This is a genomic window from Enterobacter cloacae complex sp. 2024EL-00227 (genome assembly GCF_043945315.1).
GTDB classification, from domain to species: domain Bacteria; phylum Pseudomonadota; class Gammaproteobacteria; order Enterobacterales; family Enterobacteriaceae; genus Enterobacter; species Enterobacter roggenkampii.
Genome location: NZ_JBIMQP010000001.1, coordinates 345,677 through 403,347 on the forward strand (window position 1 = coordinate 345,677; position 57,671 = coordinate 403,347).

46 protein-coding genes and 1 riboswitch (2 of these 47 running past the window's edge) are annotated in these 57,671 nt (G+C 57.0%); of the genes, 29 read left to right on the forward strand and 17 right to left on the reverse strand.

All coding sequences use genetic code 11. The features are described 5' to 3' along the window. On the reverse strand, nucleotides 1-517 hold the 5' portion of the coding sequence (locus ACHH0Z_RS01540; RefSeq protein WP_045407634.1) for a LacI family DNA-binding transcriptional regulator. 491 nt of this gene lie to the left of the window's left edge; the window shows 517 of its 1,008 coding nt (coding positions 1-517); its start codon is at nucleotides 515-517; the stop codon falls past the left edge of the window. Nucleotides 518-755: 238 nt separating this feature from the next. Here ACHH0Z_RS01540 and ACHH0Z_RS01545 point away from each other — a divergent pair, with 238 nt between their 5' ends. Next, nucleotides 756-1,997: an MFS transporter gene (locus ACHH0Z_RS01545; protein ID WP_021241479.1), complete on the forward strand. Its 1,242-nt coding sequence runs from the start codon at nucleotides 756-758 to the stop codon at nucleotides 1,995-1,997. Between the two features lie 16 nt (nucleotides 1,998-2,013). Then, on the forward strand, nucleotides 2,014-3,447 hold the full coding sequence (locus ACHH0Z_RS01550; protein WP_047722549.1) for a glycoside hydrolase family 32 protein: 1,434 nt from the start codon (nucleotides 2,014-2,016) through the stop codon (nucleotides 3,445-3,447). Nucleotides 3,448-3,525: 78 nt separating this feature from the next. Here the strand turns inward: ACHH0Z_RS01550 and ACHH0Z_RS01555 are convergent, their stop codons facing one another. Both ACHH0Z_RS01555 and ACHH0Z_RS01560 read right to left on the reverse strand, forming a co-directional pair. Continuing rightward, a complete protein-coding gene (locus tag ACHH0Z_RS01555; RefSeq protein ID WP_065365760.1) occupies nucleotides 3,526-3,987 on the reverse strand; it encodes a hypothetical protein in 462 nt (153 codons plus the stop codon). Nucleotides 3,988-4,209: 222 nt separating this feature from the next. Beyond that, a complete protein-coding gene (locus tag ACHH0Z_RS01560) occupies nucleotides 4,210-5,283 on the reverse strand; it encodes a YadA C-terminal domain-containing protein (protein ID WP_163291621.1) in 1,074 nt (357 codons plus the stop codon). A gap of 615 nt (nucleotides 5,284-5,898) precedes the next feature. Then, a riboswitch (TPP riboswitch) is annotated at nucleotides 5,899-5,995 on the forward strand. Between the two features lie 35 nt (nucleotides 5,996-6,030). On the opposite strand from ACHH0Z_RS01560, the gene thiM reads away from it, so the two are divergent. The 3 genes from thiM to ACHH0Z_RS01575 are packed head-to-tail and all read left to right on the forward strand — an operon-like array spanning nucleotide 6,031 to nucleotide 8,387. Further along, nucleotides 6,031-6,801, forward strand: a complete 771-nt coding sequence (thiM, locus tag ACHH0Z_RS01565; protein ID WP_045407627.1) for a hydroxyethylthiazole kinase — start codon at nucleotides 6,031-6,033, stop codon at nucleotides 6,799-6,801. Beyond that, nucleotides 6,798-7,598: a bifunctional hydroxymethylpyrimidine kinase/phosphomethylpyrimidine kinase gene (gene thiD / locus ACHH0Z_RS01570; protein WP_008500874.1), complete on the forward strand. Its 801-nt coding sequence runs from the start codon at nucleotides 6,798-6,800 to the stop codon at nucleotides 7,596-7,598. The genes thiM and thiD overlap by 4 nt, the downstream gene beginning before the upstream one ends. Nucleotides 7,599-7,640: 42 nt before the next feature. Continuing rightward, entirely contained in the window at nucleotides 7,641-8,387 is a 747-nt protein-coding gene (locus tag ACHH0Z_RS01575) for a GntR family transcriptional regulator (RefSeq protein ID WP_008500873.1), read from the forward strand. Here the strand turns inward: ACHH0Z_RS01575 and ACHH0Z_RS01580 are convergent. From ACHH0Z_RS01580 to ACHH0Z_RS01590, 3 genes are read right to left on the reverse strand one after another with little or no spacing between them, the layout of a single operon-like run. Next, entirely contained in the window at nucleotides 8,361-9,314 is a 954-nt protein-coding gene (locus tag ACHH0Z_RS01580) for a PfkB family carbohydrate kinase (RefSeq protein WP_045407625.1), read from the reverse strand. The genes ACHH0Z_RS01575 and ACHH0Z_RS01580 overlap by 27 nt on opposite strands. After that, nucleotides 9,311-10,315, reverse strand: coding sequence for an ADP-ribosylglycohydrolase family protein (locus ACHH0Z_RS01585; RefSeq protein WP_045407623.1), 1,005 nt, complete (start codon nucleotides 10,313-10,315; stop codon nucleotides 9,311-9,313). The genes ACHH0Z_RS01580 and ACHH0Z_RS01585 overlap by 4 nt, the downstream gene beginning before the upstream one ends. Then, on the reverse strand, nucleotides 10,312-11,589 hold the full coding sequence (locus ACHH0Z_RS01590) for a nucleoside permease (protein ID WP_032675182.1): 1,278 nt from the start codon (nucleotides 11,587-11,589) through the stop codon (nucleotides 10,312-10,314). The genes ACHH0Z_RS01585 and ACHH0Z_RS01590 overlap by 4 nt, the downstream gene beginning before the upstream one ends. Before the next feature lie 250 nt (nucleotides 11,590-11,839). Here ACHH0Z_RS01590 and fbaB point away from each other — a divergent pair, with 250 nt between their 5' ends. Then, on the forward strand, nucleotides 11,840-12,892 hold the full coding sequence (gene fbaB / locus ACHH0Z_RS01595; protein WP_032675181.1) for a class I fructose-bisphosphate aldolase: 1,053 nt from the start codon (nucleotides 11,840-11,842) through the stop codon (nucleotides 12,890-12,892). Nucleotides 12,893-12,945: 53 nt separating this feature from the next. Here fbaB and yegS read toward each other — a convergent pair whose 3' ends face one another. Beyond that, nucleotides 12,946-13,845 (reverse strand): lipid kinase YegS, encoded by a 900-nt coding sequence (gene yegS / locus ACHH0Z_RS01600; RefSeq protein ID WP_021241471.1) that lies wholly within the window; start codon nucleotides 13,843-13,845, stop codon nucleotides 12,946-12,948. 141 nt (nucleotides 13,846-13,986) lie between these two features. Between yegS and ACHH0Z_RS01605 the strand changes: the two genes are divergently transcribed. Next, the gene (locus tag ACHH0Z_RS01605) at nucleotides 13,987-14,487 is read left to right on the forward strand and encodes a DUF523 domain-containing protein (RefSeq protein ID WP_045407622.1); all 501 of its coding nucleotides are present in this window, start codon (nucleotides 13,987-13,989) and stop codon (nucleotides 14,485-14,487) included. 161 nt (nucleotides 14,488-14,648) lie between these two features. On the opposite strand, the gene yegQ is transcribed toward ACHH0Z_RS01605, so the two are convergent. The 8 genes from yegQ to yegD all read right to left on the reverse strand — a co-directional run bounded on the left by yegQ (nucleotide 14,649) and on the right by yegD (nucleotide 28,737). After that, the gene (gene yegQ, locus ACHH0Z_RS01610) at nucleotides 14,649-16,010 is read right to left on the reverse strand and encodes a tRNA 5-hydroxyuridine modification protein YegQ (RefSeq protein WP_032652696.1); all 1,362 of its coding nucleotides are present in this window, start codon (nucleotides 16,008-16,010) and stop codon (nucleotides 14,649-14,651) included. A gap of 168 nt (nucleotides 16,011-16,178) precedes the next feature. After that, entirely contained in the window at nucleotides 16,179-16,901 is a 723-nt protein-coding gene (gene baeR, locus ACHH0Z_RS01615) for a two-component system response regulator BaeR (RefSeq protein WP_008500865.1), read from the reverse strand. Beyond that, a complete protein-coding gene (baeS, locus tag ACHH0Z_RS01620) occupies nucleotides 16,898-18,301 on the reverse strand; it encodes a two-component system sensor histidine kinase BaeS (protein WP_021241469.1) in 1,404 nt (467 codons plus the stop codon). Before baeS ends, baeR begins: the two co-directional genes overlap by 4 nt. Then, complete coding sequence (locus tag ACHH0Z_RS01625; protein ID WP_395149485.1) at nucleotides 18,298-19,713, reverse strand: MFS transporter; 1,416 nt, start codon at nucleotides 19,711-19,713, stop codon at nucleotides 18,298-18,300. The genes baeS and ACHH0Z_RS01625 overlap by 4 nt, the downstream gene beginning before the upstream one ends. Then, nucleotides 19,714-22,791, reverse strand: a complete 3,078-nt coding sequence (gene mdtC / locus ACHH0Z_RS01630) for a multidrug efflux RND transporter permease subunit MdtC (protein WP_045407620.1) — start codon at nucleotides 22,789-22,791, stop codon at nucleotides 19,714-19,716. It abuts the gene before it with no gap. Beyond that, on the reverse strand, nucleotides 22,792-25,914 hold the full coding sequence (locus ACHH0Z_RS01635; RefSeq protein WP_045407619.1) for an MdtB/MuxB family multidrug efflux RND transporter permease subunit: 3,123 nt from the start codon (nucleotides 25,912-25,914) through the stop codon (nucleotides 22,792-22,794). Beyond that, complete coding sequence (locus ACHH0Z_RS01640; RefSeq protein ID WP_021241465.1) at nucleotides 25,914-27,116, reverse strand: MdtA/MuxA family multidrug efflux RND transporter periplasmic adaptor subunit; 1,203 nt, start codon at nucleotides 27,114-27,116, stop codon at nucleotides 25,914-25,916. The genes ACHH0Z_RS01635 and ACHH0Z_RS01640 overlap by 1 nt, the downstream gene beginning before the upstream one ends. A gap of 268 nt (nucleotides 27,117-27,384) precedes the next feature. After that, nucleotides 27,385-28,737 carry a molecular chaperone gene (yegD, locus tag ACHH0Z_RS01645; RefSeq protein WP_045407617.1) on the reverse strand — a complete coding sequence of 451 codons (1,353 nt, stop codon included), beginning with the start codon at nucleotides 28,735-28,737 and terminating at the stop codon, nucleotides 27,385-27,387. A gap of 130 nt (nucleotides 28,738-28,867) precedes the next feature. Between yegD and alkA the strand changes: the two genes are divergently transcribed. Beyond that, nucleotides 28,868-29,737: a DNA-3-methyladenine glycosylase 2 gene (gene alkA / locus ACHH0Z_RS01650; protein WP_045407614.1), complete on the forward strand. Its 870-nt coding sequence runs from the start codon at nucleotides 28,868-28,870 to the stop codon at nucleotides 29,735-29,737. On the opposite strand, the gene ACHH0Z_RS01655 is transcribed toward alkA, so the two are convergent. Then, entirely contained in the window at nucleotides 29,705-33,034 is a 3,330-nt protein-coding gene (locus tag ACHH0Z_RS01655) for a diguanylate cyclase (RefSeq protein WP_045407609.1), read from the reverse strand. The genes alkA and ACHH0Z_RS01655 overlap by 33 nt on opposite strands. Nucleotides 33,035-33,380: 346 nt before the next feature. Between ACHH0Z_RS01655 and udk the strand changes: the two genes are divergently transcribed. The 3 genes from udk (at nucleotide 33,381) to asmA (ending at nucleotide 36,568) form a co-directional block, all read left to right on the forward strand. After that, nucleotides 33,381-34,022, forward strand: a complete 642-nt coding sequence (gene udk / locus ACHH0Z_RS01660) for a uridine kinase (RefSeq protein WP_008500855.1) — start codon at nucleotides 33,381-33,383, stop codon at nucleotides 34,020-34,022. Between the two features lie 91 nt (nucleotides 34,023-34,113). Further along, a complete protein-coding gene (gene dcd / locus ACHH0Z_RS01665) occupies nucleotides 34,114-34,695 on the forward strand; it encodes a dCTP deaminase (protein ID WP_045407751.1) in 582 nt (193 codons plus the stop codon). A gap of 22 nt (nucleotides 34,696-34,717) precedes the next feature. Continuing rightward, nucleotides 34,718-36,568: an outer membrane assembly protein AsmA gene (asmA, locus tag ACHH0Z_RS01670; protein WP_045407606.1), complete on the forward strand. Its 1,851-nt coding sequence runs from the start codon at nucleotides 34,718-34,720 to the stop codon at nucleotides 36,566-36,568. A 90-nt stretch (nucleotides 36,569-36,658) separates the two neighbouring features. Here the strand turns inward: asmA and ACHH0Z_RS01675 are convergent, their stop codons facing one another. Continuing rightward, nucleotides 36,659-38,242 carry a TerC family protein gene (locus ACHH0Z_RS01675; protein WP_008499412.1) on the reverse strand — a complete coding sequence of 528 codons (1,584 nt, stop codon included), beginning with the start codon at nucleotides 38,240-38,242 and terminating at the stop codon, nucleotides 36,659-36,661. A gap of 683 nt (nucleotides 38,243-38,925) precedes the next feature. On the opposite strand from ACHH0Z_RS01675, the gene ACHH0Z_RS01680 reads away from it, so the two are divergent. The 18 genes from ACHH0Z_RS01680 to wcaK form a co-directional block, all read left to right on the forward strand. Beyond that, entirely contained in the window at nucleotides 38,926-40,065 is a 1,140-nt protein-coding gene (locus ACHH0Z_RS01680) for a polysaccharide export protein (protein WP_008499413.1), read from the forward strand. Nucleotides 40,066-40,071: 6 nt separating this feature from the next. Next, nucleotides 40,072-40,515 carry a low molecular weight protein-tyrosine-phosphatase Wzb gene (gene wzb, locus ACHH0Z_RS01685; RefSeq protein WP_021241460.1) on the forward strand — a complete coding sequence of 148 codons (444 nt, stop codon included), beginning with the start codon at nucleotides 40,072-40,074 and terminating at the stop codon, nucleotides 40,513-40,515. Nucleotides 40,516-40,517: 2 nt separating this feature from the next. Continuing rightward, entirely contained in the window at nucleotides 40,518-42,680 is a 2,163-nt protein-coding gene (wzc, locus tag ACHH0Z_RS01690) for a tyrosine-protein kinase Wzc (RefSeq protein ID WP_008499415.1), read from the forward strand. 65 nt (nucleotides 42,681-42,745) lie between these two features. Continuing rightward, the gene (gene wcaA, locus ACHH0Z_RS01695) at nucleotides 42,746-43,588 is read left to right on the forward strand and encodes a colanic acid biosynthesis glycosyltransferase WcaA (RefSeq protein ID WP_021241458.1); all 843 of its coding nucleotides are present in this window, start codon (nucleotides 42,746-42,748) and stop codon (nucleotides 43,586-43,588) included. After that, nucleotides 43,588-44,079, forward strand: coding sequence for a colanic acid biosynthesis acetyltransferase WcaB (gene wcaB, locus ACHH0Z_RS01700; RefSeq protein ID WP_008499417.1), 492 nt, complete (start codon nucleotides 43,588-43,590; stop codon nucleotides 44,077-44,079). Before wcaA ends, wcaB begins: the two co-directional genes overlap by 1 nt. Next, a complete protein-coding gene (gene wcaC / locus ACHH0Z_RS01705) occupies nucleotides 44,076-45,293 on the forward strand; it encodes a colanic acid biosynthesis glycosyltransferase WcaC (RefSeq protein ID WP_023293848.1) in 1,218 nt (405 codons plus the stop codon). Before wcaB ends, wcaC begins: the two co-directional genes overlap by 4 nt. Beyond that, complete coding sequence (gene wcaD / locus ACHH0Z_RS01710; RefSeq protein ID WP_008499419.1) at nucleotides 45,268-46,488, forward strand: colanic acid polymerase WcaD; 1,221 nt, start codon at nucleotides 45,268-45,270, stop codon at nucleotides 46,486-46,488. Before wcaC ends, wcaD begins: the two co-directional genes overlap by 26 nt. A gap of 16 nt (nucleotides 46,489-46,504) precedes the next feature. After that, entirely contained in the window at nucleotides 46,505-47,251 is a 747-nt protein-coding gene (wcaE, locus tag ACHH0Z_RS01715; RefSeq protein ID WP_008499420.1) for a colanic acid biosynthesis glycosyltransferase WcaE, read from the forward strand. A gap of 15 nt (nucleotides 47,252-47,266) precedes the next feature. After that, the gene (wcaF, locus tag ACHH0Z_RS01720) at nucleotides 47,267-47,815 is read left to right on the forward strand and encodes a colanic acid biosynthesis acetyltransferase WcaF (RefSeq protein WP_023293849.1); all 549 of its coding nucleotides are present in this window, start codon (nucleotides 47,267-47,269) and stop codon (nucleotides 47,813-47,815) included. A gap of 24 nt (nucleotides 47,816-47,839) precedes the next feature. Continuing rightward, a complete protein-coding gene (gene gmd, locus ACHH0Z_RS01725; protein ID WP_003863514.1) occupies nucleotides 47,840-48,961 on the forward strand; it encodes a GDP-mannose 4,6-dehydratase in 1,122 nt (373 codons plus the stop codon). A gap of 2 nt (nucleotides 48,962-48,963) precedes the next feature. Next, a complete protein-coding gene (locus ACHH0Z_RS01730) occupies nucleotides 48,964-49,929 on the forward strand; it encodes a GDP-L-fucose synthase (protein ID WP_013097874.1) in 966 nt (321 codons plus the stop codon). A 2-nt stretch (nucleotides 49,930-49,931) separates the two neighbouring features. Beyond that, the gene (locus tag ACHH0Z_RS01735) at nucleotides 49,932-50,411 is read left to right on the forward strand and encodes a GDP-mannose mannosyl hydrolase (RefSeq protein ID WP_008499425.1); all 480 of its coding nucleotides are present in this window, start codon (nucleotides 49,932-49,934) and stop codon (nucleotides 50,409-50,411) included. Then, on the forward strand, nucleotides 50,408-51,631 hold the full coding sequence (wcaI, locus tag ACHH0Z_RS01740) for a colanic acid biosynthesis fucosyltransferase WcaI (protein WP_021241456.1): 1,224 nt from the start codon (nucleotides 50,408-50,410) through the stop codon (nucleotides 51,629-51,631). The genes ACHH0Z_RS01735 and wcaI overlap by 4 nt, the downstream gene beginning before the upstream one ends. A 3-nt stretch (nucleotides 51,632-51,634) precedes the next feature. Further along, nucleotides 51,635-53,071, forward strand: a complete 1,437-nt coding sequence (cpsB, locus tag ACHH0Z_RS01745) for a mannose-1-phosphate guanyltransferase (protein WP_021241455.1) — start codon at nucleotides 51,635-51,637, stop codon at nucleotides 53,069-53,071. Nucleotides 53,072-53,182: 111 nt separating this feature from the next. Further along, entirely contained in the window at nucleotides 53,183-54,553 is a 1,371-nt protein-coding gene (cpsG, locus tag ACHH0Z_RS01750; RefSeq protein WP_032622651.1) for a colanic acid biosynthesis phosphomannomutase CpsG, read from the forward strand. A 46-nt stretch (nucleotides 54,554-54,599) separates the two neighbouring features. Next, nucleotides 54,600-55,994 (forward strand): undecaprenyl-phosphate glucose phosphotransferase, encoded by a 1,395-nt coding sequence (gene wcaJ, locus ACHH0Z_RS01755; RefSeq protein WP_008499429.1) that lies wholly within the window; start codon nucleotides 54,600-54,602, stop codon nucleotides 55,992-55,994. A 1-nt stretch (nucleotide 55,995) separates the two neighbouring features. Further along, nucleotides 55,996-57,474 carry a colanic acid undecaprenyl disphosphate flippase WzxC gene (wzxC, locus tag ACHH0Z_RS01760; RefSeq protein WP_032646471.1) on the forward strand — a complete coding sequence of 493 codons (1,479 nt, stop codon included), beginning with the start codon at nucleotides 55,996-55,998 and terminating at the stop codon, nucleotides 57,472-57,474. Between the two features lie 17 nt (nucleotides 57,475-57,491). Then, on the forward strand, nucleotides 57,492-57,671 hold the 5' end (the start) of the coding sequence (gene wcaK, locus ACHH0Z_RS01765; RefSeq protein ID WP_045407602.1) for a colanic acid biosynthesis pyruvyl transferase WcaK. It continues 1,101 nt past the right edge of the window; only the first 180 of its 1,281 coding nucleotides appear in the window; the start codon lies at nucleotides 57,492-57,494; its stop codon lies beyond the right edge, outside the window.

The window sequence follows — 57,671 nt, forward strand, 5'->3', positions numbered from 1 at the left end:
GTAACGCCCGCACGGCGGTATATTGCCCCTGCTCATCATCGGGAATATAGCTGGCAACCTTTTCGCCGTCGCTTTCGCAGTTGGCCAGCACGCAGGGAAGGGTGAGGAGTTTGGCCGGGAGAGGAACCTGACGTAACCCCATGGTGGTGTAGATAATTCCGTCGGGCCGATGAGAGAGGAGAAGGTCGACAATGGCGTCCGGATTGTCATCGGTAAACATATTCATCACGAAGCTGTTCCAGCCGTGCATTCTGGCCGTCTCTTCAATAGACAGCGTGATCTCCACCGAGAACGGCGTCGTCACCGTATCGAGCGCCAGTACCCCTATGGTTTTAGGCGAGGCATGCGCGCCGCGTATTTTCTTGGCGGACAGATCGGGCACGTAGCTGGTCTGCTCGATAGCCAGCTGAACGCGCGCCAGCGTTTCCGGCTTAAGGCGCTCCGGGCTGTTCAGCGCGCGGGAGACCGTCATCAGCGATACGTTAGCCAGCTTTGCGACGTCCTTCAGGGAAGCCATTGTCTTACTCCGTTAATGCTCTGCGTGAAAGGGTATACAACTAAGTCGCTGATGTAAAAGAAAGGCTGATGCCCAGGCCGGGTCATGTTTACCTCAGTGATGAATATTTGATCGCGATCTCATTCTCTTAATGTTAACGTTAACTTTCGTGATTAACATCTTAAATTTCAGCCAAAAAGCATGAGAAAACGTTAATGTTAACGTTACCATTGCGTCATTACTCCAACATGAGAATGTCATGATGAAAACGCATCACTCTCACAGCTACCCTTTATTAAGCGCATTACTGTTTTTCTTTTTTGTCACGTGGTCATCTTCCGGCTCGTTGCTCTCTATCTGGCTTCACCAGGAGGTGGGGTTAAAGGCAGGGGATACGGGGGTCATCTATGCCGTGCTGTCTGTCTCCGCGCTGTGCGCGCAAATCTGCTACGGCTTCATTCAGGACAAACTCGGCCTGCGAAAAAACCTGCTCTGGTTTCTGACCAGCCTGCTCATTCTTTCCGGTCCGGCCTTCCTGCTATTTGGTTATCTGCTGCAGATTAACGTGTTACTCGGCAGTATTTTCGGCGGGATTTATATCGGGCTGACGTTTAACGGCGGGATTGGTGTACTGGAATCCTATACCGAGCGCGTGGCCCGCCAGAGTCAGTTTGAGTTTGGCAAGGCGAGGATGTGGGGATCCCTTGGCTGGGCGGTGGCAACCTTTTTTGCCGGTCTGCTGTTCAACATCAATCCGAAGCTGAACTTCGCGGTGGCGAGCTGCGCCGGGCTGGTGTTTTTTGTGTTGCTGGCGCGCCTAAGAGTCTCTTCCGCACCGCACGCCATGCAGGAGGCGGTATCCGGCGGTAAGGTCACGCTGGAGGATGCCTTACGCCTGTTGACGCTGCCGCGCTTCTGGGCGCTGGTGTTTTTCGTTATTGGCACCTGTATTTACGGCGTTTACGACCAGCAGTTCCCGGTCTATTTCTCCTCACAGTTCCCGACGTTGCAGGAAGGAAACGCCATGTACGGCTATCTCAACTCCTTCCAGGTTTTCCTGGAAGCGGCGGGCATGTTCTGCGCCCCGTGGCTGGTGAATCGCCTCGGTGCGAAAAACGGCCTGATTTTCGCCGGAATGGTGATGGCGATGCGTATGGTGGCATCGGGTCTGGTTGAGGGACCGGTATTGATCTCCATTACCAAGCTATTGCACGCGGTGGAGCTGCCCGTACTGCTGGTCTCCATCTTTAAATACAACAGCCTGCACTTTGATAAGCGGCTCTCTTCCACCCTCTATCTTGTGGGCTTTGCCTGTACAAGCTCGGTGATTGCCTCGGTCCTGTCACCGCTGGCAGGTTACAGCTACGAGAAATACGGCTTTGCCCAGTCCTATCTCATCATGGGGCTACTGGTCTTCAGCACCACGTTTATCTCCATCTTCCTGTTGCGCTCGGGCAAGTCCTCTTCTGACCCGCTCATGCCGCAACCTTCCACCATCTGATCGAAAGAGTAGAGAAATGATGTATTCCATTACGAAAGCAGAACAGGAACTGCACTCCAGACGCGAAGGGCTTAATCTGCGCTGGTATCCCCGTTACCACCTCGCAGCGCGCGCTGGCTGGATGAACGACCCGAATGGCCTGGTCTGGTTTGACGGCTGGTATCACGCCTTTTATCAACACCATCCGTATTCGACCCAGTGGGGGCCGATGCACTGGGGCCATGCGCGCAGCAAAGATTTAGTTCGCTGGGAGCACCTCCCGGTTGCGCTGGCCCCGGAAGGGCCAGACGACAAGGACGGCTGTTTTTCCGGCTCAGCGGTGGTGGATGGCGATACGCTGGCGCTGATTTACACCGGCCACAAATTCCACGGCGATCCCGGCGATGAGGCTAATCTCTACCAGGTTCAGTGCCTGGCAACCAGCCGTGACGGCATCCAGTTTGTGCGGCACGGGACAGTCATTGATACACCGCCCGGGCTGCATCACTTCCGCGATCCGAAGGTATGGCGTGAAGGGGCGTGGTGGTACATGGTCGTTGGCGCGCGCGAGGGGGATACGGGCCAGGTGCGTGTGTACCGGTCTGCCGATCTGCGCGAGTGGCACGACAGGGGCGTGCTCGCGGTGGCTGAAAAAGAGATGGGTTATATGTGGGAATGCCCGGACTTTTTCACTCTCAATGGTAAACGCGTGCTGATGTTCTCGCCTCAGGGACTGGCGGCAGACGGATTTAAACATCGCAATCTCTTCCAGAGCGGCTATCTGGTAGGCGAATGGCAGCCTGGTCAGCCCTTTGTGCGTGAAGGTGAATTTGTGGAGATGGACTACGGGCATGATTTCTACGCGCCGCAAAGTTTCCTGACGCCGGATGGCAGACGCCTCGTTATCGGCTGGCTGGACATGTGGGAATCTCCGCAGCCGGAACAGGAGGATGGCTGGGCAGGTATGCTCTCCTTACCTCGCGAGCTGACGCTGAGTGCCGATAACCATCTGCAAATGCAGCCAGCCAGAGAAGTTGAAAGCCTGCGCGGGGCGTGGTTCCCCTGGCCGATAAGTACGCTTAATAACCAGCAGATGACGCTGGTGGAACAATGCGATGCGATGGAGGTCATTCTGCAGTGGGATTGCGCCAACAGCAGCGCGGAGCAGTACGGCATTCGTCTTGGCGACGGGTTACGCCTTTATGTTGATGCGCAGATGCAGCGCCTGGTGCTGGAGCGAGACTATCCGCAGTATGGCCTGTGCGGGACCCGAAGCGTCGCGCTTAACCTTAGCAACGCGCTTAATCTTCGTTTGTTCTTTGATAGCTCTTCCGTGGAAGTGTTTGTTAACGAGGGTGAGGCGTGCCTCAGCAGCCGTATATATCCTGATGCCGACTGCCGCGAGCTGGCGTTATTTGCCTGGACGGGAGGAGCATCGCTTATTCATGGCGGGGCGTGGCAGCTGGAGTAAATCTATTAACGAGCTAAAACAAAGCCCCATAAACATGGGGCTACGTAAATCTTATCAGGTGGTAGCGTCCTGCAAAGATCACATTTTTGATAATTGTGCGTTTACAACTCTCTCTTTTTCGACAACCAGCTGCATAATATAGCTACCCTTGTGCCATGAACCCTTATTTGGCTTCCAGCCTTTCGAAAGCAGATATTCCGCAGCATCAGAGACAGGCTTATTCATAACGTGATCCGCATCACCTGATAACTTTTTTAAATCACCGCTTACTTTGGCTGGCTTGCTATCACAACGACCGGCAGCATCCATAACCTGAGTGCAGCCTTCAGGAAGGCGCCTGTGCGCTGACTGTGCAAGTTGAGCAGCATTCTCTAAAGCCTGTTTTTCAGCCGCAGCGTTAATGGCTGTGGTGCGGTTTTGCTCTGCAATATAACAAGCATCTTTACTCACTCCTTTGCTTTGACAATCAGCCATCCGTTGAGCTGGTGAGGAACACGCAGCAAGAGATAATATAGTCGCTACCATCATTAACTTTTTCATTATTGCCTCAGTAATTACAATTATAAATATAGGTGCCTAACATCAAGCCGATCCATATCCCTAATAAAATAAAAGTGAGATACAAAACAGCGGAGATAAAAATGTACTTTGTCATTTTTGTGCTAGCAGCAATGTATTGAGTTATAGCCAGCTAATTAAACTCAATGGTGAGTTTTTTAGCTGATTGGCGATTTGCTGGCATTTTAATTTAATATTGTTAAATCACCATCCGTAAGATGCGGACGCCGCAACAATTTCATCACCGTTGGATGTACCTGATGTAGAGAGGGTAGCGGCTATATTCTCAGCGAACTTATGACGGTAACCGACTGCGTAACCTTGCGCATCTTTGAAGTTGGCAGCACCGACGGCAACCGCGTTATCTGTATCAACGTAATGCAAACCAGCAAGAGAAGCAGCGCCAGCGATACCAGCACGATATTCCTTGCGATCCTCATTCTGCTGATTCTCCAGAGAAGAGAACTTCGCGTTATTTTGACTCTCTAACGCAGTAATACGTGATTCATGATTCGCTAATTGTGCGCTGTGATTCTGAATCGTCGTTTCCTGCGTTTGCTGGCGTGACTGAACGTTAGCAACAGCAGCTTTGTTAGCAGCGGCTACCGTTTGTGCATCAACCGCTAAAGATTGCGCATAAGCGCCCGTATTAAATGCCTGAGTCGCTTTGTCAGAGGCATGCTGAAGGGCGTGATCTTGTCTATCCTGATCGGCGTTGAAAATGCTTTTATCTACCTTACCTGCCAGCGCTTGAGTGTTAGCGTCTGCTTTGTTGTTCGCATTGGTAGCGGTGAGTTCAGCTTTATCTACTCTTGTGTTTGTATCAATGATTGCTTGACCGTTAGTAATAACGCCTTGTAAAGCCGCATCTGCTTTATTATTAGTGTTATCAATCAATATATTCTGTTTGTTATCAATGATTGTTTGATCTGCTTTGTTATCGTCGACTTTCTGATTAAGGATAGCGTTAGCTTGAGTGTTAGCGTTTACGCCATCTTGAGCGGTGTTAGCTGTATCTTGTGCTTTATTAATAGCTGTATTTGCTCTGTCAATATCGCCCTGAAGGTTATAGATTTGCCCGTCTTGCTTAATGTTACTCCCCTCGATGTGATCAAGGTTATAGGCGGTTTTATCGGTACCCTGAATTTGAATGTGAGCACTTGGATTATTGACGTTATCGTCAAGGTTTACGTTTACTTCCGCAGCATATGCAGTATTCATTGAACCAGCGAACACAAAACCAAAAACAGCGATAGCTGTTGTATTTAAATAGTTCATTTTAAAGCTCTCATCATCACTACAAGAAAAAATAAAGTAAGGGCGCTATCCTGGCGGGAAGATACAACGTCTTGTTATATCTGAATTAATTCACGATTAACGGTGGAAATTTTGGTTTGATAACTTATTTCGTAACGTGCAGTAACTATCTATGAATGTGTAATTTTGGTTATTGATCTAAATCATAAATAGCAGGAATAGCTAAACGAGTCGATCCAGAAAGTTCTGGCCTAATAATCTTATAATACAATAAGATAGCCGTTCATAATGGATGGGGGTGAAATTAGATATAAAATACCAATACATTAATTGTATTTAAGTGTTTTGATTAAAATGGGTTAATAATACACATAACAGTTTATGTAAATTTATGGTTTTTTGCCGATTATTTATTATCGAACCTTTCGTCAGCTTCGAATGAAAATGAACTCAGCTCATTTTTGTTCCGGGATATACCAGGAAAAAATATTTATGTTGAAGATGCTAGCGAAAAAGTGTTTAGGGAGATTCATAACGCGAACGCTGCCGTGATAAATCAAAACTCCTTGCGCCTGGCCTGTGGCCACGGTTACACTGATTGAGAACATTGATTTTAATAAATCATTGTTTTAAAAGTATTTTGACTCGGGGTGCCCTTCTTTGTGAAGGCTGAGAAATACCCGTATTACCTGATCTGGATAATGCCAGCGTAGGGAAGTCAGATGCCTTCCCGGTCATCGCTTCTTCACGCAAGGCAGGAGCGAACCCATGCAGCCTGACCTGCTCGATTTACACGTTTTACACCACTTCCGCACCCGTTCTCCGCTGACCCATTGTATGACCAATGACGTCGTACAGACCTTTACGGCCAACGTTTTGCTGGCGCTTGGCGCATCTCCGGCGATGGTGATCGAGGCCGAAGAGGCCGAGCAGTTTGCCGCGATAGCCGATGCGCTGCTGGTTAACGTTGGCACGCTGACCGCGCTGCGCGCCCAGTCGATGCGTCGTGCTATTGAAAGTGCGGTAGCGGCAGGCAAACCCTGGACGCTGGACCCGGTTGCCGTGGGTGCCCTGTCGTTCCGCACCCGGTTTTGCCATCAAATCCTTGCCCTGAAACCGGCGGCCATTCGCGGCAATGCTTCCGAAATTCTTGCCCTCGCCGGGATGAGCGCGGGCGGGCGCGGCGTCGATACGACCGATACCGCCGCCAGCGCGGTGCCTGCTGCCCAGGCGCTGGCCCGGCAGATCAATACGATTGTGGTGGTCACCGGCGAGGTGGACTACATCACGGACGGGCAACGCACCCGAACGGTAACCGGCGGTGACCCGCTGATGACGCGCGTGGTGGGAACCGGATGCGCGCTCTCTGCCGTTGTGGCGGCGAGTTGCTCGCTGCCGGGTGACCGGCTGGATAACATCGCCGCCGCCTGCGGATGGATGAAGCGGGCCGGAACGGTGGCCGTTGCGCACTCGCGCGGCCCGGGCAGTTTTGCCAGCGCGTTCCTCGACGCGCTCTACACGCTGGAGGAGCAGGCATGAAACGGATTAACGCCCTGACCATTGCCGGCACCGATCCCAGCGGCGGCGCGGGTATCCAGGCAGACCTGAAAACCTTCTCGGCGCTGGGCGCGTACGGCTGCTCGGTGATTACCGCGCTGGTGGCGCAAAACACGTGCGGCGTGCAGTCGGTCTACCGCATCGAGCCAGATTTTGTTGCCGCGCAGCTGGATTCGGTGTTCAGCGACGTGCGTATTGATACCACCAAGATCGGCATGCTGGCCGAAACGGACATTGTGGAAGCGGTGGCCGAACGGCTTAAGCGCTATCAGGTGCAAAACGTGGTGCTGGATACCGTCATGCTGGCAAAAAGCGGCGATCCGCTGCTCTCCGCCTCCGCCGTCGAGACGCTGCGCAATAAGCTGCTGCCGCAGGTAGCGCTCATCACGCCCAATCTGCCGGAAGCCGCCGCGCTGCTGGGCGCGCCGCACGCGCAAACTGAACGGGAAATGAAAGAGCAGGGCAATGCGCTGCTGGCGATGGGCTGCGGGGCGGTGCTGATGAAGGGCGGGCATCTTGATGATCCGGAAAGTCCGGACTGGCTCTTTACCCGCGACGGCGAAGTACGCTTTACCGCGCCGCGCGTGCAGACCAAAAATACCCACGGCACGGGCTGTACGCTCTCGGCCGCGCTGGCGGCGCTGCGCCCACGTCATGAAAGCTGGGCCGATACGGTTAGCGAAGCAAAAGCCTGGCTCTCGGCGGCGCTGGCAAAAGCCGATACTCTGGAAGTCGGTCACGGTATTGGGCCGGTACACCATTTTCATGCATGGTGGTAAGCCAGTATACTGGCAGAATACATCACGCCTGAGAAAACAGAGATGGAACAAGCGCATACCCGGTTAATCGCTCAACTGAATGAACGGATCGCCGCGCCCGATAACACGCCGCTGTACCTGAAGTTTGCCGAAACGGTAAAAAACGCGGTGCGCAGCGGGGTGCTGGAGCACGGGAATATTTTGCCCGGCGAGCGCGATCTGAGCCAGTTGACCGGGGTGTCGCGCATTACCGTGCGTAAAGCGATGCAGGCGCTGGAAGAAGAGGGCGTGGTGACGCGCGCCCGTGGCTATGGCACGCAAATCAACAATATCTTCGAATATTCGCTGAAAGAGGCGCGCGGTTTTTCCCAGCAGGTGGTGCTGCGCGGCAAGAAGCCGAATACGCTCTGGGTCAACAAGCGGGTGGTGAAGTGTCCGGAAGAGGTGGCCAACCACCTGTCGATCTCCCCGGACAGCGAGGTCTTTTTGCTCAAGCGCATTCGCTATGTCGATGACGATGCGGTGTCGATTGAAGAGTCCTGGGTCCCCGTCGGGTTAATTCCCGACCCGGATGCGATTGGCATTTCGCTCTATGACTACTTCCGCAGTCAGAATATCTTCCCGCAGCGCACCCGCTCAAGGGTGAGCGCCCGCATGCCCGACAGCGAGTTTCAGGCGCACATTAAGATGGACGAAAAAATACCGGTGCTGGTGATCAAGCAGGTCGCGCTTGACCAGCAGCACCGGCCGATTGAGTACAGCATCAGCTACTGTCGCAGCGATCTATACGTCTTTGTGTGCGAGGAGTAGTGCCTCGCGCGTCGGGGCGCAATCGCCGCCGCGGTGGCTGACCACCCATGACGCCACGGCATTCCCCAGCAGAACGGCATCTGCCAGCGACCATCCCGCAGCCAGCCCGGCCAGCGTGCCGCCCGCGTGGCTGTCGCCTGCACCAATGGTATCCACAACCGTCGCCGGAAACGCCGGAACAACGCCCGAGGCGTCACCGTCATACCACGTAGCACCGTCTTTATCATGGCGCACAATCAGCGCGGCGCCAAAGCGCTGCTGCCACACTTCACCCAGGTTTTCAGCCTCTACGCCCAGTCTTTCAGCCGCGAGTTCCGTTTCCTGACGATTGAGCGACACAATTGGCCTGCAGGCCATGATTCTCTCCATCAGCGCATCAGGAACATCCGCGATGCGTGGGCCGAAATCGATAAAGGCCGTCACGTCCTGTAATCCCTCCAGCCAGCCTGTCAGCAGCTCGCCGCACGGCGCGGCCAGCTGGTAGCCGGAGAGATAAACCAGGCTGTTTTGCGGAACGTGAAGCGCATCCAGCCAGCGCTGCTGCCACTGGTTTTCCACGCCGCTAAAGGACATAAAGGTGCGCTCGCCGTCAGGCTCTACCAGCGCCAGACACCAGCCGTTGTCGCCGGTTTCAGCCTCTACGGCGCTGTGCAGATCCTGCTTCGCCATGGCGTTGCGGATAATATCCGCCCACACGCCATGGCCGACGGGAAGGGCATTTTGCGCGGCGATCCCGAGGCGTTTCAGGGCGATGGCAATGTTCAGCGCGCAGCCGCCAATATTCACGCCCTGCTGCTTAAGTTCGATATCGCACCCGCGCCAGGGCAGGGCGTAGGCGTCGGCGATGACGTCAATCACCGCAGCGCCCAGTACCGTCACCGGGCGCGTGGCGTGCAGATTTTCGAGACGTTGGGCAAATGCCTTCATACGCCCTCCCTTTGCTCCCTGAAGTGCAGCAGTTTCTCGCAATAATGGCCGAAGTTGAGCTGGTTGACGGCGTCGAGTTCGGCTTTGAGCGCCGGATCAATCGCCTGCACGCCGTGGAGCGCGCCGCAGATGGCCGTCGCCATGGCGCCAATAGTGTCCGTATCACCGCCCAGATTGGCGCATAAGATGGCGCAGCGGTTCGGGTCGGTTCCTGCCAGTTCCACCATCGCAATGGCCGTCGGAACGGACTCAATGGTGCTGGTTCCCGCGCCAATCAGCTGATAAACCTGCTCGCTGGCGGACTCAATACCGTTGGCTTCCCGTACGGTCTTAAGCGCCAGCTCAATACGCGCCGCCAGCGACGCGCTGAAGGTGGTGGTTTTCATCTCCTGCGCATAGCGGGCGATCCCCGGCAGGGCATCAACGATGTTCTGCCAGCTTTCGCCGTCGATGGCGCGGGAAACCGCCCAGGCCATCACCACCGCGCCGGCAATGGCGAGGTCCGATTTATGGGTCGGGCTCGAGGCCAGCGCTACTTGCTCAACAAAGTGTTCCAGCCGCGTCGCCGGGAGCAGGCAGCCCAGCGGGGAGGCGCGCATCGCCGCCCCGTTGGTTACGCCGTTGTTCTCCAGCGCGCTGACCGGCTTCCCGTCACGAATCGCATTCAGCGCGATTTTGGAAGTGGGGCCAAGCACGTTCTTGTTGAACGCGTCGAAATCGAGCGCCCAGTTCAGGATATGCCTGCCGATAACGTCTGCGTTAATCTCCCCGTCGCACTCGATGATCGCATCGGCCAGGCACAGCGCCATTGAGGTATCGTCGGTGAACTCTGCCTGCCCGAAATAGCAGGCCGCATTATTTTCTGCCGGGCCGGGTAAAAAGCGGTCGATCCAGCCAAAGTGCGCCTTGACGCGCTTTCTCGGCCACAGTTCCGACGGCATGCCCATCGCATCCCCTAACGCCTGCCCGTAAAGGGCACCGAGAATACGTTCTTGTTTCATTTAACTTCCCCTTGTGTCAGCGCGGCATCGCCATCAACCACCGCAATTGCAGCGATCTCTTTGTCCGATTCGCGGAAAAACAGCATAAACAGCACGGCAATCACGGCAATCATGATCGCGCCAAATGTCCACATTCCGGCCCAGTTAAAGGTCAGCCCCTTCACCGGCTCTTTGTAGGCGAACATTTTTTCCATCATCACGCCGCCCAGGCGGTAACCCAGCAGGCTACCAAAGCCCTGACAGCAGAGCGTAATCAGGCCCTGCGCGGCGGTGCGCATATGCACCGGCGCTTTTTTATCCACGTAGATATACGCGGTGACGTAGTAGAAGTCGTAGCTCACGCCGTGCAGCAGAATGCCGAGGAACAGCAGGGCGTAGGTGAAGTACTGTTCCGCACCGCCGTAAACGAAGAACCCGTAGCGGATGGCGGCGGTAATCAGACCCAGCAGTAAGACCTTCTTAATACCAAAGCGTTTGGTAAAGAACGGCAGCGCCAGCATAAAGAAGATTTCAGAGAACTGGCCGAGCGTCATCCAGCCGGTGGCGTTTTTCATCCCCACTTCAGTGAGATAGCCGTTGGCGAAAATGTAGTAGAAGGCCAGCGGCATGGCGAACAGAAACGAGCAGAAGAAGAACACGAGGAAGTTTCTGTCGCGCAGCAGGATCAGCGCGTCCAGCCCCAGCATCACTTTGAAGTCCAGCTTGCCGGTGCTCTTCGGCGGTGTGTTCGGCAGGAAGAGGGCAAAGACGCCGAGCAGCGCGGAGCTGGCGGCGGTCATCAGCAGGGGAATATTGGTATCGGAGATATCGCTATAGCCCAGCATCTGCGGCAGGAATCCGCACGCCAGCCCGGAGGCGATCCAGCCGATCGTACCCATCACGCGGATGCGCGGAAAATCGGCCTCGACGTCGTCCACGTTGGCGAAGGCAATACTGTTGGTCAGCGCGATGGTGGGCATATAGGTCAGGGAGTAAACCAGCAGCAGCGGGAAGAAGGTGCTGAACTGGGTTTGCTGTGCCGCGAAGTACATCAGAATCGCGCCGGCAAACATCAGCACCGCCAGTACTTTCTGTGCGGCGAAGAAGCGGTCCGTCAGCGAGCCGACCAGAATTGGGGAGAGGATAGCGGCAATGGCGGTACAGGCATAAGACCAGCCGATTTCCCCGGCGGTAAAACCGCTTTTACTCAGCCACAGCCACAGCGGCACAAACCACGCGCCCCAGATAAACCATTCAACAAACATCATGAATGACAGTTGGACTTTCGTTTTCATTTTTGAATCCTGCATGTCAGAGAGGGTACGCCTTTAACATACCATTCAATAATACCTTTTAAATACCTTTGTGGCGATTGTTTGATCAATGTAACAGTTTTGTTGTACACGAATCGAGCCAGCAGATTGTGCTGAAAAAAATTGCAAAGGGTGGAAAATCTGTTAAGTCGGTACCAGGCTTAGTCTGCCCATAAAAGATGGGACTGGATAAACGCACACCGACATGACGTCGAATTTACGGGAGTATCACATGACTGATATTGCGCATTTGCTTGGCAAAGACGCCGACAGCCTTTTACAGCATCGTTGTATGACCATTCCAGCCGACCAGCTTTACCTGCCTGGTCATGACTACGTTGACCGCGTGATGGTCGATAACAACCGTCCGCCTGCCGTGCTAAGAAATATGCAGACGCTCTATAACACCGGGCGGCTCGGTGGCACCGGATATCTCTCTATTCTGCCGGTAGACCAGGGCGTTGAGCACTCGGCGGGCGCCTCCTTCGCGGCGAATCCGCTCTATTTCGATCCGAAGAACATTGTTGAGCTGGCGATTGAAGCGGGCTGTAACTGCGTGGCGTCCACCTACGGCGTGCTGGCCTCCGTCTCGCGTCGCTATGCCCACCGCATTCCGTTCCTCGTGAAGCTGAACCACAATGAAACCCTGAGCTACCCCACCGAATATGACCAGACGCTCTATGCCAGCGTCGAGCAGGCGTTCAATATGGGGGCGGTTGCCGTTGGGGCGACCATCTATTTCGGCTCAGAACAGTCTCGTCGTCAGATTGAAGAGATCTCTGCGGCGTTTGAGCGCGCGCACGAGCTGGGTATGGTGACCGTGCTGTGGGCGTACCTGCGCAACTCGGCGTTCAAAAAAGACGGCGTGGATTACCACGTGTCGGCTGACCTGACCGGCCAGGCGAACCATCTGGCGGCGACCATTGGCGCGGATATCGTGAAGCAGAAAATGGCCGAGAATAATGGCGGATATAAAGCAGTGAACTTTGGTTACACCGATGACCGCGTTTACAGCAAGCTGACCAGCGATAACCCGATCGACCTGGTGCGCTACCAGCTGGCGAACTGCTACATGGGCCGCGCAGGGCTGATTAACTCCGGCGGCGCGGCGGGCGGCGATACTGACCTGTCAGACGCGGTGCGTACTGCGGTTATCAACAAACGCGCGGGCGGCATGGGGCTGATCCTTGGCCGTAAGGCGTTTAAGAAATCGATGGCTGACGGCGTGAAGCTGATCAATGCAGTACAGGACGTTTATCTGGACAGCAAAGTCACGATTGCCTGACCTGAGGGCGAAGCGTAGGCCGGGTAAGGCGTAGCCGCCACCCGGCAATACCATCAGCGCAAAAGCACACAGTCTGGCGGCAACCGACACTGCAGCGCGCCGGGCAACACCTCAATGCGGAACTGCGTCCCGCTGAGCGGTTCCCCGTCGAGGTTAAAGGTCATCCCGTGCGGGGCATTTACCTCAAACCATGCGGATTTCCCGTCAATGATATTCGGACTCTCTTCCGGCTGCGTCAGCGTGGTAAACAGCGCGGGCAGCAGGCCGTCGCCCGTGAAAATCCGCAGCTGTAGCTGACCGTCATTAATCAGCGCCTCCGGGCACAGCTGCTGCCCGCCGCCGGCCTGACGACCATTACCGATGCCAATCACCAGCGCGTCGCCCTGCCACTGGAAATCTTCGCCGCGAATTTCGCAGCGGTCAGGCTTGAGGGTATCCATGCGCATCAGACCGTGGATCAGATACGACACGCCGCCCAGCGCCGCCTTGAGTTTTTCCGGCGTTTCGCTGGTGATGCGCGTGCCGAACCCGCCGGTGGCCATATTGATAAAGCAGGTTTTGTCATTCACCTGCGCAATATCTACCGCGGTCGCTTTACCGAGGATCGCCAGCTGAAGCGCTTTCTCTAACGCCTCGGGGATCCCGGCGCTTGTGGCAAAATCATTGGCGGTGCCGAGCGGTAAAATACCCATCACCGGGCGGTCTGCCGGGGGCAGGTCGATCAGCGCTGACGCGATCTCATTGATGGTGCCATCGCCGCCGCCGGAAATGATGGTCTCAACGCCAAGCCCGAGGGCTTCATTGATATAGCGTGCCGCGTCGCCTTTTTCCCAGGTTACCCTTACGTGGATGCGCGCCCCGTCGTCACGCAAACCCTGAATGGCCTGACGCAGCAGATCGTTGCCTGCACTTTTGCCGTTGAGAATCAATAAACTGTCTGGATAGGTTGCCATCCGCGCTGCTCCCTTTTTTAGCGTTAGTAAGAGTGTATAGCAGAGAGGGAAAAAGCGGGTAAGAACAGGATGAAAGGAACAAAACAGGCACAAAAGCGCGTTACACTTCAGCGATGAGATTAATGTAATCACAGGAAAGTGATGATGAATAAAATTTTGGTAAGCGCGTGCCTGATGGGCTTCAGGGTCCGTTATAACGGAAGTGAAAAAGCGCGAATGAACGAGCAACTCGCTCGCTGGCAACTGGAACAACGTCTGGTTATCCACTGCCCAGAGCTTGCTGCCGGGCTGCCTGTACCGCGTCCTCCGGCAGAGATTATATTCGCTGATGGCAAAGACGTGATGCACGGGCAAGCCAGAATTATGGAAAATACCGGGCAGGATGTGACCGAACATTATCAGCTTGCAGCCTGGCTCGCGCTACGCGCTGCTCAGGCGTCGGGGTGTAGCGCTGCATTGTTAACCGATGGCAGCCCAACGTGCGGCAGTGAGTTTATTTATGACGGATCGTTTCGCGGTATACAGAAAGCGGGGATGGGGGTTGCGGCGTCGTTGCTCGCTGAGAATGGGATCGCCGTGTTCTCAGAGAAGCAAATCGACGAACTCATTGCCTGGATTGAGGAGAGAGAAGGCAAAAAATAAGCCCGCGTAAGGGAGATTACGCAGGCTAAGGAGGTGGTTCCTGGTACAGCTAGCATTTATGGGTTATGTTTTTCAGCGGGGGGATAATACCCGTATTGAACGAAGCGGTATGTGATCCGATTCTAAGAATTATCCCAGCGCGAAAAAATTTCCCTGATTAACTATTTGCCGTGTGGGTTTCGGGTGCTTTCACCGTTGAAGTTACGCATCAGCAGCGCGAACTTCAGCTCCACCTCTTCCGGAACCGGCAGCCAGACGGTATGGCCGTCACCCGGCGCCACGTCAATCGCTTCGCCTTTGCCGTTTTCCAGATGCTCCAGCGTGAAGTTCATGTTGCCCTGCGGGGTCATCAGCTCCAGGCTGTCGCCTTTGGTAAACTTGTTTTTCACCGCCACGGCCGCCAGCGCGCCTTTGCGCTCGCCGGTGAAGTCTCCGACAAACTGCTGGCGCTCGGAAACGGAGTAGCCGTGCTCGTAGTTCTGGTAGTCGTCGTGGGTGTGACGGCGCAGGAAGCCTTCGGTATAGCCGCGGTGCGCCAGGCCTTCCAGCGTTTCCAGCAGGCTGGTATCGAACGGTTTACCGGCTGCCGCATCGTCGATGGCTTTACGGTACACCTGCGCGGTGCGCGCGCAGTAGTAATAGGATTTGGTGCGGCCTTCAATCTTCAGGGAGTGCACGCCCATCTGGGTCAGGCGCTCGACGTGCGCGATGGCGCGCAGATCTTTCGAGTTCATGATGTAGGTGCCGTGCTCGTCTTCAAAGGCGGTCATATACTCGCCCGGACGCTTGGCTTCTTCAATCATAAACACGCTGTCGGTTGGCGCGCCGATGCCCAGCGTAGGCTCGACGTTAGTCACCGGGATCGGCTCATGCTTGTGGACGATGTTGCCGATGTCGTCCTCTTTGCCTTCCTGGACGTTATATTCCCAGCGGCAGGCGTTGGTGCAGGTGCCCTGGTTCGGGTCGCGCTTGTTGATATAGCCGGAGAGCAGGCAGCGGCCGGAGTAGGCCATGCACAGCGCGCCGTGAACGAAGATTTCGATTTCCATATCCGGCACCTGGGTGCGGATCTCTTCGATCTCTTCCAGCGAAAGCTCGCGGGACAGGATGACGCGGGTCAGCCCCATCTGCTTCCAGAATTTCACCGTCGCCCAGTTGACGGCGTTAGCCTGTACGGAGAGGTGAATATCCATCTCCGGGAAGTTCTCCCGAACCAGCATGATTAAACCCGGGTCCGACATGATCAGCGCGTCCGGCCCCATATCCACCACCGGCTTCAGGTCACGGATGAACGTTTTCAGCTTGGCGTTGTGCGGCGCGATGTTGACCACCACGTAGAATTTTTTACCCAGAGCGTGCGCCTCGTTGATGCCGAGCTGCAGGTTCTCGTGGTTGAATTCGTTGTTACGCACGCGCAGCGAGTAGCGCGGCTGGCCCGCATACACGGCGTCGGCGCCATAGGCGAAAGCGTAACGCATATTTTGCAGCGTTCCCGCCGGGGAAAGGAGTTCCGGTTTAAACATGTTTGTTCTCGTTCTGATGACAGGTCAGATCCGCATGCACCAGGTGCAGCGGTAAGGGGAGATCCCCCACTTTAAGGGCGGGCATTGTAGCGCTGCGGGGCAGGGAGGTAAAGTTATTGTGCCGGGTGGCGGTTTCGCCTTACCCGGCCTGGATTGACCAGCGGCTAACTAGGCAATCCTGCACGCATCCGCTTCCCAGCGATACCCCACGCCATACACCGCGCGGATAAACGACTGCTCGGCGTCCAGCGCCTCCAGCTTGCGGCGCAGGTTTTTAATATGGCTGTCGATGGTGCGGTCGGTCACCACGCGGTAATCGTCATACAGATGGTTCAGCAGCTGTTCGCGGGAGAAGACTTTTCCCGGCTCGTGGGAGAGGGTTTTCAGCAGGCGGAACTCCGCAGGCGTCAGGTCCAGCAGCTTGCCGCGCCAGCTCGCCTGGAAGCGGCTTTCATCCACAATCAGCGGGCTTTCGGCGTCCAGCACCTGAAGCTCGCGCTGCGGCCTGCAGCGGCGCAGAATGGTTTTCACGCGGGCGACCACTTCACGCGGGCTGTAGGGTTTGCAGATATAATCGTCCGCGCCGATTTCGAGCCCCAGCAGGCGGTCAATCTCTTCAATTTTGGCGGTGACCATGACGATCGGCACGTCGGAGAAGCGACGAATTTCCCGGCACAGGGTCAATCCATCAACCCCTGGCAGCATTAAATCCAGCAGGATCAGGTCCGGCGGGGTCTGGCGCACGTAGGGCAGCACCTGGTCGCCGTGGCCGATCAGTGACGGGGCATAGCTGGCCGCGCGTAAATAGTCGATCAGCAGCTGTCCCAGCTTGGGTTCGTCTTCGACGATCAAAATGCGCGGCGTGTTTTCGTCAATCGGTAACTCGGTCATACTTCTCTCGATAAATCCCGTTCCAGAGGTAACTCTACTGTAATGCTAACCCCGCCAAAAGGCGAATGGGCGGCGCGGATCGTGCCATTATGCGCCTCGACGATGTTAACGCAAATCGCCAGCCCCAGGCCGGAGCCGCCGCTGGCGCGGTTGCGGGAGCCTTCGGTACGGTAAAAACGTTCAAACAGTTTTTCCAGCTGCGCGTCCTGCACGCCGGGGGCGGAATCCGCGAAGGTGAGGGCAAAGCGCCCGTTGTCCTGCCTGCCGGAGATATGCAGCCCGCCGCCGCTGTCGGTGTAGCGCAGGCTGTTTTCCAGCAGGTTGTTGAACAGTTGCATCAGCCGATCTTTGTCGCCAAACACCACCGCGCTGTCCGGCAGAGAGAGGTCGATTTTCAGGTTGCGGCTGGCAAAGCGCTCGCGGAAGGCGCCGCTCGCCACTTCCAGCACGTTAATGACGTCTACGGGCGCCTTCTGGTAGGCCAGCGCGCCTTCGTCGGACATGGAGAGCTGGTGGAGATCGTCCACCAGCTTGGTGAGCGTGCCCACCTCCGCCTGCAGGGAAGCCACCGATTCGGGCGTAAACTGGCGCACGCCGTCCTGAATGGCTTCGAGCTCGCCGCGCAGCACCGCCAGCGGCGTACGCAGCTCGTGTGAAATGTCGGCCATAAAGTCGCGGCGCATCTGCTGGTTCTTCTCCAGGGTGCTGGCGAGCTGGTTAAAGTCCTGCGCCAGCTTGCCCAGTTCGTCCTGGCTGCGGGTATCGACGCGGGTGGTGAAATCCCCGGCGGCCAGCTTGTGCGTGCCCTCCACCAGCCGTTTCACCGGGGCGAGCAGACCGCGCGCCAGCGGGAAGGTGGCGAGCGCGGCGAGCAGCGTGGAGAGGGCGACAATCAGCCAGCTGGTCCGGCGCTGCTGGCGGTCAAAGTTGATGTCGGTGTTGCGCGTCAGGCGCTCCACCGGCGAGGCGATAACCCAGCCGACGGTCGCGTTATTCACTTTAATCGCCCGCCGGGTGCCGTCCGGCGGTATCGGCGCGCGCGGGCCAACCAGGGGGCGCATGTCCTGGTCGATCACCCAGAACTGGGTGCGCCAGCCGTGCGGCGGCATGCCCGGGCCCGGACGGTCGTCACCGGTATCGTGCTCCAGCGAGCGCAGAATCTGGAAAATAAAGCGGTCGTTATTGCGCAGAAAACGCCAGTTGCCGTGCTGGGCGTACTGTTCACTCAGCGCATCGCTTAAGCCCTGCAAACGCTGCTCATTGCCATGCTTGATGTAATCAATAAAGCCGCGCTCAAAGCTGACCCGCACCGCCCAGTGCATGGTGATCAGCAGGACAATACAGGTGGCAAAAATCGCCAGAAAGAGCTTGCCGGTAATACCCGGACGCCAGAATTTCATGAGCCACTCCTTTTGCCGTGCCTAATCACGACGTTCTTGCTGGTATCATCCGGCACGCGGGCGAAGATGAACGCGGGCAGGGCGATGATGACCGCCATGCTGAGGTAGGTATACATAAAGACCTGATGCGCCACCGGCGTGTCGACGCTGAGATGGTGCTGGCCGTACATGCCGAGCAGCAACCCCGCGATCGTCACGCCTACGCTCATGGAGAGCTGCATAATCATCGACAGCAGGCTGTTGCCGCTGCTCGCCAGATCGTCCGGCAGGTCTTTTAGCGTCAGGGTATTCATCGACGAGAAGCGCATGGAGTTGATGATCCCCTGGCAGAACAGCACCAGCGGCAGGACGTAGTACCAGCCCATCAGCGCCACGGCCATAAACAGCAGACTGACCAGCGCCAGCCCCAGCGTGGCGGCCACCAGCACGTGTCGATAGCCAAAGCGGTTCACCACCTGCACCACAATGCGCTTCATTCCCATGCTGCCGAGCACCATCGGGATCATCATCAGGCCCGCGTGGAATGGCGAAAAGCCCATGCCAATTTGCAGAAAAACGGGCGTCATAAACGGCAGCATGCCGCTGCCGACGCGTCCGGCAAAGCTGCCGAACAGCCCGAGACGGTAGGTAGGGTTTTTAAACAAGTTCAGGCTGAACAGCGCCTGGTCATTGCCGCGAGCATGCCACAAATACCCTGCAATGGTGGAAATGCCGATAACCACCAGCAACCCGAGCATCAGGGTCGAAATCCCCAGCCCCTTTTGCCCGTCGAGTGCCAGGGTAAGCGTGGCCATGCCCGCCGCCAGCAGAATAAAGCCGAAGAAATCAAAGCGCCGGGTCTGCATTTTGTAGTTCGGCATCAGCGTCAGGGTGGCCATCGCGCCGATGATGCCTACCGGGAGATTGATTAAGAAGATCCAGTGCCAGGAGGCGTACTCCACCAGCATACCGCCCAGCGCAGGCCCAAGCAGCGGCCCCACCTGACCGGGCAGGGTGACAAAGGTCATCGCCGCCATGTACTGCTCGCGCGGCACAATCTTCATCACCGTTAGTCGCCCGACGGGCACCATCATCGCCCCGCCGATGCCCTGCAGCACGCGCGCCATGACCAGCTGGTCGAGGGTGTTGGCCTGCGCGCAAAACAGCGAGCCGGTGGTAAACAGCACGATGGCGGTAAAGAAGATATTCCGCACGCCGACCTTATCGGCCAGCCAGCCGCTGGCGGGCAGCATCACGGCAACCGTCAGCACGTAGGAGACAATCACCATGTGCATATGCAGCGGGCTCTCCCCGAGGCTTTTCGCCATGGAGGGGAGGGCGGTGTTGACGATGGTCGTATCCAGCGACTGCATAAAGAGGCCGAAGGCGACTATCCATAATTGCCAGCGAACGTTGCTGGGAAGCTCTGTCATTTACCCGTTTACCGTTTCTCTGTTTTTACGTGAAAAGCGCAGCCGCAGGCGGTCGAAGAACAGATAGACCACCGGCGTGGTGTACAGCGTCAGCAGCTGGCTCATCACCAGGCCGCCGACAATGGTGATCCCCAGCGGCTGGCGCAGCTCTGAGCCGTCGCCGCCCGAGATCACCAGCGGCAGCGCGCCAAACAGCGCCGCCAGGGTGGTCATCATGATCGGACGAAAGCGCAGCAGGCAGGCCTGGAAGATGGCCTCTTCCGGCGAGAGGTTGCCGTTGCGCTGGGCGTCCAGCGCGAAGTCCACCATCATGATGGCGTTTTTCTTCACGATGCCGATCAGCAGCATGATCCCGATGAGCGCGATAAGGCTGAACGGCGCCCCGAACAGCTCCAGCGCCAGCAGTGCCCCCACGCCCGCTGACGGCAGCGTCGAGAGGATGGTCAGCGGGTGCACGTAGCTTTCATACAGCACGCCCAGCACAATATAGACCGTGGCGATGGCGGCCAGAATTAAAATCACCTGCGAGTTCATCGTCTCCTGGAATACCTGCGCGGTCCCGGCAAAGCTGCCGCGCACGGTGGACGGTACGCCAAGCTGCGTCATCGCGCGGTTGATTGCATCGCTGGCCTCAGACAGTGACGAACCGGCGGGCAGGTTAAAGGAGATGGTCGATGCCGCCGACAGCCCCTGGTGGTTCACCGACAGCGGCGCGTTGGCGGGCTGCCAGCTGGCAAAGTACGAGAGCGGAATCGCCTTGCCGTCGTTGTTAATCACAAACATTTTATCCAGGGCGCTGATGTCCTGGGTGTAGCGCGGGTCAACCTCCATCACCACCTTGTACTGGTTCATCGGCTGGTAGATGGTGGAGATCTCGCGCTGGCCGAAGGCGTTGTTCAGCAGGCTGTTGGCGGCTTCAACGTTAATGCCCAGTCGCGACATGGTTTCACGGTCGTAGGTCAGGGCCATCTCGGCGCCGTTGTCCTGCTGATCGGAGTTCACGTCCGCCAGCTCCGGCAGGGCGGCCAGCGCCTTGCGGATCTTCGGCTCCCACTCGCGCAGGGCGGCTAAATCATCCGAGAGCAACGTGTACTGATAGCTGGCGTTCGCCTGTCGCCCGCCGACGCGGATATCCTGAACGGCCATCAAAAACAGGTTGGCTCCGGGCTCTTTGGCGAGCTTCACCCGCAGGCGGTCAATCACCTGCTGGGCGGTTTCGTTGCGCTCGCCGCGCGGTTTCAGGGTAATAAACATCATCCCGCTGTTGACGCGCGATCCGCCTGTAAAGCCAGTGACGTTATCCACGGCTTTGTCTTCCCGAATGATCTTCATAAAGTCCTGCAGCTTGCCGCGCATCGCCTGGAAGGAAATGCTCTGGTCCGCCTGAATGCCGCCCATCAGCACGCCGGTATCCTGCTCCGGGAAAAAGGTTTTCGGGATGGAAATATACAGCCACACGTTGAGCACGATGGTGCCGATCAGCACCAGGCCGACCAGCCTTGTGTGGTTCAGCACCCACTTCAGCGATTTGCCGTAGCCTTCCTGCATCGCCATCAGCACGCGGCCAAAGCCTTTGCGGCGCGGCTGCGAGTGCGGCTTGCTGCGCTTGAGCATCCAGCCGCACATCATTGGCGTGAGCGTCAGCGAGATAATCAGCGAGATGCCGATAGCCACCGAAAGGGTGACGGCAAATTCGCGCAGCAGCCTGCCCGGCAGCCCGCCCATCAGCAGCAGCGGCAGAAAGACCGCCACCAGCGACAGGCTCATGGAGAGTACCGTAAAGCCCACCTCGCGCGTGCCCTGCAGCGCGGCCTGCAGCGGTTTCACGCCCGCTTCCAGATGGCGGGAAATGTTTTCCAGCACCACGATGGCGTCATCCACCACGAAGCCGGTGGCAATCGTCAGGGCCATCAGCGACAGGTTGTTGAGGCTAAACCCGCACAGGTACATGGCGGCAAAGGTACCGATCAGCGAGACCGGCACGGCCACCGCCGGGATCAGCGTCGCGCGGCCGGATCGCAGGAACAGGAAGACCACCAGGATCACCAGCGCGACGGAGATCACCAGCGTTTGCTCCACCTCTTCCAGCGAGGCGCGAATGGTCGGGGAGCGATCCTGGGCAATTTGCAGATCGATTGCTGCCGGGATGGTCTCCTGCAGCTCCGGGAGACGGGCGCGAATGCTGTTCACTGTCTCGATAATGTTCGCTTCCGGCAGCTTGCGGATCATCAGCAGAATCGCCGGCTTGGCGTTGGTCATCCCGGCGTTGCGTACGTCCTGCACCGAGTCGGTGACGCTGGCCACGTCGCTTAAGCGCACCGCCGCGCCGTTGCTGTAGTGAATAATGAGCGGCTGATATTCCGCCGCGGTTTTCAGCTCGTCGTTGGTGTGGATCTGCCAGCGGTGGCTGTTGTCCTCAATCGCCCCCTGCGGTTTACGCACGTTGGCGTTGCTGATGGCGGAGCGCACGTCGTCCAGCGACACGCCCTGGTTAAACAGCGCCTGCGGGTTTAACCCCACGCGCACCGCGGGCAGGGAACTCCCCCCGACGCTCACGTCGCCGACGCCGTTAATTTGTGAGATGGTCTGCGCCAGCTGGGTGGACGCAAAGTCGTACAGCTGCCCCTGCGAGTACGTATCCGAGGTCAGCGTCAGGATCATGATCGGCGCATCGGACGGGTTGGCCTTGCGGTAGGTCGGGCGGCTCGGCATCCCGCTCGGCAGCAGGCTCTGTGCGGCGTTAATGGCCGCCTGCACGTCGCGCGCCGCGCCGTTGATATCCCGGTCGAAGCTGAATTCCAGAATAATGCGCGTGCTGCCCAGCGAGCTGCTGGAGGTCATCTCGTTGACCCCCGCAATCCGCCCGAGCGAACGCTCCAGCGGCGTGGCAACGGACGAGGCCATGGTTTCCGGCGAGGCGCCCGGCAGCGAGGCGCTGACCATGATCACCGGGAAGTCCACCTGCGGCAGGGGGGCCACCGGCAGCAGCCGGAAGCCCAGCACGCCGCAGAGGGTAATGGCGAGCGAGATGAGAATCGTCGCCACCGGGCGATAAATGAAGAGGGCGAAAAACTTCACTTATGCCTCCTCTTCACGTTTCGGGAAGCGGCTTTTGGTCCACAGCGCCAGGCGGTCAAACAGCAGGTAGATCACCGGCGTGGTGAACAGCGTCAGCACCTGGCTCACCAGCAGACCGCCGACCATGCCGATACCCAGCGGACGGCGCAGCTCCGCGCCGACGCCCGTGCTGAGCATCAGCGGCAGCGCGCCCAGCAGGGCGGCCAGCGTGGTCATCAGGATGGGGCGAAAACGCAGCAGGCAGGCCTGGAAAATCGCATCGCGCGGCGACATGCCCTGCTCGCGCTCGGCGGCCAGGGCGAAGTCGATCATCATGATGGCGTTTTTCTTCACGATCCCGATAAGCAGGATGATGCCGATGATGGCAATCACGTCCAGCTCGCTGCCCGCCAGCATTAATGCCAGCAGTGCGCCCACGCCCGCCGTCGGCAGGGTAGAGAGGATGGTGATCGGGTGGATAAAGCTCTCGTACAGCACGCCGAGCACGATGTACATCGCCACGACCGCCGCCACGATCAGCCAGATGGTGTTACCCAGCGCGGCCTGGAACGCCAGGGTGCTGCCCTGGAACTGGGTCTGAATATCAGCCGGGAAGCTTACCGCTTTTTCCGCCGCCTGAATGGCCTCCACCGCTTCACCCAGAGAGTAATTGTCCGGCACGTTAAAGGAGATGGTGGTGGACGGGAACTGATCCAGATGGTTAATCGACAGCGGGGTATAGCGTTCTTCCACCGTGGCAATCGCGCTCAGCGGCACAATGCCGCCGTCTTTGCTGGTCAGGCGCACCGAGTCCAGCCCCGCCAGGCCGGGCGTGTTGTCGGTGTTGTGCTCCAGCACCACGCGATACTGGTTCGCCTGAGTGTAGATGGTGGAGATCAGACGCTGACCGAAGGCGTTGTACAGGGCGTTATCCACGTCCGCCATGGTGATGCCCAGACGGCTGGCGGCGTCGCGGTTGACGTTCACATACGCCGCCAGCCCTTTGTCCTGCCAGTCGCTGCTGACGTCGGCGAGCTGCGGCAGGGTGTTAAGCTTATTCACCAGCTGCGGCACCCAGGTGCTGAGCGCGTCCAGCGAGGTGGCCTGCAGCGTGAACTGGTACTGCGTGCGGCTGACCTGGGTATCGATGGTCAAATCCTGAATCGGCTGCAGGTAAAGCTCAACGCCCGGCACGCGGGCGACGGCGCTTTGCAGCCGCTCATTGACGGCGTTGACGCGATCGTCGCGCTCATCCAGCGGCTTAAGGTTGATCTGCAGACGCGCGCTGTTCAGCGACGGATTGGTGCCGTCCACGCCGACGTAAGCGGTCAGGCTCTCTACCGCCGGATCCTTCATGATGATGTCAGATACCTGCTGCTGGCGCTGCGCCATATTGGCAAAAGAGACCGACTGTGGGGCCTGAAGCGTGCCCTGAATAATGCCGTTGTCCTGGATCGGGAAGAAGCCTTTCGGAATGAAAATCCACAGCATCACGCTGAGCGCCAGGGTTCCCAGCGCCACGCCGAGCGTGGCCCACGGGTGGTTGAGGACTTTCGCCAGCACGCGACCGTAGGCGGCAATAATGCGCTCAAACATGCGCTCGGAGGCGCGCGAGAAGCGGTTTTGCTTGCGCAGGGACTCATGGCTCAGCATGCGGGCGCACATCATCGGCGTCAGGGTCAGCGACACCACGGCGGAGATCAGAATGGCGACCGCCAGCGTCACGGCAAACTCGCGGAACAGACGCCCGACGATATCGCCCATAAACAGCAGCGGGATCAGCACCGCAATCAGCGAGAAGGTCAGCGAGATAATGGTAAAGCCGATTTCCCCTGCGCCTTTCAGCGCGGCGGCCAGCGGTTTTTCACCTTTCTCGATATAGCGCGAGATATTCTCGATGACGACGATAGCGTCGTCCACCACGAACCCGGTGGCGATGGTGAGCGCCATCAGCGTCAGGTTGTTAATCGAAAAATCGAGGAACACCATCACCGCAAAGGTGCCGACCAGCGAGAGCGGTACGGCGACGGCGGGAATAATGGTCGCCGGGACGTTACGCAGGAACAGGTAAATGATCATCACCACCAGCGCAATCGCCAGCATCAGCTCGAACTGGGTGTCGGTGACCGACGCGCGAATGTTGGTGGTACGGTCGGAAAGCACCTTCACGCTGACCGACTTCGGCAGGCTTTCGATCAGCTGCGGCAGCATGGTGCGGATGCTGTCGGCGGTTTCGATGATGTTTGCGCCCGGCTGGCGCTGCACGTTCATCACGATCGCCTGCTGCCTGTTGGCCCAGGCCCCCAGCCAGCTGTTTTCCGCGCCTTGTTCTACGGTCGCCACGTCGCCCAGACGCACCGGCGCGCCGTTCTGGTAGGCGATAATCAGCTGACGATATTCGTCGGCGGACTGCATCTGGTCGTTCGCCGAGAGCGTCACGGCGCGGGTTGGGCCGTCCAGCGAGCCCTTCGCCGAGTTGACGTTGGCATTGCTGATGGCGCTGCGGATGGTTTCGCTGGTGAGCCCCAGCGCGGCGATGGCCTGCGCGTTCAGCTTAACGCGCACCGCCGGACGCTGTCCGCCCGCCAGGGTGACGAGGCCGACGCCGGAGACCTGAGAAATTTTCTGCGCCACGCGCGTTTCGACCATGTCTTCGACCTGGGTCATCGGCATGGCGGAGGAGGTGACGGCCAGCGTCATGATCGGCGGATCCGCCGGGTTCACCTTGCTGTAGACCGGCGGGTTAGGCAGGTCTGAAGGCAGCAGGTTGGTGGCGGCGTTGATGGCGGCCTGCACCTCCTGCTCGGCGACGTCCAGCGAGAGCGTCAGCTGGAACTGCAGCGTCACCACGGATGCCCCGCCGGAGCTCTGGGAGGACATCTGTTTTAGCCCCGACATCTGGCCGAACTGGCGCTCCAGCGGGGCGGTGATGGCGGACGTCACGACATCCGGGCTGGCGCCGGGATAGAGCGTCACCACCTGAATGGTGGGATAGTCCACCTCCGGCAGCGCCGAGACCGGCAGGAAGCGATAGCCGATAATCCCGGCGAGCAGGATCGCCACCATCAGCAGCGTGGTGGCGACAGGACGGAGGATAAACAGGCGTGACGGCCCACCTGTGGAGCCCGGCGGCAGCACCTGCATCAGGAGGTCGCTCCCTGTTTCGCCGGTTCCACCACTTCCACTTTGGCCCCTTCGGTCAGACGGTCAATGCCGTCGGTGACCACGCGGTCGCCTGCGGAAAGCCCGGCGCTGATGACCACCGTCTGGCTGTCCTGGATACCGGTTTTCACCAGGTGCTTGCTGACCTTATTGTCGCTGTTAAGCACCCAGACAAAGTTACCTTCGTTACCCATCTGCAGCGCAGCGGTGGGGATCACCACCGCGTTCTCTTCGGTCGCGACCAGCATGCGCGCATTGACGAACTGGTTCGGGAAGAGGGCATCGTCCTGGTTATTAAAGCGCGCCTTCAGCTTGATGGTGCCGGTGGTGGTGTCGATCTGGTTATCCAGACTGAGCAGAGACCCTTCACTCAGCTTCTGCTTGTTGGTGCGGTCCCAGGCTTCCACCACCAGGCCTTTACCGGCTTTTTGCGCCTGCATGACGGTCGCGATATCGCTTTCCGGCAGGGTAAAGACTAAATCAATCGGGTGGGTCTGGGTGATCACCACGATGCCCGTGGTGTCGCCGCTGGAGATTTGGTTGCCTATATCGACCTGCTTCAGGCCGACGCGTCCGTCAATCGGCGCGGTGATGCGGCTCCAGTCCAGCTGCAGCTGGGCGCTGGCCACCGCGGCTTCGTCCGCTTTGATCGTGCCCTGCGTTTCACTGACCAGCGACTGCTGGGTATCCAGCTCCTGACGGGACACCAGGTTTGTTTTCACCAGCTGCTGGTAGCGGGCTAAATCGCGCCGGGCGTTGGCGAGGGTCGCGTTGTCTTTCGCGAGCTGTCCCTGCGCCTGGGCAAGGGCGACCTTAAACTGGCTCGGGTCGATTTCCGCCAGCAGATCGCCCGCTTTGACCTGCTGACCTTCCTGGAAGTGGATCGCGATGAGCTGGCCGTCGACGCGGCTGCGCACCGTGGCGGTGTTGGCAGCGGTAATGGTCCCGAGACCGGTGAGATAGCGAGGAACGGCTCTATTCACCGCCGTCGCCGCCTGAACCGGCGCCAGCGCGCCACCGCGCATGCCGTGACGACCTCCACCCGTTGGGCGCTGGGTCTGGCTGGTGGCGCCGGCCGGTGCGGCGGAGTTCGCGGATTGACTGTGCCAGTACCAGGCGGCGGCAAGGGCCACCACAATGATGCCAGCGGCGATTGCCCAGCGGGATTTGTTACTGCCTTTCATCGTTATACGTTCTCATCCTGAATACTTCGGGGAATGATACTAGTTTAGTCAGGCAACACAGCGGAAAAATGGAGGAAATATGGAAGACTGTCGGGAATTGTCTGAGTGTTGCCGGGTGACGCTTCGCTTACCCGGCCTACAAGGTAAATGCGAACGGCAACGGATGTTGCCGTTTTTGGTGTTTTGTGGGAGAGGGCACCAGACCGCACTACAACAACACACGTTTTGTAGGCCGGGTAAGGCGAAGCCGCCACCCGGCACAACCGCACTAGCTAAACATCACCTGCGCCCAGCGCGCCAGCCCTGCGGTAACGGAGCCAAAGTCATCGCCACCCGCGATAGGTATTCCCGGCAGCTGTTCGGCCAGCGCTTTCTTGATCAGCGGTGAACGAGCGCTACCGCCGGTCAGGTAAATCACGTCCGGCTTCTCTTTGCCGTTCTCCAGCGCGAGCTGCACCTGTTCCAGAATGCGCTGTAGCGGCTGTGCGAGCGCCGTCTCCAGCCCGTCCTGCGAAATGGCAGTGGCCAGTTCGTCACTGATAAACGGCAGGGAGACCGCATGTTCAGCGCGGTCGGACAGGGCGATTTTGCTCTCTTCCGCCGTACGCACCACGCGGTAGCTCAGACGCTGACGCCACACTTTATAGAGCAGGGCCACCTTCTCGCCGTCCTGGGCATCGCGCACCAGATCGTTAAGGAAGCGGCCGTTGGCGGTGCTGTAAAAATCACTCTGCGCAGGCACGTCGTTGATGGCAATCGCGTTCCACCACGGCAGGATCGGCAGGGCGATGCCTTTTTCGGTTTGCCCCCCCATGCCGAGCAGCGGCATCAGGCTCTTGAAGGCCAGGGCGATATCCAGATCGTTACCGCCCACGCGGCAGCCGCTGTGCCCGAGCAGGCTGTTTTCACGATCGCGACGGTGATGCCACTGCGGCCCCATCAGCAGCAGCGAGCAGTCCGTCGTGCCCCCGCCGATGTCCACGACCAGCACGCGCTTCTCTTCCGTCAGCGTGGCTTCGAAGTCCAGCCCTGCGGCAACCGGTTCATACTGGAATACCACGTCGCGGAAGCCTGCGCGGTGCGCCGCGCGCTCCAGGATCCCCTGCGCCTGCTGGTTGGCCTCGTCGCCGCCCAGCCCCTGGAAGTTGATCGGACGACCAATCACCGCCTGGGTAATCGCGTCGGAGACCTGCGTCTGCGCCTGGTTGCGGATGTGCAGCATCATCGCGCACACCAGGTCTTCGAACAGCGCGACCTGCTGTGGCTTCAGGCCGCTGGCGCCGAGGAAGGATTTTGGCGACTTAACGAAGTAGACCTCTTCGGGGTCTTCAATGTAGTGCCCGAGCGAGGCGAGGCCGAACTGCACGCTGGACGGCGTAACGTCGATGTCCTCCTCGCGGTTAAAGCTGACCGCACGGCGCAGCAGCGCCTGGGTCTCCGCCGCCGTGGCCGGAACCTGATGGTGGCGGAACAGCCACTCGCTCACCGCTTCACGCGTCGGTGCGCAGAGCATAGACGGCAGCAGCGTGCTCTCTTTTTCCATCTTCAGGAGCCGTGGCTGTCCGTCTTGCATAATCGCAACCGAGCAGTTTGCCGTACCGTAGTCAAATCCAATAAACACGATGAATCCCCATGCCGGTGAGAAGGGGCGAGACTTTAACGAAATGTCTGCATGGCGACAACAGGAATATGAAAGCAAGGCAAAACAGGGTCTTTACGTTTATGCTGATAACACTAAAAAAGGAGCAACGATGTATACCCTCACCTGGCTTCCCCCTTATGACTGGCAGTGGATGTTTGGTTTTCTTGGCGCGCGCGCGGTAACGGGCATTGAAACCGTTACCAACGATTACTATGAGCGCAGTTTTGCCTGCGGGGGGCATCAGGGGATTTTCCGCGTGACGCCGGATATCGCCAGCCATACGCTGAGCGTGACGCTCAGCCCGGGGTTAATTCCGGTTGCGCAGGCGTGTCTTGAACGCATCGAACGCCTGTTCGATCTCCGCTGTAACCCGCAGCAAATAGCAGAAACGCTGGGTGAACTCGGTGCTGCAAGGCCAGGCTTGCGTTTACCGGGGGCGATGGATGCGTACGAGCAGGGCGTCCGGGCGATCCTCGGGCAGCTGGTGAGCGTGGCGATGGCGGCGAAGCTGGCGTCACGCGTGGTGGCGCTCTGTGGCGAACCGGTGGCGGACTGTCCGGGCTATCTCTGCTTCCCCACGCCCCAGGCGCTGGCGGCAGCGGACCCGCTGGCGCTGAAGGCGTTGGGTATGCCGCTAAAGCGCGCGGAGTCGCTGATTCATCTGGCGCAGTCGGTAATCGACGGAACGTTTCCGCTTTCCCCGCCCGCGAATACAGAAGAGGGGATGAAGGCGTTACAGCAGCGGCCGGGGATAGGGCGCTGGACGGCAAATTATCTGGCCTTGCGCGGCTGGCAGGCGAAAGATGTGTTTCTGCCGGATGATTACCTGATTAAACAGCGCTTCGCCGGAATGACGCCCGCGCAAATTCGTCGTTATGCCGAACGCTGGAAGCCGTGGCGCTCCTACGCGCTGCTGCACATCTGGTATACCGACGGCTGGGCACCGTCAGTTGATGGCGAAATAGCTGGTGTTGAGTAGAAGATCTAATGGCTGCGGCTCGGCGATGGTGTCACCAAAGATAAAATCGATGCCGATGCCGGAGAGCGTATCCATCATGATGGGCTGGTTACAGGGGCCCGCGATAGTTTTCATTCCCACACGCTGGGCGTGGCCCTGAACAATGGTCACCATCATCTCATCCATCAGATTGCCATACACGTTGGTTACCACCTCTGCATCCAGCATCAGATAGTCGGCCATATTCGCGGTCAGGTGGGTAAAGACGTTCATGTCGCGTCCCACCTGGCTGAAGATCACGCGGCAGCCCGCCTGGCGAAGCTTTTGCAGACCCCTGTGCAGGTTCTTATCCGGGTTGCACACCACATCGGCAGAGATAACCAGATGCAGCAGACGGCCCGGCATCGGGCTTTTATCCAGCAGATCGAGCAGTTCATCGACCAGCGTCACGCTGGCTAAACCGGCCTCCGAGAGCGGCAGCGCCACGCCCATGCCTTTACTGGCGATCTGGGTGGCATAGGTGCGGAAAAACTCGCTAAAGATCCGTCTGTCGAGGGCGTGCAGAAGCTCAGGCTCCGCCAGACCCGAGCGGAAGGCATGCTCTTCCTGAACTTCGCCCTGGCTGGTCCACAGGCGTAACGACAGCAGCCAGAAATTACTGCTCTCCGGGATGCGCGGGGAGGCGACGCTGCGGGCAATCATCATCAGATGATTGTCTTTAATCATGTGCCACTGTTCATCAAGCGACATCATGCTGCGCGTGTGGTGATCCCGCTCCTGCTGGGGTTCATACACCGTCACCATGCCGCGCCCGCTGTTTTTTGAGGCGTAACAGGCAATGTCCGCCTGCGACATGATTTCCGATGCCTGATGGTTATTTTCATCAATCAGCGTGATGCCGGCGCTGGCGCCGATCCGGTGCAGGCGGCCTTCCCACATAAAGTGATAGTCGTTGATGGCATGAATCAGGCGACCGGCGATATAGCGTGCGCTTTCCAGGTTGCAGTCCGGTAACAGTAACCCGAACTCGTCCCCGCCCAGACGCGCCAGCACGTCGCTGGAGCGGAGCATGGTCAACATCAGGGAAGCCAGTTCCCGCAGCAGGGCATCACCCGCGGCGTGGCCAGCCGTGTCGTTGACGGCTTTGAAGCGATCGAGGTCGATAAACACCAGGGCATGGCGCTGGCGCGTTTCGCGAACGGTCTGCAAGAGCCGTTTGAGATGGTTTTCGAAGCTGACCCGGTTTGCCAGATGGGTCAGGGCATCGTGGGAGGCGCTGTAGCTTAGCTGGCGCAGCATTTTACGCGACTCGGTGACGTCCTGAATGACGATCACCGAGCCAATATTCTGTCCATCCAGCGTGCTGAGCGGCGTAATGCTGTAGTGGATATCATAATTGCCGCCGGTACGGCAGTTCAGCACCACATCCTGATCGATATCGGAACGGGACATATCGCCGCTGTGAATATTCTCCATCAGCGGCCCTTTTTCACCGAAGGTAATGTGTAACACCTTCAGGATCGGCTGGCCGATAGCCTCGGTCTGCAGCCAGCCGCTCATTTTCTCCGCGACCGGGTTCATAAAGGTGACGTTCATGTTGATATCGGTGCACAGCACCGCTTCACCGATGGAGTCGAGGGTAATGTGCAGACGCTCTTTTTCCTGGAAGAGGGCCTCGTTAAGCTGCTTAACCTCGGTCATGTCCATGTTGATGCCGAGCAGCCGTTCAACTTCCCCCTGCTTATTGAGCACCCGGTTTGCCAGGGAGCGAATATGACGCACGCCTTCCTTCACGCGGATGCGGAATTCCAGCTTAAATGGCAGACGGGAAATCAGGGAGTCCCGCAGCACCTGCTCGGCGTGGACGCGATCCTCCGGCAGCATCGTGTCGTGCCAGAGCTGCCAGGTGGGCTTGATGTGCGGCGGTATTTCATAGAGCTCAAACATCCGCTTATCCCAGCTGATAATGTCGGGTTCCAGATCCCACTCCCAGATGCCGATGCCCCCGGCTTCGTTAGCCAGCGTAATGCGCTCCATCAGGCGCTTATTGACCCATTCGGTCTGCTTCAGATCGTTAATGTCTTCAATCTGGGCAATAAAATAGAGCGGCGAGCCGTCGGCATGACGCACCACGGAGACGGCAAGAAGCGCCCAGACCACTTCCCCGTCGCGGGTGTAATAGCGCTTTTCGAGGGAGTAGGTATTGATCTCGCCGTTGACCAGCTGTTCGAGCTGCTCGAGGTCGGTATTCAGATCTTCTGGCCAGGTGAGCTGCTGGAAGGTCAGCGACTGAAGCTCCGTCTGGCTGTAGCCGAGGAAATTGCACAGCGCCTTGTTAGCCTGAAGCCATTTGCCTTCAATGCTCACCAGCGCCATGCCGATGGCGGAATATTCCATCGCGTTACGAAAGCGCTCTTCGCTTTCGGTGATATGTTTGCGTTCGGCGCGGAAGGCGTACATCACCATGGTCATCACGTTAGCGGGCAGGAGCAGCATCAGGAACGACAGCCAGGGGGCGTTCAGCATCGGCCCGGCGTGCTGGGTGGTCAGCGCCAGAGGATTGCGGGCAATCATCAGCGACACCACCATCACGGTGACCAGAAACACCATGAACGCTTCCATCCGCGGCAGGCGCACGGCGCTCCACATCAGCAGAACGATCACGCAGGTGAAGGGCCACGGCAGCCAGGTGATGGCTGCCCAACTGAGCGCTAACGTCACGGCCAGCGTGGTCAGCGTTTCCAGCAGCAATCGCGGGTCACGGTGGCGCAGCAGATAATGCGGCTTAAATAACAGCCCCAGTGGCACCAGTGCCAGTGCGCCAATGGCTTCTGACAACACCCAGACGAAGAAATTACGCAGGGGCTCAGAGCCGGGTGCCAGCAGAGACACCAGAATGCCGCCCATCAGTGGCGGCACCAGCGCGCTGCCGATGGCCACGCGGATCCAGTCGTTCAGATTCTGCAGCGGGTTGTACCACGGGAGCCATTTACGCAGGAACAGCGCGCCGATAACGGCCTCAATGACGTTGACCGCAGGGTAGATGAGGCTGACCGACCCCCAGGAGAACAGCATCCATGAGGCCAGAATATTGCCGAACGAACAGGCCAGGGCAATGCCCGGCCACATTTTTCCGGCATGGCGGTAAAACGCCACCATCATAATGGCGGTGGGAAACCAGAGCGGGGCCAGCAGGGTGCCGAAGCGGGTGAGCTCCAGCGAAAATAAGGTAAAGATAAAGGTGACCAGGCCCAGACAGACAAGTCGTAATAAAGGATGTGGGGTGGTCACCAAAACCCGCTGGTATTGTTTATTCATTACCGCTTTATCCAGAGACGCCATGCCGTCAGGGAAGAAGATGTCCGAACGCGTGAATTTGATAATTTGGTTTATGCTAGTACAAACAATTTACAATTCATATGGTGACCGCTCAGAATTTGACAACACAGACTTATTAAATACTTACTCCGTGAAAAAAAACGGGTAAGCGGCGAAAAAATGCGCATTTAAATTTCATTCAGGGAATAACTCGTCACTTTTCGGTCAGTCTCGCAGAACCTGAGTATTCGACTGGTATCACGCCCGCGAAATCCCTATAATTGCCGCGTTTGACGCTCCGGCGTCGTCCTTCCTTTACATCCAGGTTAATCAGGTCGCTAAATTTATGACTGATAAGTCTCATCAGTGCGTCATTATAGGCATCGCCGGCGCATCGGCTTCAGGTAAAAGTCTAATTGCCAGTACGCTTTATCGCGAACTGCGTGAACAAGTAGGTGATGAGCATATCGGCGTCATTCCCGAAGACAGCTATTACAAAGATCAATCCCATCTGTCGATGGAAGAGCGCGTTAAAACGAACTATGACCACCCAAATGCGATGGATCACAGCCTGCTGTTCCAGCATTTAGAAGCGCTTAAGAGCGGCCAGGCGATCGAACTGCCCGTTTACAGTTACGTAGAACATACCCGCACCCAGGAAACGATCCGCATCGAGCCGAAAAAGGTCATTATCCTTGAAGGCATCCTGCTGCTGACCGACGCCCGCCTGCGTGAATCCATGAACTTCTCGATTTTCGTCGATACCCCGCTGGATATTTGCCTGATGCGCCGCATCAAGCGTGACGTTAATGAACGCGGCCGCTCAATGGACTCCGTGATGGCGCAATACCAGAAAACGGTCCGCCCGATGTTCCTGCAGTTTATTGAGCCCTCCAAACAATACGCCGATATCATCGTGCCGCGCGGGGGTAAAAACCGCATCGCGATCGATATCTTAAAAGCGAAAATCAGCCAGTTTTTTGAATAAGCCGCGTGAATTGTGTACCGTTCAGAGATAACCTGGTTTTACCCTGAGCGCTTACCGGCTCAGGGTACGATGCATGAAAGGAGAAAAAGGCATGCGTCTTTGTGATCGCGATATTGAAGCCTGGCTGGATGAAGGCCGTTTGTCTATTACCCCACGTCCACCTATTGAGCGTATCAATGGGGTGACCGTCGATGTCCGGTTGGGGAATAAATTCCGCACCTTTAGCGGCCATACCGCACCGTTCATTGACCTCAGCGGACCGAAGGACGAAGTCAGCGCCGCGCTCGATCGCGTGATGAGTGACGAAATCGTAATCGAAGATGGCGAAGCCTTTTATCTGCATCCGGGTGAACTGGCGCTGGCGGTAACGTTTGAATCCGTCACCCTGCCTGCGGACCTCGTCGGCTGGCTTGACGGCCGTTCTTCGCTGGCGCGACTGGGACTGATGGTACACGTGACCGCGCACCGTATCGATCCAGGCTGGTCGGGCCGTATTGTGCTGGAATTCTTCAATGCCGGTAAATTGCCGCTGGCGCTTCGTCCGGGGATGATGATCGGCGCGTTAAGTTTTGAACCGCTGTCAGGCCCGGCAGACAGGCCGTATAACCGCCGTCAGGACGCAAAATATCGCGACCAGCAGGGTGCGGTTGCCAGCCGTATTGATAAAGACTGATCGTTAGTCCATTGAGGATGCCATGAGAAGAGTTCTGACAACGCTGATGATTTTGCTGGTGGTGCTGGTGGCTGGCCTTTCGGCGTTGGTTCTGCTGGTTAACCCTAACGACTTCCGCGCGTATATGGTGCGGCAGGTTGAGGCACGCAGTGGTTATCAACTGAAGCTGGACGGGCCGCTGCGCTGGCACGTCTGGCCGCAGCTCAGCATTCTCTCTGGCCGCATGTCGCTCACGGCGCCGGGGGCGTCCCAGCCGCTGGTGTCCGCAGACAACATGCGCCTTGATGTGGCGCTGATCCCGCTCATTTCCCATCAGCTGCAGGTGAATCAGGTGATGCTGAAAGGCGCGGTGATTCAGCTCACCCCGCAAACTGAAGCTGTCCGTGATGCCAACGCGCCGGTGGCACCGCGTGAAAATACCCTGCCTGATGAACCGTCTGATACTGGCTGGTCCTTTGATATTGGCAAACTGAAAGTGGCCGATAGCGTGCTGGTTTTCCAGCATGAGCACGAAGAGCTGGTCACCGTTCGCAACATTAATCTGCAGATGGAACAGGATGAGCACCATCTTGCATCGGTGGAATTGAGCGGGCGCGTGAACCGCGATCAGCGGGATCTGACGCTGTCGTTGAATGCTAATGTGAATGCGTCAGACTATCCGCATCAGCTCACGGCGAACATCCAGCAGCTTAACTGGCAGCTGACGGGGGCCAATCTGCCCACCCAGGGGATCGCCGGTCAGGGAACGCTGCAGGCCGTGTGGCGTGAGGAACAAAAACAGCTGGAGCTGGATAATCTCAACCTGCAGGCAAATGACAGTAGCCTGAAGGGGCAGGCGAGTGTCACCTTTGAAGAGAAGCCGAAGTGGGTGCTGAATCTGCAATTTGACAAGCTCAACCTGGAAAACCTGTTGCCACCTCTGCCAGCCAGCGCCACGGACAGCGAGGCGACGCAGACGGGGCAAAGCCAGGCACCGGTATCACGTCCGGTTATTTCGTCGAATCTCGATCAACCTGACTATAACGCTCTGCGCGGATTCACGGCGGATATTCTGCTGAAAGCCACCAGCCTGCGCTGGCGCGGCATGGACTTTACCGACGTGAGCAGCCAGATGTTTAACCATAACGGTTTGCTGGTGATCTCCGAACTGAGCGGCAAGATGGGCGCAGGACACTTCTCACTGCCCGGCACGCTGGATGTCCGTAAAGACGTTGCCAGCGCCGAATTCCAGCCGCGTCTCGATAACGTTGAGATAGGGACCATCCTGACCGCGTTTAACTACCCGATCTCTCTGACGGGGCAGTTGACGCTCGCGGGTGATTTCTCGGGCACGAAAATTGATGCCGATGCTTTCCGCCGCGAGTGGCAAGGGCAGGCGCATCTTGATCTGAAAAACTCCCGTATGGAAGGGCTTAACTTCCAGCAACTGGTGCAGCAGGCGGTGGAGCGCAGCAGCGATGTGAAAGCCCAGGAGAGCTACGACAGTGCCACGCGCCTCGACAGCTTCACCACGGACCTGACGCTGAACAACGGACAACTCTCTCTCGACGGAATGCAGGGTACCTCTTCACTCTTATCAGTAACGGGCGAGGGTAAGCTGGATCTGGTCAAAGAGACGGCGGACACGCGCTTTAACGTGCGGGTACTTTCCGGCTGGCAGGGGGAAAGCAAGCTCATCGACTTCCTGAAACAGACGCCGGTCCCGCTGACCGTATACGGCAAATGGCAGGCCCTGAATTACAGTCTGCAGGTGGATCAGATCCTGCGTAAGCATCTGCAGGATGAAGCGAAACGTCGACTCAGCGGCTGGGCGGATCGTAATAAAGATTCACAGGACGGCAAGGATGTGAAGAAGCTGCTGGATAAGCTTTGATGCCTGTTGCGCCGGGGGGCGGCTTCGCCTTACCCGGCCTACAAAAACCGAACGCCGCAGGCCGGGTGAGCGAAACGCCACCCGGCTTTTTTACACCTCAAAATCCAGTTCTTCCTCTTCCCGCAGCGGTATCAGCTGAACCTTCTGCACGCGATGGTTTTCAATCTGGAGCGTTTTAAGCCGATAGTCGCCGACCTGAACCTCTTCCCCCGGCTGTGGGATACGCTGCAAATACTCCATCAGCAGACCGGCAATGGTGTGGTATTCCCGTTTATCATCCAGCGGCAGCGGCACATACTGCACCAGGTCTTCCAGCGGCATATGGCCGTTAGCCGTCCACGAGCCGTCGGCGTTTTTCTGAATGTCGTGGCGGGCGTCTATCTCATCCACCTCGTTTGGCAGATTACCGGCAATGGTTTCCATCACGTCGCTGAGCGTGACCAGCCCTTCCACCGAACCAAACTCATCCACCACAAAGGCAAAGTGGGTGCGCGCGTTACGGAATTGCTCAAGGGCAGAAAGCAACGGCAGCCCCTCCGGGAAGACCAGCGGCTGGCGAACCAGGGCGCGGAGATTGAGCGGCTCACCGTGGAGCTGCTGCTGGAGCAGATCAATGACGTGTACCACGCCCAGCAGCTCCTCTTCCGCTTCCCCGCCGGTCACCACCACGCGGGTGTGCTGGTTTTTATCCAGCAGGGCGCGAATGTGCGCTTCCGGGGCCGTCAGGTCAATATGCTCAATGTCATGCCGCGACGTCATAATGCTGCTGACCGTACGCTGGTTCAGATTGAGCACTCGCTCAATCATCCGTCGTTCCTGCGGGTCAAAGATCTGCCCGTCGCTGTGGTCGGCCAGCATGGCGGAGGATTCGGCGTCCAGCTCCGCATCCTCTTTCTTGCCGCTTAACAGACGCATGACCGTGTCGGCTGTGCGCTGACGCAGAGTCTGATTGGCGGAAAGGAAACGACGGCGGTTGAATATCGCCAGCTGGTTAAGCGCTTCAATCATGACGGAGAACCCGATGGCGGCATACAGGTAGCCTTTCGGAATATGGAAGCCAAAACCGTCGGCCACCAGGCTGAAGCCAATCATCAGCAGGAAGCTCAGGCAAAGAATAACGATGGTCGGGTGACTGTTCACGAAGCGGGTCAGTGCCTTGCTGGCCATGACCATCAGCGTGATGGCAATAATGACCGCGGCCATCATCACCGCAAGGTGGTCCACCATCCCGACGGCGGTGATCACCGAGTCCAGGGAGAAGACCGCATCCAGCACCACGATTTGCGCGACCACCGGCCAGAATTTTGCTCCGCGGCGCTGGGTCGGGTTCTCGCTGTCTTTGCCTTCCAGCCGCTCGTTGAGCTCCACGGTGGCTTTGAACAGCAGGAATAGCCCGCCGAAGAGCATGATCAGATCGCGGGCGCTAAAGCTCAGACCGTGAATGGAGAACAGAGGCTGAGTGAGCGTGACCAGCCAGGAAATAGAGGCCAGCAGCAGTAAGCGCATCACCATCGCCAGCAGCAGCCCCGTTACGCGCGCGCGATCGCGCTGGGAAGGGGGCAGTTTTTCAGCGAGGATGGCGATAAAAACCAGATTATCAATCCCGAGCACCAGCTCGATGACAACCAGCGTAACCAGCCCGGCCCAGATTGAGGGATCGGCAATCCATTCCATAGTAGTAGCAATACCTTCTGTAACATGACTAATGACACAATTCGATCATGGATAAAGCTGTGGGAAAATGCAATGTCAGTATGAGATTTCTCTCAATAATCATTAAATTAAAACTGGCGGGTATAATAGTTTTAATTTATCCAGAAAATCTGTATTTATCCGAAATAACAAAATTAAGAAATATCGCATTAAAAGATGTTCAATCATAACGCTGTCAACATAAAGAAATTCTTAAAAATAAAGTGCATTTCTAAATAAATTCTTAAAAGTTGACGTTCGGAACCCGTTTTCTTGCCTGTTTTGGGATTAACTGTTACAAGATTATTAGCCTAAAAAAGGATATCTCCCGTTAAGGATTGATGTTTTTTTTGGGCGATTAACGAAATAGTGCCTGCGTATTTTGAATGCTTCATTTATTTCACCAGCAAAAAATTCTTGCGGTTTTTTGCCTGTAATTCATTGTGTTATAGCGTATTGGTAGCTGGAAGCCAAGGGCGGTAGCGTGCCTGAATGTGTGTGGGTGGGCCATGATTACGTTGTCAACAGTGACTGGCCAAATAGCGTTTTTTTAGGAATGATGCCACTTATATTTTTATTTAATTAGCTACATTCTTAATGCATTTTAGATTCACACGTATTTAAATTGCACAGGATAATTACTCTGCCAAAGTGATAAATAATCAATGATGAACTCCAAAATGAAATTGATGCCATTATTGGTGTCTGTGACCTTGATGAGCGGTTGCACGGTCTTTCCCGGAAGCAATATGTCTACAATGGGCAAGGATGTGATCAAGCAACAGGATGCCGATTTTGATCTCGACAAAATGGTGAATGTTTATCCACTTACGCCTCGTCTGGTCGAACAATTACGCCCACGTCCAAACGTTGCCCAGCCAAATATGTCACTGGACCAGGAAATTGCTTCCTACCAGTATCGCGTAGGGCCTGGAGACGTCATTAACGTGACCGTCTGGGATCACCCCGAACTGACCACGCCAGCGGGCCAGTACCGTAGCTCAAGCGACACCGGTAACTGGGTGCAGTCAGATGGCACCATGTTCTATCCCTACATTGGTAAAGTCCATGTAGCAGGGAAAACGCTTGCCGAGATCCGCAGTGATATTACCGGCCGCTTAGCGCAGTACATCGCCGATCCGCAGGTGGACGTTAATATCGCCGCATTCCGCTCGCAAAAAGCCTATATCTCCGGCCAGGTGAACAAATCTGGTCAGCAGGCCATCACCAACGTTCCTCTGACCGTGCTGGACGCCATTAACGCCGCAGGCGGGTTAACCGACGGCGCCGACTGGCGCAACGTGGTACTGACCCACAACGGGAAAGAGCAGCGCATTTCGCTGCAGGCGCTGATGCAAAACGGCGATCTGACCCAGAACCGCCTGCTTTATCCGGGCGACATCCTCTATGTACCACGCAATGACGATCTTAAAGTCTTCGTGATGGGTGAAGTGAAGAAACAGAGCACCCTCAAGATGGACTTCAGCGGTATGACGCTGACCGAAGCGCTGGGCAATGCTGAGGGTATCGATCTGACGACCTCTAACGCGACCGGTATCTTCGTGATCCGTCCGCTGAAAGGTGAGGGCAGCGCGAAAGGCAAGATTGCCAACATCTACCAGCTGGATATGTCCGATGCGACCTCTCTGGTGATGGCGACGGAGTTCCGTCTCCAGCCATACGACGTGGTGTATGTCACTACCGCACCGGTTGCCCGCTGGAACCGTCTGATCAACCAGTTGCTGCCAACCATCAGTGGCGTTCGCTACATGACGGATACGGCGCGCGACATTCATACCTGGTAATCCGCGATGTTTAACAAAATTCTGGTGGTATGCGTGGGGAACATTTGCCGTTCCCCTACGGCTGAACGGTTGTTGAAACACTACCAGCCCGAACTGACCGTTGATTCGGCAGGGCTGGGTGCACTGGTCGGTAAAGGTGCCGATGAGCGCGCAATGAGCGTGGCGCGGGACCATCACCTCTCTCTCGACGGGCATGTTGCCCGCCAGGTCACTGGCCGCATGTGCCGTGAGTATGACCTGATTCTGGCGATGGAAAAACGCCATATTCAAGCGCTGTGCGATATCGCTCCGGAGATGCGCGGTAAGGTGATGCTGTTTGGACACTGGGACAATGAACGTGAAATCCCCGATCCATATCGCAAAAGCCATGAGGCTTTCGAGGCGGTTTACACCTTACTTGACCAGTCTGCCCAACAGTGGGCGCAGGCACTGAAAGCTCAGCAGGGATAACAATGACAGAAAAAACAAAACCTTCTGCCGCCCCGACTTCGGGCAGTGATGAAATTGATATTGGGCGCCTGGTTGGCACGGTTATCGAGGCAAAGTGGTGGGTGCTGGGCATTACCGCCGTGTTTGCCGCGGCGGCCGTCGTCTATACGCTGTTCGCCACCCCTATCTACAGCGCCGATGCGCTGGTGCAGATCGAGCAGAATACCGGTAACTCGCTGGTGCAGGACATTGGCTCCGCGCTGGCGAACAAGCCGCCGGCCTCTGACGCTGAAATCCAGCTCATCCAGTCACGTCTGGTGCTGGGTAAAACGGTTCACGACCTTGGGCTCGATATCTCCGTCACCAAAAATACCTTCCCAATCTTTGGTGCGGGCTGGGATCGGCTGATGGGCAGAAGCAACGACACGGTGAAGGTCACTGACTTCGTGCTGCCAAAAGGGGCAGCCGATCAGACCTTTACCCTGACGGTGCTTGGCCCGAAACAGTATCAGTTGACCAGCGACGCGGGCTTTAGCGCGCGAGGTGAAGTCGGACAGATGCTGAGCAAAGACGGCGTCAGCATGATGGTCAGTGCGATCAACGCCCAGGAGGGCGGGGAGTTTACCGTCACCAAATTCTCCACGCTGGGGATGATCAACAACCTGCAAAACAACCTGACCGTCACCGAAAACGGTAAGGACACCGGCGTGCTGAGCATGACCTTTACCGGGGAAGATAAGGATCAGATCCGCGACATCCTGAACAGCATTACCCGCAACTACCTTGAGCAGAACGTTGAGCGTAAGTCGGCTGAAGCGGCGAAAAGCCTGGCGTTCCTGTCGAAACAGCTCCCGGAAGTGCGCGCCCGCCTGGATGATGCCGAGAACAAGCTGAACGCCTACCGCCAGGATAAAGACTCTGTCGACCTGCCGCTGGAGGCGAAATCGGTCCTCGATTCGATGGTCAATATTGATGCGCAGCTTAACGAGCTGACCTTCAAAGAGGCGGAGATTTCCAAGCTTTACACCAAACGCCACCCGGCCTACCGCACCCTGCTGGAGAAACGCCGCACGCTGGAAGAGGAGAAGGCGAAGCTCAATGACCGCGTGACCGCGATGCCGAAAACCCAGCAGGAGATCGTGCGTCTGACCCGCGACGTGGAGTCCGGACAGCAGGTTTATATGCAGCTGCTGAACAAGCAGCAGGAGCTGAAAATCACCGAGGCAAGCACCGTGGGTGACGTGCGCATCGTCGACCCGGCCATTACCCAGCCTGGCGTGCTGAAGCCGAAGAAAGCGCTGATCATTCTCGGCAGCATTATTCTCGGCCTGATGCTCTCCATCGTTGGCGTGCTGCTGCGTTCGCTGTTCAACCGCGGTATCGAAAGCCCGCAGGTGCTGGAAGAGAACGGTATCAACGTCTATGCCAGCATTCCGCTGTCTGAGTGGCAAAAATCCCGTGACAGCGTCAAAACCATCAAAGGCGTTAAGCGTTACAAACAGAGCCAGCTGCTGGCGGTGGGTAACCCAACCGACCTGGCGATTGAAGCGATACGCAGCCTGCGTACCAGTCTGCACTTCGCCATGATGCAGGCTAAAAACAACGTCCTGATGCTGACCGGTGTTAGCCCGTCAATCGGTAAAACTTTCGTCTGCGCCAACCTGGCAGCGGTCGTTAGCCAGACCAACAAGCGCGTGCTGCTGATCGACTGCGATATGCGCAAGGGCTACACCCACGAGCTGCTGGGCACCAATAACGTCAACGGTCTGTCGGAGATCCTGCTTGGCAAAGGTGACATCAGCCAGAGCGCAAAACCGACTACCGTGCCGAAATTTGACCTGATCCCACGTGGTCAGGTACCGCCTAACCCGTCCGAGCTGCTGATGAGCGAACGCTTTACCGAGCTGGTGGAGTGGGCGAGCAAAAACTACGACCTGGTGCTGATCGATACGCCGCCGATTCTCGCCGTGACCGACGCTGCCGTTGTGGGGCGCCATGCGGGTACGACGCTGATGGTGGCGCGTTACGCGGTGAATACGCTGAAAGAGGTGGAAACCAGCCTGAGCCGCTTCGAGCAGAACGGGATTGAGGTGAAAGGGGTGATCCTGAACTCCATCTTCCGCCGTGCGACCGGGTACCAGGATTACGGGTATTACGAGTACGAATATAAGTCTGACAGCAAATAACAATCCCCCTCACCCTAACCCTCTCCCGAGGGGAGAGGGGCGGGGTGAGGGATCAGGGGAAGATCATGACCACACAACGCCCTTTAGTTTCAATCTATATGCCGACATGGAATCGTCAGCAGCTGGCGATCCGCGCAATCAAGTCGGTGTTACGTCAGGATTACGATAACTGGGAGCTGATCATCGTTGATGACTGCTCTTCCTCGTATGAACAGCTGCAAAAATTCGTGACTGACCTCAACGACCCGCGGGTGGTCTATACCCACAACGAGATTAACTCCGGCGCCTGCGCTGTACGAAATCAGGCGATTATGCAGGCCAAAGGTCAGTATCTGACCGGCATCGACGACGATGACGAATGGACGCCGAACCGCCTGTCTATTTTCCTGTCGCATAAAGAGCAGCTGGTCACGCACGCGTTCCTGTATGCCAACGACTATGTCTGTCAGGGCGAGGTGTACTCGCAGCCTGCCAGCCTGCCGCTCTATCCGAAATCACCGTACTCTCGACGCCTGTTCTACAAGCGCAACATCATTGGTAACCAGGTCTTCACCTGGGCGTGGCGCTTCAAGGAGTGCCTGTTCGATACCGAACTGAAGGCCGCGCAGGATTACGACATCTTCCTGCGGATGGTGGTGGAGTATGGCGAGCCGTGGAAAGTGGAAGAGGCCACGCAGATCCTGCACATCAACCACGGGGAGATGCAGATCACCTCGTCGCCGAAGAAGTTCTCGGGCTACTTCCATTTTTACCGCAAGCACAAGGACAAGTTTGACCGTGCCAGCCGTAAATATCAGCTCTTTACCCTCTATCAGATCCGCAATAAGCGCATGAACTGGCGCACGCTGCTGACGCTGTTGTCCATACGTAACGGCAAGCGCCTGGCTGATGGACTTCGGGGGAAATAATGTTTCTGGAAGATTGCCGCGCTAACAGCTGGAGCCTGCGTCCTTGCTGCATGGTTCTGGCGTACCGCATCGCGCATTTTTGCTCGGTGTGGCGTAAGAAAAATATCCTGAACAACATCTGGGCGGCCCCCGTGCTGGTGCTGTACCGCATCATTACCGAATGCTTTTTTGGCTATGAAATTCAGGCCGCTGCCACCATTGGCCGTCGCTTTACCATCCATCACGGCTATGCGGTGGTGATCAACAAGTTCGTGGTCGCCGGGGATGATTTCACCATCCGCCATGGGGTGACCATTGGCAACCGTGGGCCAGACAGCCTGGCCTGCCCGGTCATTGGCAATAACGTCGAGCTGGGCGCGAACGTGGTGATCATTGGCGACATTACGATTGGTAACAACGTCACGATTGGTGCGGGCAGCGTGGTGCTGGACACCATTCCGGATAACGCGCTGGTGGTGGGAGAAAAAGCCCGCGTGAAGGTGATTAAATGAATATTCTGCAATTTAACGTACGCCTCGCAGAAGGCGGAGCGGCAGGGGTGGCGCTGGATCTACACCAGCGCGCGCTGCAAAAAGGACTTCAGTCTCGTTTTATTTATGGCTATGGCAAGGGCGGCAAGAAAAGCGTCAGTCACGATAACTTCCCGCAGGTGCATAAGCACACGCCGCGCCTGACCTCGATTGCCAACATTGCGTTGTTCCGTCTGTTTAACCGCGATCTGTTTGGCAACCTGAATACGCTTTATCGCACGGTGACCCGCACTACCGGCCCGGTTGTGCTGCATTTTCACGTGCTGCACAGCTACTGGCTCAATCTGGAAGAGGTGGTGGCGTTTTGCCAGAAGGTGCAGGCCCACAAGCCCGACACCCGCTTCGTCTGGACGCTGCACGATCACTGGAGCGTAACCGGCCGTTGCGCGTTTACCGACGGCTGCGAAGGCTGGAAAAACAACTGCCAGAAATGCCCGACGCTGAGCAACTATCCGCCGGTGAAGGTGGATCGCGCGCACAAGCTGGTGGCCGGAAAGCGCCAGCTTTTCCGCGACATGCTCTCGCTCGGCTGTACGTTTATCTCCCCGAGCCAGCACGTGGCCGATGCCTTCAACAGTCTGTACGGGGCAGGGCGCTGCCAGATTATTAACAACGGCATCGACGTGGCGACGGAAGCCATTCTCGCCGACCTGACGCCGGTGGCGCAAACCACGGGCAAACCGAAAATCGCTATCGTTGCGCATGACCTGCGTTACGACGGGAAAACCAACCAGCAGCTGGTGCGCGACATGATGGCGCTGGGTGACAAAATTGAGCTTCACACCTTCGGCAAATTTTCACCGTTCGAAGGGGCTAACGTGGTCAACCACGGGTTTGAAACCGATAAGCGCAAGCTGATGAGCGCGCTGAATGAAATGGATGCGCTGGTGTTCAGCTCCCGCGTGGATAACTACCCGCTGATCCTCTGTGAAGCGCTCTCCATCGGCGTGCCGGTGATTGCCACCCACAGCGATGCGGCACGTGAGGTGCTGGAAAAATCCGGCGGGAAAACTTTTGCGGAGCAGGAGGTTCTGCCGCTGGTGCAATTGCCGAAGGCGCAGATCGCTCAGGCCGTTTTTGGCACCGACCTGGAATCGTTCCGCAACCGCAGCCGCAAGGCCTACAGTGGACAACAGATGCTGGAGGAGTATGTCTCGTTCTATCAGAATCTGTAGTTATCTGCTGCTGCCGCTGATTTACCTGCTGGTCAACGTTAAGATTGCCCAGCTCGGCGAAAGCTTCCCGATAACCATCGTCACCTTCTTGCCCGTTCTGCTTCTGCTGTATGTCGATAAAATCAACCTGAAGAAGCTGATGATTGCCTTAGGGTTGGGTACGGGTCTGACGCTGTTTAACTATATCTTCGGCCAGTCGCTGGATGCCAGTAAATACGTCACCTCGACCATGCTGTTTGTTTATATTGTCATTATTATCGGCATGGTCTGGAGTATTCGCTTTAAAACGATTTCTCCGCACAATTATCGGAAAATCCTCAGGTTCTTTTATATTGCCGTTGCGTTAATTGTTATGCTTGCTGCTATGGAGATGGCGCAAATTATTCTCACCGGCGGCAGCAGCCTGATGGAGATAATTTCGAAATATCTCATTTACAGCAACAGCTATGTATTGAACTTCATCAAGTTCGGCGGGAAGCGTACCACGGCCCTCTATTTTGAACCGGCGTTTTTCGCTTTGGCGTTAATCTCAATTTGGCTCAGCATCAAACAGTTTGGTATCAAAACGCCTAAGACCGATGCTATGATTCTTGCAGGAATCGTTCTGTCTGGATCGTTCTCAGGGGTAATGACATTTATCCTGTTTTACCTGCTGGAATGGGCGTTTCAGTACCTGAACAAAGATGCGATTAAGAAAAAACTGCCGCTGGCGATTATCTCCCTGACGGTATTTATGGTGGGCGTGATATTTGCCTTCCCCTACATCTCAGAACGTCTGGGTGATTTGGGAACGGAAGGATCCTCGTCCTATTATCGCATCATTGGACCACTGGTGATGGTGGGTTATTCCTTAACCCATATTGATGGTGTAGTAAGATTCGGCTCACTTTACGAATATGTTGCATCATTCGGAATCTTTAACGGTGCGGATGTCGGTAAAACCATAGACAATGGTCTGTATCTGTTAATTATTTATTTTTCGTGGTTCGCCGTACTGTTGACGCTGTGGTATCTGTTTAAAGTTTTCAAAATGATGATTAACGCGTTTGGTGATAACCAGAACTTTCGCGTGCAACTTTATCTGTTTACGCCGGTGTCGCTGTTTTTTACCGGGTCAATATTTAGCCCGGAATATGCTTTCTTGATTGTCTGTCCGTTTATTCTGCGCAAAGCGCTTAATATTACGCACGTATGACGAAATGAGGTGATTTATGTTTCTTAGCGTCATTACTGTCGCTTTTCGTAATTACGAAGGGGTGGTAAAAACCTGGCGCTCGCTGCGCAACCTGGCGCGCGATCCAAGCCTCACCTTTGAGTGGATTGTGGTCGACGGCGGCTCGAACGATGGCACGGCAGAGTTTCTGGAAAAACTCAACGGTGAGTTCAACTTACGCTACATCAGCGAGAAAGATAAAGGCATCTACGATGCAATGAACAAAGGCATTAACATGGCGCAAGGCCGTTATGCCATCTTCCTGAATTCGGGTGATATCTTCCATGACGACGTGGCGCTGTTTGCCCGTCAGCTGGCGCGCCAGAAAGAGGACGCCATGTATATTGGCGATGCGCTGCTTGATTTTGGCGACGGACATAAAGTGTGCCGCAGCGCGAAGCCGGGCTGGTATATCTACCACAGCTTACCGGCCAGCCATCAGGCCATTTTCTTCCCGGTAAAAGGTCTGAAAAAACAGCCTTACGATTTGCAGTATAAAGTGTCATCCGATTATGCACTGGCCGCCAGTCTGTATAAGTCAGGTTACCCGTTCCGCCGAATTAAAGGGCTGGTATCTGAGTTTTCAATGGGGGGTGTGTCAACCTCGAATAATCTGGAGTTGTGCCAGGATGCCAAAAACGTGCAGCGTAAAATATTACGCGTGCCGGGATTCTGGGCGGAATTATCTTATTTTTTACGCGTGCGTACCACGAGTAAAACGAAAGCCTTATATAACAAAGCCTGAATATAAGGAAACGTAATGCAGGATCTGAACGGTTTCTCCGTACCGAAAGGTTTTCGGGGGGCGGGCGGTATTAAAGTGCAGCTATGGTGGGCGGTTCAGTCCACCCTATTTGCCTGGTCACCGCAAATACTGTACCGCTGGCGAGCATTTTTATTGCGTCTGTTTGGCGCAAAAATAGGAAAAAACGTAGTCATTCGTCCTTCGGTGAAAATTACCTATCCCTGGAAATTAACACTTGGGGATTACGCCTGGGTAGGGGATGACGCGGTGTTATATACCCTGGGCGAGATTACGATTGGCGCGAATTCGGTGGTTTCACAGAAATGTTATTTGTGCACCGGCAGCCACGACTTTATGAGTCAGCATTTTGATATTACCGCTTCGCCTATTGTGATCGGTGAAAAATGCTGGCTGGCAACGGATGTTTTTGTTGCACCGGGTGTTTCTGTTGGCGATGGCACGGTAGTCGGTGCCCGCAGCAGCGTTTTTAAATCGCTACCGGCAAATAAAATTTGTCGTGGCAACCCCGCAGTGGTGATACGCGAACGCGTTGAAACTGATTAAATTCATAAGTAGAGGAATATAAACATGTCTAAAGTCGCTCTCATCACCGGCGTTACCGGGCAGGATGGTTCTTACCTGGCAGAGTTACTGCTGGAAAAGGGTTACGAAGTACACGGTATTAAGCGTCGTGCGTCTTCATTTAACACCGAACGTGTCGATCATATTTATCAGGATCCTCACGCGGCGAACCCGAAATTCCACCTGCACTACGGCGACCTGACCGATACCTCCAACCTGACCCGTATCCTGCAGGAAGTGCAGCCGGATGAAGTGTACAACCTGGGCGCGATGAGCCACGTTGCGGTCTCCTTCGAGTCTCCGGAATACACCGCTGACGTGGACGCCATGGGTACCCTGCGTCTGCTGGAAGCGATCCGCTTCCTGGGTCTTGAGAAGAAAACCCGTTTCTACCAGGCATCCACCTCTGAGCTGTACGGCCTGGTGCAGGAAATCCCACAGAAAGAGACCACGCCGTTCTACCCACGTTCTCCGTACGCGGTAGCGAAACTGTACGCCTACTGGATCACCGTGAACTACCGTGAATCCTACGGCATGTACGCCTGTAACGGCATTCTGTTCAACCACGAATCTCCACGTCGCGGCGAAACCTTCGTGACCCGCAAAATCACCCGCGCAATCGCCAACATTGCGCAGGGTCTGGAATCGTGCCTGCACCTCGGCAACATGGACTCCCTGCGTGACTGGGGCCATGCCAAAGACTACGTGAAAATGCAGTGGATGATGCTGCAGCAGGAACAGCCAGAAGACTTCGTGATCGCCACCGGCGTGCAGTACTCCGTTCGTCAGTTCGTCGAAATGGCTGCCGCTCAATTGGGCATCAAGCTGCGCTTCGAAGGCACCGGCGTGGAAGAGAAGGGCATCGTGGTTTCCGTGACCGGCCATGACGCACCGGGCGTGAAGCCAGGCGACGTGATTGTGCAGGTTGACCCACGCTACTTCCGTCCTGCTGAAGTGGAAACCCTGCTGGGCGACCCAACCAAAGCGCACGAGAAGCTGGGCTGGAAACCAGAAACCACTCTGCAGGAGATGGTTTCCGAGATGGTAGCCAAAGATCTTGAAGCAGCGAAAAAACACTCCCTGCTCAAGTCTCATGGCTACGAGGTTGCCATCGCGCTGGAGTCCTGAGAATGACAAAACAACGTATTTTTGTCGCCGGTCATCGCGGAATGGTGGGTTCCGCGATTGTTCGCCAGCTCGAACAGCGCGGTGACGTCGAAGTGGTTGTCCGCACGCGCGACGAGCTGAACCTGCTCGACAGCCGTGCGGTACAGGACTTCTTTGCAAACGAACGTATTGACCAGGTGTATCTGGCGGCGGCGAAGGTGGGCGGCATTGTTGCCAACAACACCTACCCGGCGGATTTCATCTACGAAAACATGATGATTGAGAGCAACATCATTCACGCGGCGCATCTGCACAACGTGAACAAGCTGCTGTTCCTCGGCTCATCCTGTATTTACCCGAAAATGGCAAAACAGCCCATCGCTGAAAGCGAGCTGCTGCAGGGCACGCTTGAAGCCACCAACGAGCCGTACGCGATTGCCAAAATTGCCGGGATCAAGCTGTGCGAGTCCTACAACCGTCAGTACAACCGCGACTATCGCTCGGTAATGCCGACCAACCTGTACGGACCGCACGACAACTTCCACCCGAGCAATTCGCACGTGATCCCGGCGCTGCTGCGCCGCTTCCACGAGGCGACCGCCGAGAATGCGCCGGATGTGGTGGTGTGGGGCAGCGGTACGCCGATGCGCGAATTCCTGCACGTGGACGACATGGCTGCGGCCAGCATTCACGTGATGGAGCTGGATCGCGAGGTGTGGCAGGAGAACACCGAGCCGATGCTGTCGCACATCAACGTGGGCACCGGCGTGGACTGCACCATTCGCGAGCTGGCGCAGACCATCGCGCAGGTGGTGGGCTACAAAGGCCGCGTGGTGTTTGACGCCACGAAACCGGACGGCACGCCGCGCAAACTGCTGGACGTGACCCGTCTGCATCAGCTGGGCTGGTATCACGAGGTGTCACTGGAGCAGGGGCTGGCCAGCACCTATCAGTGGTTCCTGGAAAACCAGCATCGCTTCCGGGGGTAACGATGTTTTTAAGTCAGGAAGATTTTGCCACGGTAGTGCGTTCCACTCCGCTCATCTCAATTGATTTGATCGTGGAGAACGAACGCGGCGAGTTCTTGCTGGGGAAACGAACCAACCGTCCTGCACAGGGCTTCTGGTTCGTGCCCGGCGGGCGCGTGCAAAAGGATGAGACGCTGACCGATGCGTTTGAGCGTCTCACTCTGGCGGAACTGGGCCTGCAGTTGCCGATGGCAGCGGGCCAGTTTTACGGGGTCTGGCAGCACTTCTATGACGATAACTTTTCGGGCACCGGGTTCTCCACGCACTACATCGTGCTGGGGTTCCGCCTGAAGGTGAGTGAGGCAGACCTGCGTCTGCCTGATTCTCAGCATGACGACTACCGCTGGCAGACGCCAGAGGCGCTGCTGGCGAGCGACAATGTGCATGACAACAGCCGTGCCTATTTCCTCGCTGAACGTCAGTCCGGGGTGCCGGGCTTATGAAGATCCTCGTATACGGAATCAACTACTCGCCGGAATTAACCGGTATCGGGAAATACACCGGCGAGATGGTCGAGTGGATGGCGAGCCAGGGACATGACGTGCGGGTCATTACTGCGCCGCCGTACTACCCGGAGTGGAAAGTGGGGGAGCGCTACTCAAGCTGGCGCTACCGTCGCGAAGAGGGTGCAGCGACCGTCTGGCGCTGCCCGCTGTATGTGCCTAAGCAGCCCTCGACGCTGAAGCGCTTGATTCATCTCGGCAGCTTTGCCCTGAGCAGCTTCTTCCCGCTGATGGCGCAGCGTCGCTGGAAGCCGGATCGCATTATCGGCGTGGTGCCGACGCTGTTTTGCACGCCGGGCATGCGCCTGCTGGGCAAACTCTCCGGCGCGCGCACCCTGCTGCACATTCAGGATTATGAAGTGGACGCCATGCTGGGCCTGGGGATGGCAGGCAAAAGCAAAGGCGGCAAGGTGGCGAAGCTCGCCAGCGCGTTTGAGCGCAGTGGCTTACACAACGTGGACTACGTCTCAACGATCTCGCGCTCCATGATGAACAAAGCGCAGGAGAAAGGCGTCCCGGCGGAGAAGGTGATCTTCTTCCCGAACTGGTCCGAAGTGGCGCGTTTTCGCGACGTGACTGAGCAAGACGCTCAGGCGCTGCGCGCGCAGCTCGGTTTGCCTGAAGATCAAAAAATCATTCTTTACTCAGGCAATATCGGCGAAAAGCAGGGGCTGGAGAGCGTGATCGAGGCGGCTCAACTGCTGAACGAACATCCATGGATGTTTGTGATTGTCGGGCAGGGCGGTGGAAAAGCGCGGCTGGAAAAAATGGTCAGCGAACGCGGCCTGACCAACGTGAAATTCTTCCCGCTTCAGTCTTACGAGGCATTGCCTGCGCTGCTGAAGATGGGCGACTGCCATCTGGTGGTGCAAAAGCGCGGCGCGGCGGACGCGGTGCTGCCGTCCAAGCTGACCAACATTCTGGCCGTGGGCGGTAACGCGGTGATTACGGCCGAAGCCGAAACTGAATTAGGCCAGCTGTGTGACAGCTATCCGGGGATTGCGGTGTGCGTAGAGCCGGAATCGGTTCCGGCGCTGGTCACCGGCATTGAACAGGCACTTGCCATGCCAAAAGTGAACACGGTGGCACGTGAATATGCCGAACGCACACTCGAGAAAGAGAACGTGCTGAGCCAATTTATTGCAGATATACGGGGATAAATCATGAGTCAAACCACTTTGTATCCGGTTGTGATGGCTGGTGGCTCTGGTAGCCGGTTGTGGCCGCTGTCCCGCGTGCTCTATCCAAAACAGTTCCTCTGCCTGAAAGGGGATCTCACCATGCTGCAGACGACGGTAAACCGTCTCCACGGCGTGGAGTGTGAAAGCCCGGTGGTGATCTGTAACGAACAGCACCGCTTTATTGTTGCCGAGCAGCTGCGCCAGCTGAACAAACTCACAGAAAATATCATCCTGGAGCCTGCCGGACGCAATACCGCACCGGCTATCGCCCTGGCGGCGCTGGCGGCAAAACGCAGCAGCCCGGACTGTGACCCGCTGATGCTGGTGCTGGCGGCAGACCACGTGATCCAGCAGGAAGAGGCCTTCCGCGACGCGGTGCGTGCGGCCATTCCTTACGCTGAGAGCGGTAAGCTGGTGACCTTCGGTATCGTGCCGGATCTGCCGGAAACCGGCTACGGCTACATCCGTCGCGGCAACGTGACGCCGGGTGAAGGCGACAGCGTGGCGTTTGACGTGGCGCAGTTCGTTGAAAAACCGAATCTGGAAACCGCGCAGGCGTATGTCGCCAGCGGGGAATATTACTGGAACAGCGGGATGTTCCTGTTCCGCGCCGGACGCTATCTGGAAGAGCTGCGCAAATATCGCCCGGATATTCTGAGCGCCTGCGAGAAAGCGATGGCTGTGGTGGATCCGGATCTCGACTTCATCCGCGTGGATGAAGAGGCCTTCCTCGCCTGTCCGGAAGAGTCCATTGACTATGCGGTAATGGAACGCACGGCTGACGCCGTCGTGGTACCGATGGATGCGGGCTGGAGCGATGTTGGATCCTGGTCCTCCCTGTGGGAGATCAGCGCCCATACCCCGGAGGGTAACGTCCATCACGGCGATGTCATTAGCCACAAAACGGAAAACAGCTACGTCTACGCCGAGTCCGGCCTGGTCACCACGGTTGGGGTAAAAGATCTTGTTGTGGTCCAGACCAAAGATGCCGTGCTGATTGCCGACCGTAACGCCGTGCAGGACGTTAAAAAAGTGGTGGAGAAGATCAAGGCGGATGGCCGTCACGAGCACCACATTCATCGCGAAGTCTACCGTCCGTGGGGCAAATATGACTCCATTGACGCCGGTGACCGCTATCAGGTGAAACGCATCACCGTGAAGCCGGGCGAGGGGCTGTCGGTGCAGATGCACCATCACCGCGCCGAGCACTGGGTGGTGGTCGCGGGAACCGCCAAAGTCACCATTGACGGTGAAGTGAAACTGCTGGGCGAAAACGAGTCCATCTATATTCCGCTGGGGGCGACGCACTGTCTGGAGAACCCGGGGAAAATTCCTCTCGACTTAATTGAGGTGCGCTCCGGCTCGTATCTGGAAGAGGACGATATCGTGCGCTTCCAGGACCGCTACGGGCGAGTGTAGCTCTCTGCATCATGCCCGGTGGCGCTGCGCTTACCGGGCCTACGAATGACAAAAAAATTAATTTGGCCATTTAGTGGTCAGGACCGACTGTTGCCTGAAAAAGGGGTCATCATGGATAAATTAACCTGTTTTAAAGCCTACGATATTCGCGGCAAGCTGGGCGAAGAGCTGAATGAAGACATTGCGTGGCGCATTGGCCGCGCGTACGGCGAATACTTAAAACCGCAGACCATCGTGCTGGGCGGTGACGTGCGTCTGACCAGCGAATCCCTCAAGCTGGCGCTGGCGAAAGGGCTGCAGGACGCGGGCGTAGACGTGCTGGACATCGGCCTGTCCGGAACCGAAGAGATTTACTTTGCCACCTTCCACCTGGGCGTGGACGGCGGTATTGAAGTGACGGCCAGCCACAATCCGATGGATTACAACGGCATGAAGCTGGTGCGCAAGGGCGCCCGTCCTATCAGCGGCGACACCGGCCTGCGCGACGTGCAGCGTCTGGCGGAAGCCAACGATTTCCCGCCGGTGAACGAGGCGAAGCGCGGCAGCTACAAAAAAATCAACCTGCAGAAAGAGTACATCGACCACCTGCTGGGCTACATCAACGTGGCAAACCTGAAGCCGCTGAAGCTGGTGATTAACTCCGGCAACGGCGCGGCTGGCCCGGTGGTCGATGCCCTTGAAGCGCGCTTTAAAGCACTGAACGTGCCGGTGACCTTCGTCAAAGTGCACAACACCCCGGACGGCAACTTCCCGAACGGCATTCCTAACCCGCTGCTGCCGGAGTGCCGTGACGACACCCGCAACGCGGTGATTGAACACGGCGCGGACATGGGTATCGCCTTTGACGGCGATTTTGACCGCTGCTTCCTGTTCGACGAGAAAGGGCAGTTCATCGAGGGCTACTACATTGTCGGCCTGCTGGCGGAAGCGTTCCTCGAGAAAAACCCTGGCGCGAAGATCATTCATGACCCGCGCCTCTCCTGGAACACCGTCGACGTGGTTTCTGCCGCAGGCGGCACGCCGGTGATGTCCAAAACCGGTCACGCCTTCATCAAAGAGCGCATGCGCGAAGAAGACGCCATCTACGGCGGCGAGATGAGCGCCCACCACTACTTCCGTGACTTTGCCTACTGCGACAGCGGGATGATCCCGTGGCTGCTGGTGACTGAACTGCTGTGCCTGAAGGGGAAAACCTTGGGCGAGCTGGTGCGCGACCGTATGGCGGCGTTCCCGGCGAGCGGAGAGATCAACAGCAAGCTGGCACAGCCTGCCGAGGCGATTGCCCGCGTGGAGCAGCACTTTGCCATCCACGCGCTGGAAATTGACCGTACCGACGGCATCAGCATGGCGTTCCCGCAGTGGCGCTTTAACCTGCGCTCGTCCAATACCGAGCCGGTGGTGCGCCTGAACGTGGAGTCCCGCGCTGACACCGCGCTCATGGAAGCCCGAACGAAGGACATTCTGGCGCTGTTGAATCAGTAATAACTGCCCCTCCCGGTGGGAGGGGGAACCGAATACAGGAACAACGATGACGAATCTAAAAAAACGCGAACGAGCGAGAACGAATGCATCGTTAATCTCTATGGTGCAGCGTTTTTCTGATATCACCATCATGGTCGGTGGATTGTGGGCGGTGTGTCGGATCAGCGGGCTGCCGTTCTTATATATGCATCTGCTGATGGCCCTGATTGCGCTGGTCGTGTTTCAAATGATCGGCGGTATGACCGATTTCTACCGCTCGTGGCGCGGCGTCAAAATGACCACTGAACTGATGCTGCTGCTGCAGAACTGGACCCTGAGCCTGATCTTCAGCGCAGGCCTGGTGGCATTTAGCCATGATTTTGATAATCGCCTCGTGACCTATCTGAGCTGGTATCTGTTGACCAGCGTCGGCATGGTGGTGTGCCGTTCCCTGATCCGCTTTGGCGCGGGTTGGCTGCGCAACCGGGGCTATAACCGTCGCTTCGTGGCGGTGGCAGGCGATCTGCCGGTTGGGAAAGTGCTGCTCGACAGCTTCCGCAAAGAGCCATGGTTAGGCTTTGAAGTGGTCGGGATTTATCACGACGCAAAGCCTGGCGGCGTGCCTGCCGACTGGGCGGGCAACTACGATCAGCTGATTGACGATGCCAAAGCCGGCAAAATTCACAACGTCTACATCGCCATGCAGATGAAAGACGAATCCCGCATTAAGCAGCTGATGCGCGAGCTGGCGGATACCACCTGTTCAGTGATCCTGATCCCGGATGTGTTTACCTTCAACATTCTTCACTCCCGTATTGAAGAGGTGAACGGGGTGCCGGTCGTACCGCTGTACGACACGCCGCTGTCCGGTATTAACCGCGTGCTGAAGCGTCTGGAAGATATCGTGCTCTCTTCGCTGATTTTGCTGCTCATCTCCCCGGTGCTGTGCTGCATTGCCCTCGCGGTGAAGCTGAGCTCGCCAGGACCGGTTATCTTCCGTCAGACCCGCTACGGCATGGACGGTAAGCCGATTATGGTGTGGAAATTCCGCTCCATGAAGGTGATGGAGAACGACAAGGTGGTGACCCAGGCCACGCAGAACGATCCGCGCGTCACCCGCGTGGGGAACTTCCTGCGCCGCACCTCGCTGGACGAGCTGCCGCAGTTTATCAACGTCTTTACCGGCGGGATGTCGATTGTTGGCCCGCGTCCGCACGCGGTGGCGCACAACGAGCAGTACCGCTCGCTGATTGAAGGCTACATGCTGCGCCATAAGGTGAAGCCGGGCATCACCGGCTGGGCGCAAATCAACGGCTGGCGCGGCGAAACCGACACGCTGGAAAAAATGGAAAAACGCATCGAGTTCGATCTGGAGTACATCCGCGAGTGGAGCCTCTGGTTCGATATCAAGATTGTTTTTCTGACCATTTTCAAAGGTTTCGTGAACAAAGCGGCGTACTAAGATGAGCTTACGTGAAAAAACCATCAGCGGCGCCAAGTGGTCAGCGATGGCGACCATCGTCATCATTGGCCTCGGCCTGGTGCAGATGACGGTGCTGGCGCGCATTATCGATAATCACCAGTTCGGCCTGCTGACCGTCTCGCTGGTGATCATTGCGCTGGCCGATACGCTGTCTGACTTTGGTATCGCCAACTCGATTATCCAGCGCAAAGAGATCAGCCATCTTGAGCTGACCACGCTCTACTGGCTGAACGTGGGGCTGGGGATTTTCGTGTTTGTGCTGGTGTTCCTGCTGAGCGATACCATCGCCAGCGTGCTGCACAACCCGGATCTCGCCCCGCTGATGCGTACGCTGTCGTTTGCGTTCGTGGTGATCCCCCATGGGCAGCAGTTCCGCGCGCTGATGCAGAAAGAGCTGGAGTTCAATAAGATCGGCATGATCGAGACCAGCGCCGTGCTGGCGGGCTTTACCTTTACCGTCGTGAGCGCCCATTTCTGGCCGCTGGCGATGACCGCCATCCTCGGTTACCTGGTGAACTCTGCCGTGCGCACGCTGCTGTTCGGCTACTTTGGGCGTAAAATTTACCGCCCGGGACTGCATTTCTCTCTTGCGTCCGTCTCGTCCAACCTGCGCTTTGGCGCGTGGCTGACGGCGGACAGCATTATCAACTACGTGAACACCAATCTTTCGACGCTGGTGCTGGCACGTATTCTCGGCGCGAGCGTGGCGGGGGGCTACAACCTGGCCTACAACGTCGCGGTGGTGCCGCCGATGAAGCTGAACCCAATAATCACCCGCGTGCTGTTCCCGGCGTTTGCCAAGATTCAGGACGACACCGAAAAGCTGCGCGTTAATTTCTACAAGCTGCTTTCGGTGGTGGGGATTATCAACTTCCCGGTGCTGCTGGGGCTGATGGTGGTATCCAGCAACTTCGTGCCGCTGGTGTTTGGCGAGAAGTGGAACGGTATTATCCCGATCCTTCAGCTGCTGTGCGTGGTAGGGCTGCTGCGCTCCGTGGGGAACCCGATTGGGTCCCTGTTGATGGCTAAAGCGCGCGTGGACATCAGCTTTAAATTCAACGTATTCAAAACCTTCCTGTTTATTCCGGCAATTATCGTCGGCGGACACATGGCGGGCGCCATTGGCGTGACGCTGGGCTTCCTACTGGTGCAGATCGTCAATACCGTCCTGAGCTACTTCATCATGATTAAACCGGTGCTGGGCTCCAGCTACCGTCAGTACATCCTGAGCCTGTGGCTGCCGTTCTATCTCTCATTGCCGACCCTGGCGGTGAGCTACGGTCTGGGTGCGATCCTCAGCGGCCATCTGCCGCTGGCCGCGCTGCTGGCGGTGCAGGTTGCCGCGGGGGCGCTGGCCTTCGTCGTGATGATCGTACTTTCTCGCAATGCGCTGGTCGTTGAGATGAAGCGCCAGTTTTGCCGTAACGAAAAAATGAAAACGCTGCTTCGCGCAGGCTAGTTCTTTAAGAGGCCATTATGAAATTATTAATTCTTGGCAACCATACCTGCGGCAACCGTGGCGACAGCGCCATCCTGCGCGGTTTACTGGATGCGATTAACACCCTTAAGCCTGAGACCGAAGTGGACGTGATGAGCCGTTATCCGGTCAGCTCATCCTGGTTACTGAACCGCCCGGTGATGGGCGACCCGCTTTAT

Bases quoted from the DNA above. Each gene is read 5' to 3' on its own strand.
- wzc (WP_008499415.1), top strand. From the start codon at position 40,518: ATGACAGAAAAAACAAAACCTTCTGCCGCCCCGACTTCGGGCAGTGAT.
- alkA (WP_045407614.1), top strand. From the start codon at position 28,868: ATGTATACCCTCACCTGGCTTCCCCCTTATGACTGGCAGTGGATGTTT.
- thiM (WP_045407627.1), top strand. From the start codon at position 6,031: ATGCAGCCTGACCTGCTCGATTTACACGTTTTACACCACTTCCGCACC.
- cpsB (WP_021241455.1), top strand. From the start codon at position 51,635: ATGAGTCAAACCACTTTGTATCCGGTTGTGATGGCTGGTGGCTCTGGT.
- ACHH0Z_RS01655 (WP_045407609.1), bottom strand. From the start codon at position 33,034: ATGAATAAACAATACCAGCGGGTTTTGGTGACCACCCCACATCCTTTA.
- cpsG (WP_032622651.1), top strand. From the start codon at position 53,183: ATGGATAAATTAACCTGTTTTAAAGCCTACGATATTCGCGGCAAGCTG.
- ACHH0Z_RS01735 (WP_008499425.1), top strand. From the start codon at position 49,932: ATGTTTTTAAGTCAGGAAGATTTTGCCACGGTAGTGCGTTCCACTCCG.
- ACHH0Z_RS01675 (WP_008499412.1), bottom strand. From the start codon at position 38,242: ATGGAATGGATTGCCGATCCCTCAATCTGGGCCGGGCTGGTTACGCTG.
- wzb (WP_021241460.1), top strand. From the start codon at position 40,072: ATGTTTAACAAAATTCTGGTGGTATGCGTGGGGAACATTTGCCGTTCC.
- udk (WP_008500855.1), top strand. From the start codon at position 33,381: ATGACTGATAAGTCTCATCAGTGCGTCATTATAGGCATCGCCGGCGCA.
- ACHH0Z_RS01635 (WP_045407619.1), bottom strand. From the start codon at position 25,914: ATGCAGGTGCTGCCGCCGGGCTCCACAGGTGGGCCGTCACGCCTGTTT.
- ACHH0Z_RS01550 (WP_047722549.1), top strand. From the start codon at position 2,014: ATGATGTATTCCATTACGAAAGCAGAACAGGAACTGCACTCCAGACGC.
- ACHH0Z_RS01640 (WP_021241465.1), bottom strand. From the start codon at position 27,116: ATGAAAGGCAGTAACAAATCCCGCTGGGCAATCGCCGCTGGCATCATT.
- yegS (WP_021241471.1), bottom strand. From the start codon at position 13,845: ATGGCAACCTATCCAGACAGTTTATTGATTCTCAACGGCAAAAGTGCA.
- wcaB (WP_008499417.1), top strand. From the start codon at position 43,588: ATGTTTCTGGAAGATTGCCGCGCTAACAGCTGGAGCCTGCGTCCTTGC.
- wcaI (WP_021241456.1), top strand. From the start codon at position 50,408: ATGAAGATCCTCGTATACGGAATCAACTACTCGCCGGAATTAACCGGT.
- wcaC (WP_023293848.1), top strand. From the start codon at position 44,076: ATGAATATTCTGCAATTTAACGTACGCCTCGCAGAAGGCGGAGCGGCA.
- ACHH0Z_RS01545 (WP_021241479.1), top strand. From the start codon at position 756: ATGATGAAAACGCATCACTCTCACAGCTACCCTTTATTAAGCGCATTA.
- ACHH0Z_RS01590 (WP_032675182.1), bottom strand. From the start codon at position 11,589: ATGAAAACGAAAGTCCAACTGTCATTCATGATGTTTGTTGAATGGTTT.
- baeR (WP_008500865.1), bottom strand. From the start codon at position 16,901: ATGACCGAGTTACCGATTGACGAAAACACGCCGCGCATTTTGATCGTC.
- ACHH0Z_RS01730 (WP_013097874.1), top strand. From the start codon at position 48,964: ATGACAAAACAACGTATTTTTGTCGCCGGTCATCGCGGAATGGTGGGT.
- wcaA (WP_021241458.1), top strand. From the start codon at position 42,746: ATGACCACACAACGCCCTTTAGTTTCAATCTATATGCCGACATGGAAT.
- gmd (WP_003863514.1), top strand. From the start codon at position 47,840: ATGTCTAAAGTCGCTCTCATCACCGGCGTTACCGGGCAGGATGGTTCT.
- wcaE (WP_008499420.1), top strand. From the start codon at position 46,505: ATGTTTCTTAGCGTCATTACTGTCGCTTTTCGTAATTACGAAGGGGTG.
- wzxC (WP_032646471.1), top strand. From the start codon at position 55,996: ATGAGCTTACGTGAAAAAACCATCAGCGGCGCCAAGTGGTCAGCGATG.
- baeS (WP_021241469.1), bottom strand. From the start codon at position 18,301: ATGAAATTCTGGCGTCCGGGTATTACCGGCAAGCTCTTTCTGGCGATT.
- ACHH0Z_RS01585 (WP_045407623.1), bottom strand. From the start codon at position 10,315: ATGAAACAAGAACGTATTCTCGGTGCCCTTTACGGGCAGGCGTTAGGG.
- ACHH0Z_RS01555 (WP_065365760.1), bottom strand. From the start codon at position 3,987: ATGAAAAAGTTAATGATGGTAGCGACTATATTATCTCTTGCTGCGTGT.
- wcaJ (WP_008499429.1), top strand. From the start codon at position 54,600: ATGACGAATCTAAAAAAACGCGAACGAGCGAGAACGAATGCATCGTTA.
- wcaD (WP_008499419.1), top strand. From the start codon at position 45,268: ATGTCTCGTTCTATCAGAATCTGTAGTTATCTGCTGCTGCCGCTGATT.
- fbaB (WP_032675181.1), top strand. From the start codon at position 11,840: ATGACTGATATTGCGCATTTGCTTGGCAAAGACGCCGACAGCCTTTTA.
- wcaF (WP_023293849.1), top strand. From the start codon at position 47,267: ATGCAGGATCTGAACGGTTTCTCCGTACCGAAAGGTTTTCGGGGGGCG.
- dcd (WP_045407751.1), top strand. From the start codon at position 34,114: ATGCGTCTTTGTGATCGCGATATTGAAGCCTGGCTGGATGAAGGCCGT.
- ACHH0Z_RS01560 (WP_163291621.1), bottom strand. From the start codon at position 5,283: ATGAACTATTTAAATACAACAGCTATCGCTGTTTTTGGTTTTGTGTTC.
- ACHH0Z_RS01605 (WP_045407622.1), top strand. From the start codon at position 13,987: ATGATGAATAAAATTTTGGTAAGCGCGTGCCTGATGGGCTTCAGGGTC.
- ACHH0Z_RS01580 (WP_045407625.1), bottom strand. From the start codon at position 9,314: ATGAAGGCATTTGCCCAACGTCTCGAAAATCTGCACGCCACGCGCCCG.
- thiD (WP_008500874.1), top strand. From the start codon at position 6,798: ATGAAACGGATTAACGCCCTGACCATTGCCGGCACCGATCCCAGCGGC.
- yegQ (WP_032652696.1), bottom strand. From the start codon at position 16,010: ATGTTTAAACCGGAACTCCTTTCCCCGGCGGGAACGCTGCAAAATATG.
- ACHH0Z_RS01575 (WP_008500873.1), top strand. From the start codon at position 7,641: ATGGAACAAGCGCATACCCGGTTAATCGCTCAACTGAATGAACGGATC.
- asmA (WP_045407606.1), top strand. From the start codon at position 34,718: ATGAGAAGAGTTCTGACAACGCTGATGATTTTGCTGGTGGTGCTGGTG.
- ACHH0Z_RS01680 (WP_008499413.1), top strand. From the start codon at position 38,926: ATGATGAACTCCAAAATGAAATTGATGCCATTATTGGTGTCTGTGACC.
- ACHH0Z_RS01625 (WP_395149485.1), bottom strand. From the start codon at position 19,713: ATGACAGAGCTTCCCAGCAACGTTCGCTGGCAATTATGGATAGTCGCC.